The organism is Mesorhizobium sp. B2-7-2, assembly GCF_006440775.1.
Classification (GTDB): domain Bacteria; phylum Pseudomonadota; class Alphaproteobacteria; order Rhizobiales; family Rhizobiaceae; genus Mesorhizobium.
Window position 1 is genome coordinate 283,707 of the sequence record NZ_VFTZ01000003.1, and the last position, 56,871, is coordinate 340,577.

The 56,871-nt window shown below is 63.3% G+C and carries 55 protein-coding genes (2 of these 55 running past the window's edge); 21 read left to right on the top strand and 34 right to left on the bottom strand.

Features of this window, described 5'->3' with window-relative positions:
* Positions 1–5 carry the end of a hypothetical protein gene (locus FJ425_RS06270; protein WP_140630264.1) on the top strand. The gene continues 436 nt to the left of window position 1, outside the view, so the window shows 5 of its 441 coding nt (coding positions 437–441); the start codon falls outside the window, past its left edge; it ends in the stop codon at positions 3–5.
* A 656-nt stretch (positions 6–661) separates the two neighbouring features.
* On the opposite strand, the gene FJ425_RS06275 is transcribed toward FJ425_RS06270, so the two are convergent.
* The 18 genes from FJ425_RS06275 to FJ425_RS06360 all read right to left on the bottom strand — a co-directional run bounded on the left by FJ425_RS06275 (position 662) and on the right by FJ425_RS06360 (position 20,357).
* Positions 662–1,474, bottom strand: coding sequence for an NAD(P)-dependent oxidoreductase (locus FJ425_RS06275; RefSeq protein ID WP_140630267.1), 813 nt, complete (start codon positions 1,472–1,474; stop codon positions 662–664).
* Positions 1,475–1,477: 3 nt separating this feature from the next.
* The gene (locus FJ425_RS06280; protein WP_140722406.1) at positions 1,478–2,680 is read right to left on the bottom strand and encodes a pyridoxal phosphate-dependent aminotransferase; all 1,203 of its coding nucleotides are present in this window, start codon (positions 2,678–2,680) and stop codon (positions 1,478–1,480) included.
* Positions 2,680–4,296 carry a hydantoinase B/oxoprolinase family protein gene (locus FJ425_RS06285; RefSeq protein WP_140630270.1) on the bottom strand — a complete coding sequence of 539 codons (1,617 nt, stop codon included), beginning with the start codon at positions 4,294–4,296 and terminating at the stop codon, positions 2,680–2,682. The genes FJ425_RS06280 and FJ425_RS06285 overlap by 1 nt, the downstream gene beginning before the upstream one ends.
* Positions 4,293–6,389, bottom strand: coding sequence for a hydantoinase/oxoprolinase family protein (locus FJ425_RS06290; RefSeq protein WP_140722408.1), 2,097 nt, complete (start codon positions 6,387–6,389; stop codon positions 4,293–4,295). Before FJ425_RS06290 ends, FJ425_RS06285 begins: the two co-directional genes overlap by 4 nt.
* The gene (locus tag FJ425_RS06295) at positions 6,386–8,056 is read right to left on the bottom strand and encodes a thiamine pyrophosphate-binding protein (protein ID WP_140630277.1); all 1,671 of its coding nucleotides are present in this window, start codon (positions 8,054–8,056) and stop codon (positions 6,386–6,388) included. The genes FJ425_RS06290 and FJ425_RS06295 overlap by 4 nt, the downstream gene beginning before the upstream one ends.
* Before the next feature lie 98 nt (positions 8,057–8,154).
* Positions 8,155–9,579 carry an FAD-binding oxidoreductase gene (locus FJ425_RS06300; protein WP_140630280.1) on the bottom strand — a complete coding sequence of 475 codons (1,425 nt, stop codon included), beginning with the start codon at positions 9,577–9,579 and terminating at the stop codon, positions 8,155–8,157.
* A gap of 57 nt (positions 9,580–9,636) precedes the next feature.
* Positions 9,637–10,401 carry an amino acid ABC transporter ATP-binding protein gene (locus tag FJ425_RS06305; protein ID WP_140630285.1) on the bottom strand — a complete coding sequence of 255 codons (765 nt, stop codon included), beginning with the start codon at positions 10,399–10,401 and terminating at the stop codon, positions 9,637–9,639.
* Positions 10,402–10,411: 10 nt separating this feature from the next.
* Positions 10,412–11,491 carry an ABC transporter permease subunit gene (locus tag FJ425_RS06310; protein WP_140630288.1) on the bottom strand — a complete coding sequence of 360 codons (1,080 nt, stop codon included), beginning with the start codon at positions 11,489–11,491 and terminating at the stop codon, positions 10,412–10,414.
* 5 nt (positions 11,492–11,496) lie between these two features.
* Positions 11,497–12,660: an ABC transporter permease subunit gene (locus FJ425_RS06315; RefSeq protein WP_140543955.1), complete on the bottom strand. Its 1,164-nt coding sequence runs from the start codon at positions 12,658–12,660 to the stop codon at positions 11,497–11,499.
* An 85-nt stretch (positions 12,661–12,745) separates the two neighbouring features.
* Positions 12,746–13,780, bottom strand: coding sequence for an amino acid ABC transporter substrate-binding protein (locus FJ425_RS06320; protein ID WP_140630290.1), 1,035 nt, complete (start codon positions 13,778–13,780; stop codon positions 12,746–12,748).
* A gap of 88 nt (positions 13,781–13,868) precedes the next feature.
* Positions 13,869–14,816, bottom strand: a complete 948-nt coding sequence (locus FJ425_RS06325) for a LysR substrate-binding domain-containing protein (protein WP_140630293.1) — start codon at positions 14,814–14,816, stop codon at positions 13,869–13,871.
* 81 nt (positions 14,817–14,897) lie between these two features.
* Complete coding sequence (locus tag FJ425_RS06330; RefSeq protein ID WP_140630296.1) at positions 14,898–15,647, bottom strand: SDR family oxidoreductase; 750 nt, start codon at positions 15,645–15,647, stop codon at positions 14,898–14,900.
* A gap of 10 nt (positions 15,648–15,657) precedes the next feature.
* The gene (locus tag FJ425_RS06335; protein WP_140722411.1) at positions 15,658–16,368 is read right to left on the bottom strand and encodes an SDR family oxidoreductase; all 711 of its coding nucleotides are present in this window, start codon (positions 16,366–16,368) and stop codon (positions 15,658–15,660) included.
* Between the two features lie 279 nt (positions 16,369–16,647).
* On the bottom strand, positions 16,648–17,436 hold the full coding sequence (locus FJ425_RS06340) for a FadR/GntR family transcriptional regulator (protein ID WP_181164882.1): 789 nt from the start codon (positions 17,434–17,436) through the stop codon (positions 16,648–16,650).
* Positions 17,437–17,492: 56 nt separating this feature from the next.
* Complete coding sequence (locus FJ425_RS06345) at positions 17,493–17,840, bottom strand: RidA family protein (protein ID WP_140630306.1); 348 nt, start codon at positions 17,838–17,840, stop codon at positions 17,493–17,495.
* A gap of 10 nt (positions 17,841–17,850) precedes the next feature.
* Positions 17,851–18,657: an SDR family oxidoreductase gene (locus FJ425_RS06350; RefSeq protein ID WP_140722414.1), complete on the bottom strand. Its 807-nt coding sequence runs from the start codon at positions 18,655–18,657 to the stop codon at positions 17,851–17,853.
* Positions 18,650–19,462, bottom strand: a complete 813-nt coding sequence (locus FJ425_RS06355; RefSeq protein ID WP_140722417.1) for a shikimate dehydrogenase — start codon at positions 19,460–19,462, stop codon at positions 18,650–18,652. Before FJ425_RS06355 ends, FJ425_RS06350 begins: the two co-directional genes overlap by 8 nt.
* A gap of 4 nt (positions 19,463–19,466) precedes the next feature.
* Positions 19,467–20,357 carry a 2-hydroxy-3-oxopropionate reductase gene (locus FJ425_RS06360; protein WP_140722420.1) on the bottom strand — a complete coding sequence of 297 codons (891 nt, stop codon included), beginning with the start codon at positions 20,355–20,357 and terminating at the stop codon, positions 19,467–19,469.
* A 109-nt stretch (positions 20,358–20,466) separates the two neighbouring features.
* Between FJ425_RS06360 and FJ425_RS06365 the strand changes: the two genes are divergently transcribed.
* The 4 genes from FJ425_RS06365 to FJ425_RS06380 are packed head-to-tail and all read left to right on the top strand — an operon-like array spanning position 20,467 to position 24,217.
* Positions 20,467–21,231 carry an aldolase/citrate lyase family protein gene (locus FJ425_RS06365; protein WP_140630316.1) on the top strand — a complete coding sequence of 255 codons (765 nt, stop codon included), beginning with the start codon at positions 20,467–20,469 and terminating at the stop codon, positions 21,229–21,231.
* A gap of 8 nt (positions 21,232–21,239) precedes the next feature.
* A complete protein-coding gene (locus FJ425_RS06370) occupies positions 21,240–22,457 on the top strand; it encodes an FAD-dependent oxidoreductase (RefSeq protein WP_140630319.1) in 1,218 nt (405 codons plus the stop codon).
* A gap of 56 nt (positions 22,458–22,513) precedes the next feature.
* The gene (locus FJ425_RS06375) at positions 22,514–23,263 is read left to right on the top strand and encodes an electron transfer flavoprotein subunit beta/FixA family protein (protein WP_140630322.1); all 750 of its coding nucleotides are present in this window, start codon (positions 22,514–22,516) and stop codon (positions 23,261–23,263) included.
* A 24-nt stretch (positions 23,264–23,287) separates the two neighbouring features.
* Positions 23,288–24,217, top strand: a complete 930-nt coding sequence (locus tag FJ425_RS06380) for an electron transfer flavoprotein subunit alpha/FixB family protein (RefSeq protein ID WP_140630325.1) — start codon at positions 23,288–23,290, stop codon at positions 24,215–24,217.
* 243 nt (positions 24,218–24,460) lie between these two features.
* On the opposite strand, the gene FJ425_RS06385 is transcribed toward FJ425_RS06380, so the two are convergent.
* Positions 24,461–25,495: a LacI family DNA-binding transcriptional regulator gene (locus FJ425_RS06385; protein WP_140630327.1), complete on the bottom strand. Its 1,035-nt coding sequence runs from the start codon at positions 25,493–25,495 to the stop codon at positions 24,461–24,463.
* 197 nt (positions 25,496–25,692) lie between these two features.
* Here FJ425_RS06385 and FJ425_RS06390 point away from each other — a divergent pair, with 197 nt between their 5' ends.
* The 10 genes from FJ425_RS06390 (at position 25,693) to FJ425_RS06435 (ending at position 34,889) form a co-directional block, all read left to right on the top strand.
* Entirely contained in the window at positions 25,693–26,739 is a 1,047-nt protein-coding gene (locus FJ425_RS06390) for a sterol desaturase family protein (RefSeq protein WP_140542664.1), read from the top strand.
* 94 nt (positions 26,740–26,833) lie between these two features.
* The gene (locus FJ425_RS06395; RefSeq protein ID WP_140542665.1) at positions 26,834–27,799 is read left to right on the top strand and encodes a sugar ABC transporter substrate-binding protein; all 966 of its coding nucleotides are present in this window, start codon (positions 26,834–26,836) and stop codon (positions 27,797–27,799) included.
* Between the two features lie 208 nt (positions 27,800–28,007).
* Positions 28,008–28,952, top strand: a complete 945-nt coding sequence (locus FJ425_RS06400; RefSeq protein ID WP_224606939.1) for an ABC transporter permease — start codon at positions 28,008–28,010, stop codon at positions 28,950–28,952.
* Entirely contained in the window at positions 28,949–29,971 is a 1,023-nt protein-coding gene (locus FJ425_RS06405; RefSeq protein WP_140722423.1) for an ABC transporter permease, read from the top strand. Before FJ425_RS06400 ends, FJ425_RS06405 begins: the two co-directional genes overlap by 4 nt.
* A gap of 74 nt (positions 29,972–30,045) precedes the next feature.
* On the top strand, positions 30,046–30,891 hold the full coding sequence (locus FJ425_RS06410; RefSeq protein ID WP_140630336.1) for an ATP-binding cassette domain-containing protein: 846 nt from the start codon (positions 30,046–30,048) through the stop codon (positions 30,889–30,891).
* Between the two features lie 80 nt (positions 30,892–30,971).
* Positions 30,972–31,976 (top strand): Gfo/Idh/MocA family oxidoreductase, encoded by a 1,005-nt coding sequence (locus FJ425_RS06415; RefSeq protein WP_140630340.1) that lies wholly within the window; start codon positions 30,972–30,974, stop codon positions 31,974–31,976.
* Positions 31,973–32,932: a sugar phosphate isomerase/epimerase gene (locus FJ425_RS06420; protein ID WP_140722426.1), complete on the top strand. Its 960-nt coding sequence runs from the start codon at positions 31,973–31,975 to the stop codon at positions 32,930–32,932. Before FJ425_RS06415 ends, FJ425_RS06420 begins: the two co-directional genes overlap by 4 nt.
* 11 nt (positions 32,933–32,943) lie before the next feature.
* Positions 32,944–33,252 (top strand): MocE family 2Fe-2S type ferredoxin, encoded by a 309-nt coding sequence (locus tag FJ425_RS06425; protein WP_140542670.1) that lies wholly within the window; start codon positions 32,944–32,946, stop codon positions 33,250–33,252.
* Between the two features lie 6 nt (positions 33,253–33,258).
* Positions 33,259–34,038 (top strand): TIM barrel protein, encoded by a 780-nt coding sequence (locus FJ425_RS06430; RefSeq protein ID WP_140630346.1) that lies wholly within the window; start codon positions 33,259–33,261, stop codon positions 34,036–34,038.
* Positions 34,039–34,136: 98 nt separating this feature from the next.
* A complete protein-coding gene (locus FJ425_RS06435) occupies positions 34,137–34,889 on the top strand; it encodes a 3-methyl-2-oxobutanoate hydroxymethyltransferase (RefSeq protein WP_224632709.1) in 753 nt (250 codons plus the stop codon).
* A 718-nt stretch (positions 34,890–35,607) separates the two neighbouring features.
* On the opposite strand, the gene FJ425_RS06440 is transcribed toward FJ425_RS06435, so the two are convergent.
* The 14 genes from FJ425_RS06440 to ehuB all read right to left on the bottom strand — a co-directional run bounded on the left by FJ425_RS06440 (position 35,608) and on the right by ehuB (position 48,149).
* The gene (locus FJ425_RS06440; protein ID WP_140630351.1) at positions 35,608–36,519 is read right to left on the bottom strand and encodes an ABC transporter permease; all 912 of its coding nucleotides are present in this window, start codon (positions 36,517–36,519) and stop codon (positions 35,608–35,610) included.
* Complete coding sequence (locus FJ425_RS06445; RefSeq protein WP_140630356.1) at positions 36,516–37,616, bottom strand: ABC transporter permease; 1,101 nt, start codon at positions 37,614–37,616, stop codon at positions 36,516–36,518. The genes FJ425_RS06440 and FJ425_RS06445 overlap by 4 nt, the downstream gene beginning before the upstream one ends.
* The gene (locus tag FJ425_RS06450; RefSeq protein ID WP_140630971.1) at positions 37,613–39,136 is read right to left on the bottom strand and encodes an ABC transporter ATP-binding protein; all 1,524 of its coding nucleotides are present in this window, start codon (positions 39,134–39,136) and stop codon (positions 37,613–37,615) included. Before FJ425_RS06450 ends, FJ425_RS06445 begins: the two co-directional genes overlap by 4 nt.
* 2 nt (positions 39,137–39,138) lie before the next feature.
* The gene (locus tag FJ425_RS06455; RefSeq protein WP_176477105.1) at positions 39,139–40,233 is read right to left on the bottom strand and encodes a BMP family ABC transporter substrate-binding protein; all 1,095 of its coding nucleotides are present in this window, start codon (positions 40,231–40,233) and stop codon (positions 39,139–39,141) included.
* 26 nt (positions 40,234–40,259) lie between these two features.
* The gene (locus tag FJ425_RS06460) at positions 40,260–41,639 is read right to left on the bottom strand and encodes an amidohydrolase (protein WP_140630358.1); all 1,380 of its coding nucleotides are present in this window, start codon (positions 41,637–41,639) and stop codon (positions 40,260–40,262) included.
* Position 41,640: 1 nt separating this feature from the next.
* Positions 41,641–42,300, bottom strand: a complete 660-nt coding sequence (locus FJ425_RS06465) for a glutathione S-transferase family protein (RefSeq protein WP_140630361.1) — start codon at positions 42,298–42,300, stop codon at positions 41,641–41,643.
* On the bottom strand, positions 42,297–43,142 hold the full coding sequence (locus FJ425_RS06470; protein WP_140630364.1) for an aromatic ring-hydroxylating dioxygenase subunit alpha: 846 nt from the start codon (positions 43,140–43,142) through the stop codon (positions 42,297–42,299). The genes FJ425_RS06465 and FJ425_RS06470 overlap by 4 nt, the downstream gene beginning before the upstream one ends.
* Positions 43,139–43,789 carry a Rieske 2Fe-2S domain-containing protein gene (locus FJ425_RS06475; RefSeq protein ID WP_140630366.1) on the bottom strand — a complete coding sequence of 217 codons (651 nt, stop codon included), beginning with the start codon at positions 43,787–43,789 and terminating at the stop codon, positions 43,139–43,141. The genes FJ425_RS06470 and FJ425_RS06475 overlap by 4 nt, the downstream gene beginning before the upstream one ends.
* A 163-nt stretch (positions 43,790–43,952) precedes the next feature.
* The gene (locus tag FJ425_RS06480) at positions 43,953–44,186 is read right to left on the bottom strand and encodes an acylphosphatase (RefSeq protein WP_246673283.1); all 234 of its coding nucleotides are present in this window, start codon (positions 44,184–44,186) and stop codon (positions 43,953–43,955) included.
* Between the two features lie 117 nt (positions 44,187–44,303).
* A complete protein-coding gene (locus FJ425_RS06485) occupies positions 44,304–45,077 on the bottom strand; it encodes a GntR family transcriptional regulator (protein WP_140630371.1) in 774 nt (257 codons plus the stop codon).
* Complete coding sequence (gene ehuA / locus FJ425_RS06490) at positions 45,074–45,853, bottom strand: ectoine/hydroxyectoine ABC transporter ATP-binding protein EhuA (protein WP_140630373.1); 780 nt, start codon at positions 45,851–45,853, stop codon at positions 45,074–45,076. The genes FJ425_RS06485 and ehuA overlap by 4 nt, the downstream gene beginning before the upstream one ends.
* The gene (gene ehuD, locus FJ425_RS06495) at positions 45,850–46,509 is read right to left on the bottom strand and encodes an ectoine/hydroxyectoine ABC transporter permease subunit EhuD (protein WP_140542713.1); all 660 of its coding nucleotides are present in this window, start codon (positions 46,507–46,509) and stop codon (positions 45,850–45,852) included. The genes ehuA and ehuD overlap by 4 nt, the downstream gene beginning before the upstream one ends.
* Positions 46,506–47,234, bottom strand: coding sequence for an ectoine/hydroxyectoine ABC transporter permease subunit EhuC (gene ehuC, locus FJ425_RS06500; protein ID WP_140542682.1), 729 nt, complete (start codon positions 47,232–47,234; stop codon positions 46,506–46,508). Before ehuC ends, ehuD begins: the two co-directional genes overlap by 4 nt.
* Positions 47,235–47,288: 54 nt before the next feature.
* On the bottom strand, positions 47,289–48,149 hold the full coding sequence (ehuB, locus tag FJ425_RS06505; RefSeq protein ID WP_140630376.1) for an ectoine/hydroxyectoine ABC transporter substrate-binding protein EhuB: 861 nt from the start codon (positions 48,147–48,149) through the stop codon (positions 47,289–47,291).
* Between the two features lie 249 nt (positions 48,150–48,398).
* Here ehuB and FJ425_RS06510 point away from each other — a divergent pair, with 249 nt between their 5' ends.
* Genes FJ425_RS06510 through FJ425_RS06535 form a run of 6 tightly spaced genes read left to right on the top strand, consistent with a single transcriptional unit; the run spans position 48,399 to position 55,813 of the window.
* Positions 48,399–49,565, top strand: a complete 1,167-nt coding sequence (locus tag FJ425_RS06510; RefSeq protein WP_140630379.1) for a Xaa-Pro peptidase family protein — start codon at positions 48,399–48,401, stop codon at positions 49,563–49,565.
* An 11-nt stretch (positions 49,566–49,576) separates the two neighbouring features.
* A complete protein-coding gene (locus FJ425_RS06515) occupies positions 49,577–50,764 on the top strand; it encodes a M24 family metallopeptidase (protein ID WP_140722428.1) in 1,188 nt (395 codons plus the stop codon).
* 17 nt (positions 50,765–50,781) lie between these two features.
* Positions 50,782–52,038, top strand: a complete 1,257-nt coding sequence (locus FJ425_RS06520; protein WP_140722431.1) for a sarcosine oxidase subunit beta family protein — start codon at positions 50,782–50,784, stop codon at positions 52,036–52,038.
* Positions 52,039–52,051: 13 nt separating this feature from the next.
* The gene (locus tag FJ425_RS06525) at positions 52,052–52,348 is read left to right on the top strand and encodes a sarcosine oxidase subunit delta (protein WP_140722434.1); all 297 of its coding nucleotides are present in this window, start codon (positions 52,052–52,054) and stop codon (positions 52,346–52,348) included.
* Positions 52,345–55,287: a sarcosine oxidase subunit alpha family protein gene (locus FJ425_RS06530; RefSeq protein ID WP_140722437.1), complete on the top strand. Its 2,943-nt coding sequence runs from the start codon at positions 52,345–52,347 to the stop codon at positions 55,285–55,287. Before FJ425_RS06525 ends, FJ425_RS06530 begins: the two co-directional genes overlap by 4 nt.
* The gene (locus FJ425_RS06535; protein WP_140630391.1) at positions 55,280–55,813 is read left to right on the top strand and encodes a sarcosine oxidase subunit gamma; all 534 of its coding nucleotides are present in this window, start codon (positions 55,280–55,282) and stop codon (positions 55,811–55,813) included. The genes FJ425_RS06530 and FJ425_RS06535 overlap by 8 nt, the downstream gene beginning before the upstream one ends.
* 135 nt (positions 55,814–55,948) lie before the next feature.
* On the opposite strand, the gene ggt is transcribed toward FJ425_RS06535, so the two are convergent.
* Positions 55,949–56,871: the 3' portion of a gamma-glutamyltransferase gene (ggt, locus tag FJ425_RS06540; RefSeq protein WP_140722440.1), read on the bottom strand. 670 nt of this gene lie beyond the right edge of the window; only the last 923 of its 1,593 coding nucleotides appear in the window; the start codon falls outside the window, past its right edge; the stop codon is at positions 55,949–55,951.

A 56,871-nucleotide genomic window follows, 5' to 3' on the forward strand; every position in this document is an offset into this window, starting at 1 on the left:
TTTGAAGAACGCAAATCCACGGAACCGACGGCTGCCTTCGAGGCGCATGCCAATAGGCATGTTCGGCGCACGTCCTCAATTGAGCACTGTCGGCAATCTCTTCGTCATCCTGCCGGAGCTCGAAAAGGCAATCCAACAATAGCGCACATTCCGCGGTGTCCTGATCTGCTATTCCCGATAGTGCGCGCGGTGGCGCGACGGCGTCTTTGATACAGTCAATTTCCCACGCGCGCGGTAGCCGGAACAATACGGAACGATATGGGAAGATATCTTGTTTTGGCCCATGAAAAGAACAATGAAATCAACATCATTTCCACATCCTCCGGGCCCACCAAAACCTCCGCATAAGCCATGTTATCGCTGGATTTTTTGATAGTTGCCCACAGTATGGACTCGAACCCCCTTCGTTTGAAGAACCTCGAAGCGTTTTTACGCATTTCAAGGAAATCGAATCGAGCCAGGCATCGCGTGTGCTGAACTTGAGCGACCGTTGTCGCGTTTCGGCGGAATCGGCGCGCTTCTGATACTCAGTCCACGGACAATCGCTTTGGGTTCGGGCCAGGTATGCTGGCATCAGTCTGAGAGATTTCGCGCATGCGAAGCGTTGTGTGATTCCAGTTGGCGTGATTAAGCCACATGTTACTCCCGCTGTCGTGAATCGTCATATTGGCGTATCGTCCGGATGCCCAAGCTCGCAGAACCAGCCGCCAAGATATCTTACGGATGGCCTGGTCGGATCGGGAACCGGCGTCTTCGCCTCGATGGCGGCGCGGAATGGCTCGGCGCTGTCCTGTGGGATAAATCCCAGATGGTTCGCGCCGCTGTTGTCGACCATCTTCAGCTTGTTGTCGGAAATGCCGTAAGAGATGGTGTGGCCGACGCGCGGCGCGGTCAGCGATGCCTCCACCAGGCGCACGCAATCGGCGAAGGAGAGGTACGACCATAGCATGCGGCGGTCCGCCGGTTCCGGGAAGGACGAAAAGATGCGCAGGCACGCCGTCTCGATGCCGAACTTGTCCCAGTACAGCCGGCTGAGGCTTTCGACGAAATTCTTCGACACACCATAGAGGCTGTCGGGACGCACCGGCGCGTCGACGCCGATATGCGCCTCGACCTCGTGGTAGCCGATGGCATGCACCGACGAGGCGTAGATGACGCGCTTCACGCCATGTTTCCGGGCGCCTTCATAGATGTGGTAGGAGCCGCGGATGCTGGAATCGAGGATGGTCTGCCACTCGCATTCGAGCGGCGCGCCGCCGAAATGCACGATCGCGTCGCAATCCTTGGTGGCGGCGATCGTCGCTTCCATGTCGGCGAGGTCGAAGACCGCTTCTTCCTCGTGAGGCGCAAGATCACCGAAGGAGTGGCGCCCCGCCAATCGGATCTTTTTTGCCAGCGGCACCAGCCCCTTGCGCAGCTCCGATCCGAGCCGGCCGGCGGCGCCGGTGATCAGGATACGTTCGTAATGCGGCATCGTTTACTCCACTTGCGCGACGGCGATATTGATCCGCGAGATCGCCTCGGCCAGCACCTCTTCGCTGGTCGCGGTCGAGATGCGGAAATAGGGTGACAGTCCGTAGGCGACGCCGGGCACCGACGCCACCCGGCCCTCGTTCAGCAGGTAATTCGCAACCGCCGTATCATCTTCCAGCACGATACCTTTTGGGGTCTTGCGGCCGATCAGGCTGGCGCAGCCGATATAGGCATAGAAGGCGCCTTCCGGTGGCGAGAGCGTCAGCCCGTTGATCTTGCATATCCCGTCGACCACCAGATCGCGGCGCGCCTCGAAGGCCTGCCGGAAGCGCGCGACCTCATCCTGCGGGCCATTGAGCGCGGCGACAGTGGCTGCTTGCGCGATCGAACAAACGGACGTGCAGGACTGGCTCTGGATCGTCGACATCGCCTTGACGAGTGGCGTAGGGCCGGCGGCGTAGCCGACACGCCAACCGGTCATCGCGTAGGACTTCGACACGCCGTTGACGATCAGCGTGCGGTCTCTGATCTCGGGGCAGGCCTTGCCGAAGGAGACGAATTTGCGCCCGTCGAACAGGATGTGCTCGTAGATATCGTCGGAGAGGACGAGCACTTGCGGATACTTGGCCAGCACCGCGCCCAGTGCCGCGAGATCGGACCCGGAATAGACCGCGCCGGATGGATTACCCGGCATGTTGAGGAAGAGCCATTTCGTCCTCGGCGTGATTGCCTTTTCCAAGAGCGCTGGCGTCAGCCGGAAACCGGTGGTCTCCGGGCATTCGACGACGACCGGCGTGCCGCCGAGCAGCTTCACCATCTCCGGATAAGAGACAAAGTAGGGCGCCGGCAGGATCGCCTCGTCGCCCGTCTCCAGCGTTGCCATCAGCGCGTTGAAGATGATCTGCTTGGCGCCGTTGGCAACGACGATGTCATCGGCCGTATAGTCCAGCCCGTTTTCGCGGCGGAATTTTCCCGCTACCGCCTCGCGCACCTCAACCGTGCCGGCAGCGGCTGTGTAGAGCGTCTGGCCGGCCTTGGCGGCGAAATGAGCGGCATCGACGATGTGATGCGGTGTCGGAAAGTCGGGCTCGCCCAGGCCGAGATCGATCACGTCCACGCCCCTGGCGCGTAGCGCCTTGGCGGCCTGCGAAGCGGCCATCGAGGCCGAAGGCTTCACCACCGAAAGGCGCGAGGCAATATAGCTCATCAGTCGTTCTCCGTGATGTAACCCTTGGACCGATCATTGGCTCGCGCGGCCGCACGGCGTTTGGCCGGATCGCCATAGCCGCCGCCGCCTGGCAGTTCGAGGATCAGCCGGCGTCCCGCCGGCACATGCTGCCAGCCCTTGGGCCGCATCTTCGTGCCGTCGTCGAGCTTGACCACGCCGGCAACGCCAGACTTCCCGCCATTGCGGCCGTGGGCCGGATGGTTGACGCGGTCGAACATGGCCGAGAAGTCGAATTCGTGGCCGTCGGTCGCTGCGATCTCGATGATCTGTCCGAGGCCGCCGCGGAATTCGCCGTCGCCGCCGGAATTAGGGCGCAGCTCCTTGCGCCAGATGACGATCGGGCCAGTATGTTCCGTCGCTTCGATCGGCATCGTGTGCACGCCGGACGGAAAGGCCGTCGCCGACAAGCCGTCGAGCTCGGGGCGGGCGCCCATGCCGCCGGAATTGAACATAAGCACTTCGGCGCGGCGACCGGATGTGCCGGAAACAGGGCGCGCCGAAATATGGATGTTCCAGAGTGCGCCGGCGCCTTCCGCAAGGATTTTTCCGGGTAACGCCTTCGAGAAGGCGCCGAGCACCAGATCGGGAACCATGTGGCCGAAAATATGCCTGAGCGCCACCGGCGCCGGCCGCACCGCGTTCAGGATGTTGACCGGTGAGGATACGGTGAAGAAGGCGAGCGAGGCGGCATTGTTGGGAATGTCGGGCGCCACCATGCATTTCAGCGCATAGCAGGCATAGGCCTTGCTGTAGATGATCGGGCAGTTGATGCCCCAGCGGCTCATCGGATCTGTGCCGGTGAAATCGACCTCGACATGGTCGTCGCGGACCGAGACCGTGGCTGCGAGCTTGACCGGCTCGTCATAACCGTCGGTCACCAGCTGGTTCGACCAGCTTCCCTTCGGTAGCGCCTCGATGCGCTCGAGCATCGCGTCGCGGGTGCGCGAGAAGATGAAGTCGCCGAGTCCGTCGAGGGAGGTGAGGCCGATCTCCTTCATCATGTCGACGAGGCGGCGATGGCCGACCTCGTTGCAGGCTGCAAGCGAATAGAAATCGCCGACGACCTGGTTGGGCTCGCGGACATTGGCGCGCAGGATGCGGACCAAGTCGAGGTTGACCTTGCCCTTCTCGGCAAACTTCATGATCGGGATCTGGATGCCTTCCTCATAGACCGACTTGCCGTCGGCGCCGAAGCCGCGGCCGCCGACATCGACGACGTGCGCCGTGCAGGCGAAGAAGGCGACGAGCTTGCCATTGAGGAAGGACGGCGAGACCATGGTGATGTCGTGTAGGTGGCCTGTGCCCAGCCAGGGGTCGTTGGTGACATAGGTGTCACCCTCGAACATGTTCTGGCGCGGGATCTCGTTCATGAAATGCAGCACGGCTTCGGCCATAGTGTTGACGTGGCCGGGCGTGCCGGTCACCGCCTGCGCCAGCATCTGGCCGCGCGGATCGAACACGCCGGCCGACAGGTCGCCGGATTCGCGCACCGAGGTCGAGAAGGCGGTGCGCAAAAGCGTGAGCGCCTGCTCCTCGACCACCGAGATCAACCGGTTCCACATGACCTGCATGCGGATTTCGCCAATGTCGCTCATGCCTGGCTGCCTTTGCGGATCAGGAGGATCGCGCCGTCGCTCTGGATGACGGCGTCGAAGCTGGTGGTGACAACAGTCGATGTCTCGCGCTCGACGATGACGGCAGGCCCCGCGACCCAGTCGCCGGCGCAGAGCGTGTCTCGCTCGACGATGCCGTAGCTGCGCGACGCGCCGCTGACCGGGTCGAAGACTTCGCGCGTCGTTGTCGGTTCACTCGATTTCTTGCCGGTGGTGAGCTCGTGCCTGACGACGGCGGGACGAACATCCGTCGCCTTGACCGACCAGGTGACGATCTCGATCTCGAGGCCGTCGAGCCCTTCGATGGCCCGGCCGAAGAAGCGCTGGTAGTTCTCCTCGAACAGGTCCTTGAGCTTGGCGACGGCATCGTCGCCGAACGGCTCGTCCGCCAGCGGCACGGGGATTTCCCAGCCCTGACCGGCATAGCGCATGAAGGCGGTGATCTCGCAGACGATCCTGCCGCTGGCGCCGGTGCGCACAAACCCCTCGGCTGAGGCTTTGAGATCGGCGAGCAGGGCATTCACTTCCCTTGACTTGAAGCGCGAGAGGCGCGTCAGCTTCGAGGCCAGAGCTTCGTAGCCGAAGGGAGCCTTGAGGAAGCCGATCGCCGATCCGACACCGGCGCCGCGCGGCACGATGCATTGGTCGATGCCGAGCTTTTCGCAAAGCCTTGCCGCATGCAGAGGCGCTGCGCCGCCAAACGCGATCATCAGATTGTCTGAAATGTTCTTGCCGTTTTCGACGGCATGGACGCGGGCGGCATTGGCCATGTTCTCGTCCACGACCTCGCAGATGCCAAAGGCCGTCGACATGGCATTGAGCGACAGGCGCTCGCCGACATCGCGCAGGAGCGCCTGCTCGGACGCAGATGTGTCGAGCCTGATCGCGCCGCCGGCGAAATTGTCGGGATCGAGCTTGCCAAGCACCAAGTCGGCGTCGGTGATCGCCGGGCGCTTACCGCCGCGGCCATAGCAGGCCGGACCCGGCTCCGAGCCGGCGCTTTCCGGCCCGGTCTGGATGCGGCCCATGGCGTCAACCCAGGCGATCGAGCCGCCGCCGGCGCCGATCTCGATCATCTCGATCACCGGAATGGAGATCGGCATGCCCGAGCCCTTGGAGAAGCGATAGGTGCGGGCCACCTCGAAGGTCCGCGCCGTGCGCGGCGCAAAATCCTCGATCAGGCAGATCTTGGCGGTGGTTCCGCCCATGTCATAGGAGACGACCTTCTCCAGGCCGAAGCGTCGAGCGATGTCGGCGGCAAAAATGGCGCCGCCCGCGGGACCGGACTCGACCAGCCGGACAGGGAATTCAGAAGCGGTTTCCACCGAGATCAGGCCGCCGCCGGAATGGATCATGAAGACCGGGCACTCGGCGCCCATGTTCTTGAGGCGCGTCTGCAGGCGAGAGAGGTAGTCGGCCATCTGCGGCCGCACATAGGCGTTGGCGCAGACCGTGTTGAAGCGCTCGAATTCGCGCATCTGCGGCGAGACCTCGGCGCTGATCGAGATCGGGATGGTGAGCTTGCGAGCGAGGATCTCGCGAGCGCGGCGCTCGTGGTCGGGGTTGGCGTAAGCGTGGATGAAGCCGATCGCCACCGAGCCGAAATTGCTGGCAGCGATCCGATCGGCGATCCCTTCGAGCGCCGCCTCGTCGAGCGGCTGCAGCTCTTGCCCCTCGGCGCCGATGCGGCCCTTGACCGTGAAACGGTCCTCGCGCGGGATCAGGGGCGTCGGCAGTTGCAGGTTCAAGTCATACTGCTCAAAGCGGTTCTCCGTCCGCATCTCGATCACGTCGCGAAAACCTTCCGTCGTGACCAGTGCGGTCCTGGCGCCGCGCCGCTCGATCAGCGCATTGGTGGCGAGCGTCGTGCCGTGGATGATGATACCTATCTCGGCTGCCGAAATTCCGGCATCGCGGACGACGACGTCGATGCCGTCGAGGATCGCCTGCTCGGGCGCCGAGTAATTGGTCAGCACCTTGGTCGAAAACATCGTTCCCCTGACATCGAGGGCGATGTCGGTGAAGGTGCCACCGATGTCCGCGCCGAGGCGGATGTCGTCTGATCTGGAGGTCATGCCGTGGCCTTCTGCGAAGCGAGTGCTGCGTCGCGCATCTGGGAAAGGGTCTGCCGGGGCGTGAGCGCTTCGGGCGAGATGGCGATGTCGAGAACGGCGCCGGTCGCAGACTGCTGGGCCCGCCGGAACGCCGCCGCGAAATGCCCAGTGCTTTCGACGCGCTCGGCGTGAAAACCATAGGCCCTTGCCAGTGCCACGAAGTCCGGGTTTTCCAGCGAGGTGCCGGAGACGCGGGCCGGATAGTTGCGTTCCTGATGCGCGCGGATCGTGCCGTATATGCCGTTGTTGATGATGAGCACGATCGGCTGCGCGCCGGCCTGCATAGCCGTGCCGAGCTCCTGGCAGTTCATCTGAAAGTCACCATCGCCGGCAAAGCATACGACGGTGCGCTGCGGAAACGCGACTTTCGCGGCGATGGCTGCAGGCAGGCCATAGCCCATGGCGCCGGATTGCGGGGCAAGCAGCCGCGCGTCCGGCCCGAACTTGAAGAACTTGTTCGGCCATACCGTGAAATTGCCGGCGCCGTTGGTGAGGATGACGTCGGCCGGCAAGGTCTCGCGCAACCAAGCGCTCACCGCGACCATGTCGACCGGACCGGGCTGCACGGGCGCGGTGAAGGTCCCCTCATAGGCCTTGCGGGCCGCCGCGCGCCAGTCGGCCCAGCCGCCCTTGACCGGTGTCAGCGCCATGGCGAAGGCGTTCGGGCCGGCGTGGATGCCGATGGTGGGCACGTAGATCTTGCCGATCTCGCGGTCGGAGCCGTGGACATGGATCAGCTTCTGGCGTGGCACGGGCACGGAGAGCAATGTATATCCGTCCGTTGTCATCTCGCCGAAACGCACATTGACAGCCAGGATCACGTCGGCATCGCGGATCAGACTTTTCACATGCGCCACCATGCCGACGCCGGCTTCGCCAACGAAGACTGGCGAATGGTTGTCGAACTGGTCCTGGTAGCGGAAGGCGGCAATGACGGGGATATCGGAAGCCTCGGCGAAGGCCTGGAGCGCGGCGCGTCCATTTGCCGTCCAGTTGGCCCCGCCTATCAGCAGCACCGGCCTCTCGGCCGCAGCCAGCATCTCAAGCGCCGACGAAAGGGCATCCTGCGACGGAGCGGCTTCGAAAATCGAAGCAGGGCCGCTGAGCGGCGCGGCCTCGGTCGCGGTCGTCAGCATGTCTTCGGGCAGCGCGACGACGACGGGGCCGGGCCGGCCGATCAAGGCGGTGGTCCAGGCGCGCGCCAAGATTTCAGGCAGGCGCTCAACGTCGTCGATCTCGACCGCCCATTTGGCAACGGTGCCGTAGACGGCGCGGTAGTCGATCTCCTGGAAGGCCTCGCGGCCCTTCATATCGGTGCCGACCTGGCCGACGAAGAGGATCATCGGCGAACTATCTTGCATCGCGGTGTGGATGCCGATGCTGGCATTGGTCACGCCCGGGCCGCGGGTCACTAAGCAGATGCCGGGCGATCCCGTCAGCTTGCCGTAGGCCGAGGCCATGAACGCCGCGCCGCCTTCATTGCGGCAAAGCACATAGTCCAGCTTGCCCTTGGTATCGTGCAGCGCGTCGAGAACGGCGAGATAGCTTTCGCCGGGCACGCCGAAGCACTTGGTCGCGCCGAGCGCAATCAGGCACTCGACAAGAAGGCGGCCGCCATTGCGGATCATGCTGCAACATCCTCTTGAAACCGGCGGCCGGATCGAGCCTGCCTTCTCAGATTCATACCTGCACTCTGGGGGACCAACGCGAAATCAAGAAATGCGGACTATTCGAAAGTTTTTCTTTGTTGTGGCGGGCGCACCAGAACATCGGGGTTCATCGTGCCCCGCGGATCGAACGCGTCCTTCAACCGAGACATCAAGTCACGCTCCACCCGGCTTCTATTGAGGTCGGCCATGGCGATCTTGGCGCGGCCAAGCCCATGTTCGGCGGCAAAGCTGCCCCCCATCTTCGTGGCAAGCAATGACAGCGCCTGCGCGAACTGCTCGGCTTTGCCGTCGAAATCGGCGCGGCCTTCCGGCGGCGACAAATTATAGTGGATGTTGCCGTCGCCGAGATGGCCGAACGGATTGATGCGCACGCCGGAAAGAATATCATCGCAGATCGCAGCACCCGTCTCGATGAACCGGGCGATGGCACCCGGTGGAACCGAGATGTCGTGCTTCAGTTGCGGGCCTTCCAGCCTTTGCCCTTCCGGTTGCTCCTCGCGCAGACGCCAGAACTGCGCTCGGTGCACGCCCGATGTCGCCAGCGCGCCGTCCAGGACAAGGCCTTGATCCACGCCCCGTTCCAGCGCGGAAGTCAGGATGTCGTCCAGCGGAACGCGGGGCGAGCCCGATGCCAGCTCAACGAGCAGATAGACGTCGCCACGCCTATCCAGCTGCCAGGCGAGATCGGGCAGATGCTTGAGCGCCAGTTGCAACCCGGGATCGCAGAAAAACTCGAGGCCGGTCAGGAATTCGCCCGCCTCGCCGCGCAGGAAGGCGCCGAACGAAACGGCGGCGGCAAAGTCGGGCATGACCAGAAGAGCGCTCGCCTGCTGCCGGGGCGTTGGGTATAGCCGCAGGATCGCGCGCGTCACGATGCCGAGCGTTCCTTCCGCGCCGCAGTAAAGCCTGCGCAATTGATAGCCCGCATTGTCCTTCTGCACCGCGCGCAGACCGTCCCACACCGCACCATCCGGGGTCACGACTTCGAGGCCGAGAACCAGATCCTGCATCATGCCGTAGCGAAAAGCCTGGCTGCCGCCGGCATTGGTGCCGATCAGGCCGCCGATCCTGGCGCTGCCCTCGGCGCCGAGATGCATCGGGAACATCAGCCCGTGCGGCTCCAGCGACTCGTGCAGCGCGGCGAGCACGACGCCGGCCTCGACGATGATCGATCCGCTCTCCGGATCCGGTTTGCCGATCGCCGCCATGCGTGAGAGCGAGACGATCACGGCATTCGACTGCTCGGCCACGGCACCACCGCAAAGACCGGTGTTGCCGCCTTGCGGCACCACCGCCAGCCCTCCCTCCCGGCATGCGGTGACGACCGCGGCCACTTCAGTGGTCGTGGCGGGCCTGGCGACGCCCAAAGGCGCGATGCCATAGCGATCGAGCCAGTCGCGCTGGTAAGGCTCGGCATCGCTGCCCGAAAGCCAGCCTTTCGGTCCCAGAATCTCGTGCAACGTGGTTGCGGGATCAGTCATTGAAAACCAGAAGGTGCGTGGCTGCTTTCAGAACGTTGCAATCTTCCCAAATGCCGTTCAATGACCCAGCACCTGCGACAAGAACTGCCGTGTACGCTCGTTTTGCGAAGCGGTGAAGAATTCCTCCGGCGGCGCCTGTTCGACGATCTCGCCGCCATCCATGAAGATCACCCGGTCGGCGACCCGGCGCGCGAAACCCATCTCGTGCGTGACGCAAATCATCGTCATGCCGTCGGAGGCAAGCGTGACCATGACGTCCAGCACCTCCGAGATCATTTCCGGATCGAGCGCCGAGGTCGGCTCGTCGAACAGCATGATCTGCGGCTGCATGCAAAGCGCCCGCGCGATCGCGACCCGCTGCTGCTGGCCGCCGGACAGTTGGCCGGGAAACTTCATAGCCTGCTCGGGGATGCGGACCTTTTCCAGATAGCGCCGGGCAGTTGCCTCAGCCTCGGCGCGCGGCTGGTTGCGCACCAGCGTCGGCGCGATCATGCAGTTCTCCAGCACCGTCATGTGCGGAAACAGGTTGAAGTGCTGGAACACCATGCCGACCTCGCGCCTGATCCCGTCGATGTTGCCGATATCGTCGTTGAGCTCGGTGCCGAGCACGGTGATGCGGCCGCCATTGTGCTGCTCGAGGCGGTTGATGCAGCGGATCATGGTGGATTTGCCGGAGCCCGAGGGACCGCAGATGACGATCCTCTCGCCACGCTCGACAGACAAGTTCACTTTCCGCAAGGCGTGAAATGTCCCGTAGTATTTGTCGAGGTTTTCGATGCGGACGGCAGGTCCGCCCGCCTTGGTCGAATTGCTTGAGATCACGTGCGCCTCCCTAACGTTCGCCAACCGCCATGCGGCGCTCGAGGAAGGCGCCGTAGCGGGACAGGCTGAAGACGAAGACGAAATAGATGAAGGCAATGAAGGCATAGACCTCGACATAGGCGAAGCGCCATTCGCCGGTGCCATAGGCGGCGTTGCCGGAGGCCAGGATCTCGAAGAAGCCGACGATGACCACCAGCGAGGTCTCCTTGAACGAGATGACGAACTGGTTGATCGTGGCCGGCAGCGCGTTGCGCATGGCCTGCGGCAGAAGGATGCGGCCGATGCGCTGCCAGTAGCTCATGCCGAGCGCCATGGCGGCTTCTTCCTGCCCGGCCGGGACGCCCTGCATGCCGCCTCTGACGATCTCGGCCTGATAGGCGGAGAAGAACAAGGCGGAACCCAGGATCACCCGGTAGAGCTTGTCGCCCGCCAACCACTGCGGCAAGGCGAATGGCAGGACGATGGCGAAGGTGAACAGGATCGAGATCAGCGGCAACGACCGGACCCCGTCGATGATGAGACCGGTGGTCCTGGATATCCATGGCAGCTCGGAGCGGCGCAGCAGCGCCAGGCAGACCGCCAGCGGGAAGCCGATCAGACAGGTGGTCACGAAGATGAAGAGGGTGAGCGCCAGCCCGCCCCAGGCCTCCTCGCCGACATAGGAAAGGCCGAGCACGCCGCCTTTCATCAGCACGTAGTACGACGCTGCTCCTGCTCCCCACACCAGCGCGATCCGGCGTCCGGTCCAGAAGGCCGGGATACAGCTCAGCACCGTCATCACCACCACGGTCAGGCAGGCGAGCGCGGAGCGCCATTGCTCCTCGAAGGGATAGAGGCCGAACAGGATGATCCGCCACCGGGCAGCGATGACCGACCAGCAGGCCCCCGCCGCCGCCTGGCACGCCTCGGGTCCACCGCTGGTCGTGAACACGGCAGAAAAGACTGCCCAGTTGAGCAGTTTCCAGACGGTAGAGACCATGATCGCCAAGGAGATCAGCGACAGCAGCGCCTGGAGCGGCGTCGCGAAGAAGCGGCGCTTCAGGTCTTCGAGCCTGCCCGGAGCAGGGGGGGCGACAATGACCATCTCCATCTCTGTCATCCCCTCAGTTGATTGCCCTTGAGGGCAATGGCCTTGTTGATGCGGTTGAAGACGGCGGCGAGGCTGAGATTGATGGCGAGGAAGCCTCCCATCAGGATGCCGATCACTTCCAGGGTCTGGCCGGAATGATTGATGGTCAACGCCACGATCATGAAGAAGTCGGTGAAGCCGACGGCAATGCCCATGGTCGTGGCCTTCATCAGCCAGACATACTGGTTGGCAAGGATCGGCAGCATGGCCCGCAACGCCAGCGGCAGACGCACCAGCGTGAAGACGCGCCATGGGCTCAAACCGAGCGAGCGTGCAGCTTCCATCTGGCCCTTGCCGACAGATTTGAAGCCGCCGCGCACGATTTCTGCGATGTAGGAGCCGCCATAGATGGCGATCGCGATAGCCAAGGCGGAGAATTCCGGCGGAACGCGCAGGCCGCCCCTCAGGTTGAGGCCTTGCAGGGCCGGGAAATCGAGCAGCGGTGCGTCAGGCAGGCGTCCTACCACCAAAATGATGGCCGCGCAGGCCAGCGCCGCAGCAGCGCCGGCAAGCTGAATGGTGGCACGCTGGCCGAACGGCTGGCTGAGCCGTGACGTCCTGCCCAGCCAGACCGGCAGCGCGATGGCGGCGATCACGGCCGATGTGGCCAGCGCCATTGCCACCCCGCCGACATTCGGCGCCGGCACGTAGAGGCCGCGGCTGGTCAGCAGAAGGCCCCAGGCTTCGTGCGCCGCGCGCGGCGTCGGCAGGTGCGTGATCAAAGCGTACCAGAAGAAGACCTGGAGGATCAGCGGGATGTTGCGGAAGATGTCGACATAGGTGCGGCCGAGCAATTGCGCCAGTTCGTTGGCCGAGGTCCGCGCCAGGCCGACGATCGTCCCGACGAGCGTTGCCAGGATCAGCCCGGTGCAGCCCAGGAACAGCGTGTTGATGATGCCGATGAGGAAGAACCACCAATAGGGATCGTTGGCCGTGGCCGGCAGCAACGAGAAGTTCACGTCCCAGCCCGTCGACTTGTAGAGGAAATCGAATCCCGAGGTGATCCCCTGCTCCGCGAGATTCCGCCGCGCGATGATGATGCCTGCGAGCACCAGGGCCGCAAGCGAACCGACATAGACGACCTGCAACAGCGTGTTGCGGACCTTCTGATTTCTCAGCAGGCTGACCATTTGACCAATCCTTCTCGAATTGCCGCCGGCTCCGCCCGGCCGAAGCCAGGCGGGAGCCTTGAGCGGTAACACCGTCAGACGTGGATCAGTCGATCACCAGCGGGAATAGGACGCCGCCATTGTTCCAGAGGTTGGTTAGCTCGCGATCCATCTTGTAGGGCGAGTCCTTGCCTAGGTCGCGATCGAAGATCTCGCCGTAATTGCCGACCTTCTTGATCACGTTGTAGGCCCAATCGTCCGAGAGTCCGAGGCCCTTGCCCATGCCGGGCGTCACGCCAAGGAACTTCGCCACCTGCGGCGAGGTCGGCTTGGCCTTGATCTCGTCGACGTTCTTGGAGGTGATGCCTTCCTGCTCGGCGAAGATCAGTGTGCTCAGCGTCCAGTTGGCGATATCGATCCAATTGTCGTCGCCCTGGCGCATGATCATGACTTCCGGCTCTACCGCGAGCACGTCGGGCAGGATGACATGGTCTTCGACCTTGCTCTTGGCGATGCGGGCGATGGCCAATGTCGGGCCCCACTGAGCATAAAGATCGCAACGGCCGGAGAAGTAGGCCTGCTCCAACTCTTCCGTCTTTTCGATCAGCACCGGCTCGAGCTTGATGCCGAGCTTCTGGGCGTAGGCGGCGACCTGCTGTTCCTGCGAGGTGCCGGCGGGAATGCAGATCGTGCCGCCATTGGCATCCTTGAGCGATTTCAGGTTGAGCTCTTTATGCGCCATCACCTTGGTGGTGCCGAGGTAGTAGGACATCGAGAATTGCAGGCCGAGCTCGGTGTCGCGGCTGAGCGTGCCGCCCGAGGCCTTGATGATGATGTCGACATCGCCCGACTGAAGCGATGGCCAGCGCTGCGCCCAGCTGATCGGAACGATCTTCAGTTTCGCCGGATCGTCGAACACGGCGGTCGCCACCGCCTTGCAGAGGTCGATGTCCATGCCCTTCCAGTTGCCTTTGTCGTCCACTTCGGCGAAGCCGAGATAGGAGCCGTCATGGCCGGTGCAGTTGAGCACGCCGCGCGCCTTGATGGTCTCCAGCGTCTTGCCGCCGGCGGCTTCAGCCGGCGCCGCCAGATGCACGAGGCCCAGGGCCATGGCGGCGGCCCCCCATTTGATCATTTTCATAGTTGTTGTCTCCACTGTTGAGGTTGTTCCGTTTCTTGTTGTTGGAGCCCCGCAAGATGTCTTCGGGACTCGGTCTCGAAGCCGCCTCTCAGTCGGAAAGCGGAGTCGGTTTCGGCAAGGAGAGTTTCAGATCGCTCCGCCAATCCTCCTGGGCCAGCCATCGATGGAGCGCCGCCACCGCCTTCACGCGCAGATGCCCGCGCGGGACGACGAGGTAGAAACCCGGCACTTCCTCCGGCTTCATATCGGCAATGGCGTCGCGGCCGATCGGCGCCACCAGCGCGCCGGAGCGGAAATCTTCCTCGGCATCGATCACGGAAACCAGGCCGACGCCGATGCCTTGCAGGGTCGCCCGACGCATGGTCGCGGCATCATCGAAGCTGATGCTGCGGTCTCCATCCGTCAGCTCGACTCCAAGGTGCCGCAGAATATCCGGCCACAGGCGCTTCGACTTGACGGTGTCGAGCAGCGTGAACTTCGTCAGATCGTGCGCCGACTTGATCTTTTCGCCAATCGCCGGCGTGCAGCAAATGATCTTCGGATCCGGCACCAAGAGCGTCGTCTCGTAGTCCGGCCAGTTGCCGTAACCCCACTGCACTGTCATATCGATGTCGTCGCGTCCGAAATCTGGCAGGTCGACCATCGTCGTCAGGCGAAGATCCGCGACCGGCAGGATCTCGCGAAACAGCGAAAGTCGCGGCAGCAGATAATGGGTGGCGAAGTAGGGGCTCGCATTGAGGTTGATGCGGTCCCGATAATTCGATTTGGTGACGCGGCGAACGCCTTCGGAAAACTCGTCAAAGCCTGCCTTGACGTAATGCGACAGAAGGATCGCCGACTCGGTCAATTCGATCGACCGGCCTTTGCGTTCGAAGAGCGTCACCTGAAGCGTGTCTTCGAGAAGCTTGATCTGCTGCCCGACCGCTTGCGGCGTGACCAGCAATTCGTCGGCTGCCTGCCTAAAACTCTTGTGCTGCGCGACGGCGTGGAAAACGCGCAGCGCATTGAGCGATGGGAGGCGAAGCTTGCCGGTCATGGGAATTCCGCCTCCTTTCGTTCGAGACTCCGTCGATCATGCACTGCTGAATGTCAGCCGGGCCGGGCTGATGAAATTGGTTCAGGCGTAGATGTAACCACCTGAGACAATGACGTTTTCGCCGGTCATGTAGGTATTCTTGGGTCCGCCGGTCATGAGTACCCACTCGGCGATTTCCGTCGGCTCGGCGCCGCGGCCGAGAGGGCTTGCCTTAGCCAGCTCCTCGAGGAAACCGAGCGCCTTTGCCTTCTCCGTGGCCATGCCGGCGGGTGCGACGGAATTCACCAGGACGCCGTCCTTGGCGACGTGATGGGCAAAGGAGCGCGTCAGGCTGACGACGGCTGCCTTCGTCGCTGCATAATGGGCGTTCTGCGGATGCGCCTTGAAGGCATCGACCGAGGTGAGGTTCACAATCCGCCCGCGCACATGGTTCTTCGGCTCTTGCGCCTGCATGTGGCGAACCGCGGCCACCATCATGTGATAGGTGCCCTTGATGTTGATGCCGTTGGAGGCGTCCCAGTCGGCGTCGGTGATTTCGAGCAGCGGACGGCGCGGATAGATGGCGGCGCAATTGATCAGCGTGTCGATGCGCCCGAGCTTCGAAACGATGGCGTCGAAAGCGGCATGGCACTGCGGGCCGACCTGGATGTCGCAAGTCGCCGCTGCGGTCGGCAGGCTCTTGGCCTTTGCCGGATCGAGCGCGCTCTGCGCTGCTTCCTGGTTGATGTCGATGATACCGATCTTTGTCGCTCCGGCCTCCACGGCCATGCGGGCGAGAAGAGCGCCGAGGCCTGCGCCGCCGCCAACGATCAGAACGGAAAGGTCTTTCATCCTGTTTCCCTTACTTGGTGCCGCTCGGCGAGGTTGGCCAGGTTGGCATGATGTCAAAACGGGTAACGTCGGCCCATGCGGGGAGCGCGAGAACCGCGGTCACCATCTTGGCCACGTCATCCGGCTGCACCACTTTGCTGGCGTACATGGCCTCGCGCGCCTTGGCGTCGAGGATGTCTTCATAGAGCTGCGTCTCGACACGACCGGCGACGATCTCGGTGACGCGTATGCCGGACGCAGAGAGGTCGGCGCGCAGCGCGCCGGCAAAGCCTGAAATCGCCGCCTTAGTGGCCGCGTAGACGGCGATGTTGGAGAATGCCGTGTGGCCGGCGACGGAACCGGTGAACAAGATGTGGCCCGACTGCCGCTCGCGCATCTGCGGCACAACGAGGCGGGTGAGCAGGATCGCGGCGCTGAGGTTCACCTCGAGCGTGGTGTCGATGTCGGCGATGTTCATATCGGCGAAATTGCCGAGCGGCGGCATGATGCCGGCATTGTTGATCAAGACGTCGACAGTGAGATCGGCCAGCACCGCCTCCAGCGCCTCGCGGTCGGTGACGTCGACGGCGATCGGCACGATGCCCGGACGCTCGGCCTGGAGCTCCTTGAGCGCGGCCTGGCTGCGGCCGACGGCATAGACGTCGTAGCCGGCGTCGCTCAGCGCAATTGCCATCGCCCGCCCTATGCCGCTCGTCGCTCCTGTTATGAAGGCTGTCGTCACCTGGGCTTCCCCGATTGCTTGGATTTCAGTTTGCGGCCTGGGCCGATGCCGCGAAACCAAGAAAAGCAGCAAAAAGGAAAGATAAACTTTCGAACGCCTTTCGGCGGCTGGAATATTCCGGCGTGCCTATGCGGCGACAAACGCTGCTATCCCAAGGAAAACAATGTCCTCAACCCGCGAAGGCGGATTTCCGATCGCCAGCTGAGAAAAAACATGGCTTTCGTAAACAACCGGCCGCCTGCGCGGCGACAGAGGCGAGCGACCTCGCAGTCGGCGAACCTACCCGGCGGTCGGCAAAGGCTTTTTCAGTTTGGTGAAAAGCGAGGCCGCCGCAGCCTTCTGCTCGGCCTCGGTTGCCTCGATGCCCGAGGCTTTGGCAAGCGCGCGCACACGTCCCAAACTGTTCTGCAGATGCTTGCGCATAGCCTGTCTGGCTTTGCCTCCGTCCTGCCTTTCGATGGCATCGACGATGGCTTTGTGCTCGCTGTGGATGCGCGCGTAGTAGCTGTCCTTGAGGGCAGGCTCGACGACATAACCGAGCTGGAATCTCGGCACGATCATCGGCCCGAGATAGGCAAGGAAGCCGTGGATGAATTCGTTGCGCGCCGCCTTGGCGATCGCGAGGTGGAAGTCGTAATCGTAGTGGATCTGGACCGCGGCGGGATCGGCCTGCTGCGCGTCGATGTCATCCATCATGGCGCGGATGCTGCTTGCTTCCTTGTCGGTGCGGCGTTCCGCGCAGAGCCCGGCGGATTCCACCTCGACGCTCAGTCTGAGTTCAAGCAAGGCTATGGTTTCCGGCAGGGTCCTGAGCGCCTCCTCCGGGATCGAGAAATTGCGCGGGGTCGGCGTCTCGCTGACGAACATGCCGCGGCCCTGCTGCGGCACCACCATGCCTTCGGAGCGCAGTCGCGCCACCGCTTCGCGCACGACGGTGCGGCTGACATCGTATTCGGCGCAAAGCTCCGCCTCGGTCGGCAGCTGCGCGCCGGGCTGCAACTGACCGGAGCGGATCTTTTCGGCCAAGCTCTCCGCCACCAGGGTGGAAAGCGGCTTGCGTTTCGTCATTGAGGTCCTTCCGTTCAAGTTCAGATTCGGGATGATGCCCGAACCGGCAAGACCATTCAAACCGCGGCTGTCACAATCAGCTCGACCAGCATGCCGGGCTTGGCCATGCGGCCCTCGCCGGAGGAGCGGGCCGGCGCGTGCTCCTTCGGCATCCAGGCATCCCAGACCGTGTTGACCTCGTCGAAATCGCGCATGTCGTCCAGCCACATTTGCACGTGAAGGATGCGGGTCTTGTCGGTGCCGGCCGTGGCGAGCAAGGCATCGATCTTGCCGAGCACCTCGCGCATCTGGTCGGACGCGGATTGACCCGGTTTGGCGACTTGGCCGGTCAGGTAAAGCGTGCCGTTGTGGATGACGCCGTGATGAACGCGGGTGTCGAAGTCGAAGCGCTGGATGTCGGTCACGGGTTCTCTCTCAGATAGCCGGCGTCAGCCGGATGGGATTGCCTTGCAGATACTGCGCGTAGGGCGCCTGGACGAGCCAGCCGGCATCGATGGGCAGGGTCACGCCGGTTATCGAGGCGGCGCGGTCGGAGCACAGGAACAGCGCGGCCTCGGCAACGTCGCGTGGCTCGACGAAGCGGCGCAGCGCCGTGGTCGCCTGGATGGCTTCGGGGTTGCGCTCGCCCTTGGCGATTTTTGCTTTCAGCCCATCGGATAGCGTGTAGCCCGGCGCCACCGCGTTGACCCGAACGCCATGTGGGCCGAGCTCGGCGGCCAGGATCTGGGTGAGGGCCAGAATCGCATGTTTTCCCGGCGTATAGGCCGGCAGTGACAGCGGCGCGAAAGAGGCAAGCGAGCCGACATTGAGGATCGCGCCGCGCCTGGCGGTCGACATCAGCCGGCCGAACACCTGACAGCCAAGCAGCGTGCCGCGATAGTTGATGCGCCACATCTGCTCGTCTTCGTCGAGATCCTGGTCGAGCACATGCTTGCCGCTCTGCAGGATGCCTGCGCAGTTGACCACCACATCGGGTGTGCCGAACGCGCTCACGACTTCATTCGCCAGAGCCTCGACGGAGGAGGGCTCAGCGACATCGGTCTGCACGAACAGGGCACGCGGCGCGCCCTCTGCCTCGCTGGCGCCCGCCGCTTCCTTGCCTCGAACGGCATCGCGGCCTGCGACGGCCACCTGATAGCCGTCCGCTGCGAAGCGCAGCGCAATGGCGCGTCCGATGCCGGACGTGCCGCCGATGACGACCGCTGTCGATGCCTCAGCCATTGCCGCGATCCTTCCGCTCGATGTCGAAGAATTCGGACATGGCCTCGACCTGGAAATCCATCATCGGGCGCCCGGGCTGGATGCGACAGCCGATTTCCTTCGCCGCCTTGAGCAGGGCGGTCTCGGCTGGCTCCATGATGATGTCGACCACTGTCATGTTCGGGGTCAGCTTGGTCACGTCCATCGGCAGCGGATCGCTGGCCTTCAGTCCGGAAGGTGTCGCGTTGATCGCCATGTCCATTCCGGATGGATCGGGCTCTCCGACCTCGATCCGGCAGTTGGGAAAAGCCTTGTTGACCAGCGATGCGAGTTTTTGCGCGCGTTCCCTGTCGATGTCGGCCAGGCGGATTTCCGCCGCGCCTTCTTCGGCAAGGCAATAAGTCAGCGAGGCGCCCGCGCCGCCGGCGCCGACCTGGAGGATGCGCTTGCCGGCGATCCGGTGCTCGCCGGCCTTCAGCCCCTCGATGAAGCCGACGCCGTCGAAATTGTCGGCATGCCAGCTGCCATCCGCCTGCCGGCGCACGGAATTCGCGCTCTGCACGCGTGCGGCGCGATCGTGAGCCGTCGCACATTTGTGAAAAACCGCGACCTTGTATGGCACCGAGATAATCACGCCCCGAATGTTCTCGGCCGCCGTGATGCCGGCCCAGAAGGTTTCGAAATCCTCCGGACGGCAGCTCAACGGCACCATCAGGCTGTCGAGGCCCTTCTGCTCGAAGATTTGGTTGAACATGCCGGGACTCTTGGCATGCCCGACTGGATGGGCCAGCATCACGAAGACATCGGCTTTGCCGGTTCCGCGCATCGGTTCATTCCTTTTCATTTGACAGTTCATGATTACTCAAGGTCTCGATCGCCCGGACGAGGGACGAGTGGTCGGCCTCGGCACCTCCCGCTCGCGCCGAACAGGCATTCATCAATTGCTGCGCCATCGCCGTGTTCGGCAGGGAGACGCCAAGCGCATGCGCGCTTTCGAGCGCGAGGCTGAGATCCTTCTGGTGAAGCCCGATGCGAAAGCCTGGCGCGAAGGTGCGGGAACTCATGCGCTCACCATGCACTTCGAGCACGCGGGAAGAAGCAAAGCCGCCCATCAGCGCGCTGCGCACCTTCGACGGATCGCAGCCGGCCTTGCTGGCGAAAACCAGCGCTTCGGCCACGGCCTCGATGTTGAGTGCGACGATGATTTGATTGGAGATCTTGCAGATCTGCCCAGCGCCATTCTGCTCACCGATCAGGGTGATGTTCTTGCCCAGCCTCTGAAAGATCGGCAGCGCGCGCTCGAACTCGGCGGCCGGTCCGCCGACCATGATGGTGAGGCTCGCCGCCTTGGCACCGACCTCGCCGCCCGAGACCGGCGCGTCGAGAAAGCCGCCCCCCGCTCCCCTGATTTTCGCCGCAAATTGGGCGGTGGCGATCGGGCTGATCGAGCTCATGTCGATGACCAGCTTGCCGGCGGATATCCCTTGAAGCACGCCGTTCTGGCCAAACAGGACGCGCTCCACGTCAGGCGTGTCGGGCAGCATCGTGATGACGATCTCCGCAGTCCGCGCCACCTCAGCGGCGGAGGCGACGACCGACGCTTGCAGATCCGCAGGCAGAGGCGAGCGGTTGAGCACCGTGACGACCTCATGCCCCGCATCGGCGAGATGCCTTGCCATCGGCGCTCCCATGACGCCCAGTCCGATAAAGCCAATCTTCATTTGCAACTCCGTTGCGGCCAGAGCCATATTGCACGCCAAGTCGGCCATATGATATAGGACATCATACAAATTTCAATGCACCTTCTTCTCATTGGAGACCGATCGCAAAATGCAGGAGCGTGTCAATTCGCTAAAGGCTGCCGTACAGGCGGGCAAACCCCACATCGGCATCTGGTGTTCGCTGGCTTCGGCGCTCACCACCGAGGTGGTCGCGGGCTCCGGAGCGGGCTGGCTGCTGATAGATGGCGAGCATAGCCCGAACGATCTGCGCAGCATCATGGCGCAGCTGCAGGTCGCGGCAGCGTTTCCTTGCGAGGCAGTTGTGCGCCTGCCGTCGGACGATGCCAACCTCATGAAGCAAGCTTTGGATGTCGGCGCCCGCAGCTTGATGATCCCGAACGTGCGCACGGCGGAGCAGGCGCGTACAATCGTCGCCGCGATGACCTACGCGCCTGGCGGCTTCCGCGGCTTCTCGGTCGGCCACCGCGCCAACGCGTTCGGCCGCATCGCCGGCTATCACGCCAAGGCGCGCGAGCAGCAGCTGCTGGCCGTCCAGATCGAGGACGAAACCGGCGTCGCCAATGCGGCCGAGATTGCAGCGGTCGACGGCGTCGATGTTCTCTTTGTCGGCCCCGGCGATCTCTCCACCAATATGGGCGCGATGGGCAATCCAGGCGCTGCACATGTGCAGGAGGCGATCGCTTCGGTGCGCAAGGCCGCGGCCGCCGCTGGCAAGGCCAGCGGCATCCTGGCGCCGGTCAAGGCCGACGCCGACCGCTATGTCGCCGACGGCTTCACCATGATTGCGGTGGGCTCGGATCTCGGTTTGCTGGCGCGGGGCTCGGATGCCCTGATCGCTTCGTTCAGGCAGTAGGAAAAGCCATGGCAATTCCTCCTTACAAGGCGCCTTCCCGGAACGCCTACGACATCGTCATCGTCGGTGGCGCGGTGATCGGTTCGTCAACGGCCTACTGGCTGAGCCAGGCGCTGGGCAGCGGCGCGTCGATCCTCGTGGTCGAACGCGACTCAAGCTACGAGTTCTCCTCGACGGCGCTCTCCACCAGCGCAATCCGCCAGCAGTATTCCAACCCGATCAATGTGAAGATCAGCCAGTTCGGCATCGAGATCATCCGCGGGTTTCAGGAGCGGATGGCGCCGTTCTACACCAATGAGCCCGCGCCTGATCTCGGCTTCAAGGAACATGGATATCTCTACTGCTGCTCGCCCGAGGGCGTGAACGCGGCGCGTGAACGGGTCGAGCTGCAGCGCAGCCTCGGCGCCCACACCGTCTTCCTCGAACCGGGCGCGTTGAAGGAACGTTTTCCGTGGCTGAATGTCGACGACCTCGGCGGCGGTTCTTGGGGTTCGCGCGAAGAGGGCTGGTTCGATTCGATGGGCCTCCTCAACGGCTTCCGCCGCGCGGCGCGCGCGAGCGGCGTCGAATATATCGACAACGCCGTGACGGATTTGGATGTTTCCGAAGGCCGGGTCGTCTCGGCCCGTCTCTCGACCGGCCAGACGGTTCGTTGCGGAATCCTAGTCAACGCCGCCGGCCCACGCGCACAGCAGGTCGCAGCCATGGCCGGCCTTTCCATCCCGGTCGCGCCCTACAAGCGCTACAGCTTCGTTTTCGCCAGCGCCAATCCCATCCCCGGGCGGATGCCCAATGTCATTGACCTTTCCGGGACATTCGTGCGTCCGGAAGGCGAACTTTTTCTCACCGGCAACACGCCGCAGGGCGACGGGCCGGCCGACTATGACGACTTCGAGATTCATTTTGAAGAGTTCGACGACTACATCTGGCCGGCGCTCTGGCACCGCATTCCAGCGTTCGACGCGTTGAAATTGCAGACCAGCTGGACCGGCCATTACGAATACAACATGCTCGATCACAACGGTATCGTCGGCTTCCACCCGCAGGTGACCAACTTCATGTTCGCCAATGGTTTCTCCGGCCATGGCCTGCAGCAGTCGCCTGCCGTCGGCCGGGCAGTCTCGGAGCTGATTGTCCACGGGGCTTTTCAGACGCTCGACCTGTCGCCGTTCAGCTACGAGCGCATACCGCGCAATGAACCGTTTCTCGAAGAGGCGGTGATTTGAGCCGTGTCAAAACCGAGCCGACCAGCGCTCCCAATTTCATTTTAGGGAAAATGAAATTGAAGATCCTTGTGCCCGTGAAGCGGGTTGTGGACGCCAACGTCAAGGTCCGGGTGAAGGCCGACGGACTGGGCGTCGAGCTTGCCAACGTCAAGATGGCGATGAACCCGTTCGACGAGATCGCGGTCGAGGAAGCCATCCGCATCAAGGAAGCCGGCAAGGCTGAAGAAATCATCGTCGTCTCGATCGGCCCGCTGCAGGCGCAGGAGACGCTGCGCACCGCGCTCGCCATGGGCGCCGACCGCGCCATCCTGGTCAAGACCGACGAGCAGACCGAGCCGCTGGGTGTCGCCAAGGTGCTGAAGGGCGTGGTCGAGGCGGAGGCGCCCGGCCTCGTCATCCTCGGCAAGCAGGCGATCGACGACGATTCGAACCAGACCGGCCAGATGCTGGCGGCACTGCTTGGTTGGGCCCAGGGCACCTTCGCGTCCAAGATCGTGCTCGAAGGCGATCAGGCCAAGGTGACGCGCGAGGTCGACGGCGGCCTGCAGACGGTGGAGTTGAAGATGCCGGCGATCGTCACCGCCGACCTTCGCCTCAACCAGCCGCGCTATGCCTCGCTGCCCAACATCATGAAGGCCAAGAAGAAGCCGCTCGACGAGAAGAGCCCGGCCGACTACGGCGCCGACGTCAAGCCGCGCCTCAAGGTGATCAAGACCGAGGAGCCAGGCGGCCGCAAGGCGGGCGTCAAGGTCAAGAGCGTGGCCGAGCTGGTCGAGAAGCTGAAGAACGAAGCCGGCGTGCTTTAAAGCGATCGGGAAAGGACAAAGAAAATGGCAATTCTCCTCATCGCAGAACACGACAATGCAAGCCTTTCCGACCAGACCGCCAAGGCGCTGTCGGCCGCTCTCCAGATCGGCTCCGATGTCGACGTGCTGGTGGCCGGCAAGGGCGCCAAGGCAGCTGCCGATGCCGCTGCCAAGTTGAAAGGCGTGCGCAAGGTGATGCTCGCCGAGGCCGACGAGCTTGCCGAGCGCCTCGCCGAGCCGACGGCGGCGCTGGTCGTCTCGCTCGCCGGCTCCTATGACGCGATCGTCGCGCCCGCGACCTCGTCGGGCAAGAACATCGCGCCGCGCGTGGCGGCACTCCTCGATGTCGCCCAGGTGTCCGAGATCATCGAGGTTGTCTCGCCCGACACCTTCAAGCGGCCGATCTATGCCGGCAACGCCATCCAGACCGTGCAGTCGACCGACGCCAAGAAGGTCATCACGGTGCGCACCGCGTCCTTCGCGGCGGCGCCCGAAGGCGGCTCGGCCGCGGTCGAGACGGTCAACGCCGCCGCCAACCCCGGCCTGTCGTCTTTCATCGAGAACAAGCTTTCCGAGAACGATCGTCCGGAATTGACCTCGGCCAAGATCATCATCTCGGGCGGCCGCGCGCTCGGCTCGTCGGAGAAGTTCCAGGAGGTCATCCTGCCGGTCGCGGATAAGCTCGGCGCCGCGGTCGGCGCAAGCCGAGCCGCGGTCGATGCCGGCTACGCGCCGAACGACTGGCAGGTCGGCCAGACCGGCAAGGTGGTCGCGCCCGACCTCTACATCGCCGTCGGCATCTCCGGCGCCATCCAGCACCTGGCCGGCATGAAGGATTCCAAGGTGATCGTCGCCATCAACAAGGACGAGGAAGCCCCGATCTTCCAGGTCGCCGATTACGGCCTGGTCGGCGATCTCTTCGTCATCCTGCCGGAGCTGGCAACCTATGTGTGATTTCCTTGCAATCGATGCTCCATGGGAGCGGCTAACGATGGAAATTTCATATCAGATAGGTTTGGTGGTTGAGAGGATGATCGAGGGTGGAACACTCGAGCGATCCGAGCTTGAGCAAGACAACGGCCATTGCTTCGTTTGAACGACCGCTTCGCACCTCATACCGGCCTGGCGAACAGCCCCTACCATGCCCTGAAAGCGGACATTCAAATTTGGGCTTGCGAAAGTCCCAGAGAAATCGCCTTAGATGTTCTCGGGGGTGACAATTTCAAATGGTATGGATCGCTGAATGGTGGCCAGCTGCGCCTGCGGCCCAGTGACATCAATCATCGTCTGCACAAGAAGGGAAGACGTAGCTTCGAGAGGATGGCAGAGAGCTGCGGTTATCAGCCCTTCGGACAGCCCTTTCCGAGTTTCTGGGCCAATGTCGCGGCACACCACTTTGATGCCTGATCGCCGCTCAGGAGAGACTTCCCTTAAAGCCCGAAGCACGCCCGTAATACCGCCGCCGACAATTAGGATTCCTGCAAGATCGTCGGTCGACTTCAGCAACTCCGCCACCATGCGGTAAGCTTCATTTGGTTCCTCGTGAGTGGGGCGGCTTTCCTCGACTGTGAGCCGAGGCGCATGCTCGCGCAGATAGGAGCGGAAGCTGGCGTCCGAGACGTCTTGGCATTGGTACCGGTGATTGCCGATGAAAACCGCGATGCGGCCTGGGCCTTGCGTCGTTTGCGTGATCAGGAAGGCCGCGGTCCGTCCCAGCTTCCAATTGTCGGTGCCCACATAAGCCGCCCTTTCCGGGGCGGATTGATCCGTGATGTAGGAGACGACCGGTTTCCCCATCTCCTTCAGTGAACGGATAGCCTGGCCAACGATCGGGTGATCCGCCGCGACCACCGCGACCGCGTCGCATTCCTCGCCGAGCGCGATCAGTCGGCCCGATATGGTCTCCGGCGTCAGAATATCGACGAAGTCGACGACAGGTTCAATGACCTCGTCCCGACGCTCGCGACAGGCGGCAATAATCTTCTTCCCGAACAGCTGGTAGAGGTCGCGGGTCGACTGCTGGAGCAGGAAACCCAACCGGTAGTGTGGCGATATTTTTCGGGCCCGATCGTCAATCGCTCCTAGGCCGTAAAACCCGATTTCCTCCGCGGCGCTCTGCACGCGTTGGACTGTCTTGGGTCGCACGGAAACGGTGCCGCCCAATATTCTGTTCACAGTCGCCACCGATACGCCTGCCGCCGTGGCGAGATCATGGATTGTCGGCCGCTTCATTGGACGCCCATCCCTTTGCAGTATCATCATGACTGAAACTAAATGATACAAATGCAATTTTGATACTATTTCTACCTTCTCCAAATATCAACCCTCCGATATGAATTGCGCCGAGTTAGGGCTCGGCCGGCTGAGCCCAGGGCGGGGCCTGATCCCTGCAGATTCCAGATCGATCCGGGTGAGGAGGCGCTGTTACGATGGATGACCTTCAGTATGGAACACGCGACAAACGCGGCAATTGGGCGCCGCACCGCCGCGCCGAGCCGGCGCCGATCTGGCACCGCCCGTTCAATGCAAAGAAGGTGATGGCCTGGATCCCGGAGTTCTTCTGGCCGTGGAACATGTTCCATCTCGCCACGTCGCTCATTTGGGTCAATCTGCTCATCCCGAGCTGGCAAAGCCTCGCGAGCTTTTCGCTGCTCAACTACCTTTGGCTGTATGGCCTCAATGCCGCCGGGATTTTTCTTTTCTACGGCTTCTTCGAGTTGCGCTATTACATCCAGCGCAAGCAGCAGAACCGTTTCAAATACAATCCGAAATTTCCGTCCGAGGTGCCCTCCGACGTGTTCTGGTTTCAAAGCCAGAACATCGACAATTTTGCCCGCTCTTTTTTCGTCACGATACCGCTGTGGACGGTGGTCGAGATCGTGATGCTGTGGGTCTATGCCAACAGCTGGGCGGTCTGGCTGCCGTGGACGACGAACTGGCTATACCTGTCGTTCCTGGTGCTTATCGCGCCGGCCGTACATGAGGTCTATTTCTTCTTCCTGCACAGGGCTATCCATTGGCCGCCGCTCTACAAATGGGTGCATTCGGTCCATCATAATTCGATCAACCCGAGCCCGTGGTCGTCGCTGTCGATGCATCCGGTCGAAGGCTTCCTCTATCACGCTGAGGCCTGGCTGCACCTGTTGATCCCGTCCAACCCGGTCTGCGCCTACTTCACACTGCACGGCGCGGGTTTCGGCGCGGTGAACGGTCACCTCGGTTTCGAGATCTTCGAAATCACCGACAAGGTCAATCTCGATAGCCATTCCTACGTACACTACCTGCATCACAAGTATTTCGAGGTGAATTACGGCGGCGACGGGCTGGTACCCCTCGATAAGCTGTTTGGCACCTGGCACGACGGCAGCAAGGAAGCCGACGAGGCCATGAAGGCACGCTTCCGCAAGAAGAAGGAAAAGATGCGGAGCCGCCAGGAAGGCCGCGGTGATCCGGCGCCTGGAATGCCGGCGGAATAACCAACCAAACGCTGTTTCGGCTGAGCCGTGAGGAGCGGGCCCGGGACAGGAAGACTTTTGTTGAAACCCCACGGGGTAATCTGGGAGGAATACCATGAAGCTTTTCAAGACACTGGTGTCGACAGCGGTGCTGATCGGGTTCAGCACCGGCGCGACGCTCGCCGCCAATATCTTCGTGGTCGGCGGCAAGCCCGACGATCCGTTCTGGTCGATTGTCAAGCGCGGCGCTGAAGACGCCGGCAAGGTGGTCGAGGCTCAGGGCGGCAAGGTTACCTGGCTCGGGCCGCAGAACTACGACAATCTCGGTGTAGACGCCGCCGAACTGATCCGCCAAGCGATCGACCAGAAGGCCGACGCCATTGTCGGCCCGGACTGGGTGCCGGAAGCTATGGACCCTGCGTTCAAGGCGGTAAAGGACGCGGGCATTCCGCTGCTTATCTACAATGCCGGCGGGTTGAAAGCGGCCGATCGCCTTGGCGCCATGAACTATGTCGGCTCGGACGATTATAAGGGCGGCGTCGCGGCCGGCGAGTACCTCACCAAGGCTGGCAACAAGAAAGGCGTCTGCATCAACACGCTGCCAGGCGCCGCCAATATCGAGGCGTTTTGCGGTGGCTTCAAGGAGGGGATGAAGAACGGCGGCGGCGAAGCCGACGTGCTGCCGTTGCCGGCCACCTCCTTCGGCTCGGCCACGGCCGTCGCGCAGGCGGTGAAGGCCTATCTGCTACAGCATCAGGACGTGAACGCCGTCTTTACCATCGGCAACGTCGATGCGAACTCGGCCATGAACGGCATTACCCAGGCCGGCAAGATCGGAAAAGTCCACCTTTGCGGCATGAATTTCGACGAGACCATCCTGAACAACATCAAGGGCGGCCAGCAGGACTGCGCGATCGACCAGCAGGGCTATCTGCAAGGCTATCTCGCCGTTGCGATCCTGAACGGCCATGTCAACTATGGTTTGTCGGTGCCTACCCGTGAGATCCTGACGGGACCAGGCATCATCGACAAGGCAAATGTCGACGCCACCATCGCCGGCGTGAAAGCAGGGACGCGATAATCCTTCCGCCTGGGCCGCCCTCGCTTTTGCTGCGGGCGGCCCCTTTCCTTCTCGGCGTCGGCTGCATCGTGGCAGGTCGGCATGTTCGCGGATTACCCCAATGGCACATCCCGTGACGTCCACATCAATTCCGGCGCCGGACCGAACGCAATCCGGACTGGCCCTCGGCCGGCTGGCGCGTCGGCCGGAGTCGGGCTCGTTTCTCGGCATGGTCGCAGTTCTGCTGTTCTTCGGGCTGTTCGGCGGTAGTGGCTTTTTGTCGGCCGCCGGCACGGCCAGCTGGCTGAACATCGCTTCCGAGATCGGGATAATCGCGCTGCCGATTGGACTGCTGATGATCGCCGGGGAACTGGACATCTCGGTCGGTGCGGTGATCCCTGCTGCATCGCTCACGGCGGCCATTGTCTCCGGCCATTATGGCCTGCCCGATTGGCTCGGCATAGCGGCGGCGCTTGGCCTTGGCCTCGCGGTCGGCTTCATCAACGGCCTGTTCGTGACGAGGACAACCATCCCGTCGCTCATCATTACCATCGGCACCATGTTCGGCACGATGGGTCTGACGCTGGGGCTTACCGTCAAGATCGCCGGCAGCACCGGCGTCTCGCTCGTGCCTGACCCGCTCACCAAGCTAATCCTCGGTGATTATCTCGGCGGCATGTTCCAGGTCACGATCCTGTGGTGGGTGGTGTTCGTCGTCGGTTTGTTCTGGCTGCTGCACGTCTCACCGATCGGCAATTGGATCTATGCGCTGGGCGGCGACAAGGAGAGCGCGCGCAACGTCGGTATCCCGACCAAGCGGCTCACCATCGGCCTGTTCATGCTGTCCGGCTTCAGCGCCGCTTTCGTCGGGGTCAGCGAGGTGATGGTCTATCAGAGCGCGCAGGTTCTGGCGGGCCAGTCCTTCATTTTCAATTCCATCATGTGCGTCGTCATCGGCGGCGTTTTGCTCACGGGCGGTTTCGGCTCGATCGTCGGCATCCTGTTCGGCACGCTTACTTTCTCGATCGTGAACCAGGGCATCTACTTCACCAGCCTGGATCCCAATGTCGGCAGCGTCATCATCGGCGCGCTTCTGCTGATTGCGGTATTGACCAACGACACGTTCCGGCAATTGGCGCTCAGCTATTCGTCGAAGAAGGCAGGGCAGTCATGATTGACGTGGTCAAGTCCTTGCTGCGCCGTCCCGACGCCGGTTCCATCCTCAGTCTCGTCGGCGTGGTGCTGTTCTTCGTTCTGTTCGGCGGCGCCAATCTGGTCACGCTGGTTGGCGCGGCGAGCTGGGTCAACTTCGCGGCCAATCTCGGCATCGTCGCCATCCCCGTCGGCCTGCTGATGATCGCTGGCGAGCTCGATATTTCCATCGGCGCGTTGATCCCGGCGGGTTCGATGACCACTGCGATCCTGACCGGTTACTACGGATTGCCCATAACAGTGGGCATTGCCGGCGCGCTGGCGGTCGGCATCGCGGTCGGCCTGGTCAACGGCCTGCTGACCATTCGGACTTCGGTGCCGTCGCTGATCATCACCCTGGCCACGCTCGTCGCCATGCAGGGCGTGGTGCTCAGTGCTTCGGTGCTCCTCACCGGCAGTGCCAGCGTGGCGCTCACCGCGCCGGACTGGGCAAAATTCCTGTTCGGACAGCTGATCGGCGGCAGTCACCAGGTCATCATCGTCTGGTGGCTCGCGTTCGCCGCCATCATCGGTTTCGTGCTGCACAAGACGCGTTATGGCAATTGGCTCTTTGCAATGGGCGGCGACAAGGTCAGCGCCCGCAACGCCGGCATCCCGACGGACCGCATGACCATTGCCCTGTTCGTGCTGTCCGCGGTCAGCGCCACATTCGTCGGCATCTGCCAAGCGATCCTGTTCAACTCCGCCCAGGTCTCCGGCGGCATGAACTTCATCTTCAATGCCATTGTGTCCGTCGTCGTGGGCGGCGTGCTGCTGACCGGCGGATTCGGCTCGGTCCTGGGCATCTTCGTCGGCACCATCACCTTCGCCATCGTCAGCCAGGGCATCTACTTCACCCAGATCGATCGGAACTGGTCGAACCTGATCATCGGCGTGATGCTCCTGCTGGCGGTGCTGATGAACCAGTCGTTCCGCGACCTGGCGCTGTACTTCCGGCCGCGGCACAAACAAGGCCCGCCGCGAGAGCCGGCAAACCCATGAGAAACGAGTTTCAGATCAGCCCCCGCTTCGCCGAGCACCTTGGCGCAGCCGGATGCAGATGAAGAGATGACGCCATGAACGACAAACCTACCATTCTCGAACTGAGGAACGTCAACAAATCCTTCGGGCCGATCGACGTCCTGCACGATATTTCGCTGAGGGTGCGCGCCGGCGAAGTGCTTTGCCTGCTCGGCGACAACGGCGCCGGCAAGTCCACGCTCATCAAGACCCTGGCCGGGGTCCACAAGCCCACCAGCGGTCAAATCTTGATGGATAGTCAGCCGGTGACCTTCACCGGACCGAGCGATGCACAGGGACGCGGAATCGCCACGGTGCACCAGTTCGGCGGCACGTTTCCGCTGATGAGCATTGGGCGCTCCTTCTTCGTCGGCGTTGAACCGACCAAAGGTTGGGGGCCATTCAAGATCTACGACCGCAAACGCGCCAACGAGATCGCGGTGAAAGCGGTCCGGGATTTCGGTATCACCCGTATCGATGACGGCGACCGCCTGGTCGGCGGCCTATCAGGCGGCGAGCGCCAGTCGCTCGCTATTGCGCGCGCCGTCTATTTTGGAGCGCGCGTGCTGATCCTGGACGAGCCGACCGCGGCGCTCGGCGTCAAGCAGGCCTCGCATGTGCTGCGCATCGTCAACGAGGCCAAGCGGCGTGGCCTGGCGGTGGTCTTCATCACCCACCAGGTTATGCACGCCATGGCCGTCGGCGACCATTTCGCGGTGCTGATCCGCGGCGCCATCGCCGCCGATTTCCGTAAAGGCGAGAAGTCCCGCGAGGAGATCACGGATCTGATGGCGGGCGGCGAGACCATGTCCGATCTGGAGGTCCAGGTCGAGGGTTACATGGAAACCCATGAGGGGCATCCGCCGTCCCTACAGGTGCTGAAGGGCCCAACCGCGCACTAGACTTCACAAAGGTATTTCCCAGCCTGGGGCCGCTCGATGCCGCCGCTGCCCATAATTCGAAGAAGCAAAGCAGGACAGAAATGACAATTCGCATTGCAGTGATCGGCGCCGGCTTGATGGGTGCCGACCATGCCAAGATAGTCGCCGAGGAGCTACCAGGCGCCACCCTGCAATTGGTCTGCGACATGGATGCGCAGCGCGCCCGTCGCATCGCCGATGCGTGCGGCGCCTTCGACATTGCCACGGACCCCAAGGGCAGCATCGCGCGACAAGACGTCGACGCCGTGATCATCGCCAGCCCCGATTTCACGCATGCGCCGCTTTCGATGGTCTGCATTGCCGCCGGCAAACGGGTCCTCTGCGAAAAGCCGCTGTCACAAGCTTCGGCCGACTGCATCGCCGTGATGGAGGCCGAACAGAAGGCGGGGGCGAAATTCGTCCAGCTCGGCTTCATGCGGCGTTACGACCGCTCCTACCAGGAGATGAAGTGGGCCCTTGATGATGGCCATCTCGGCCGGGCGCTGATGATGCACAATTTCCATCGCAATGTTGAAACGCCTGCGGCCGATTTCACCGGCGCGATGGCGATCACCAATTCCGCCCCGCACGAATTCGACGTGGTGCGCTACGTGCTCGGAACCGAGTATGCGGCGATCTCTGCATTCCAGCCGAGCCGCTCCGATGCGCGCGTGGCTCCCGTTGTCATGGTGCTGGAAACAGTGGACGGGCAGCTCGTCAACATCGAGATCAACAACAATGCCGCCTATGGCTATGACGTCCGTGCCGAACTTGTCGGCGAGTGCGGTACCGTTGCGACCAACAATGTCGCCTACACCCGCACGGAGTCCGCGCTCACCCAAAGCACAAGTTACGACGCCGACTGGCGGACCCGCTACTACGACGCCTATCGCCGCCAGAACCGCGACTTCCTGCGCTTTGCCACGACCGGCGAGTTCCCGGCGATCGCCTCGGATTGCTGGGACGGCTATTGCGCCGCCATCGTCGCCGAGGCCGGCGTGAGGGCGCTGAAGGAAGCCCGCCGCACAGAGGTTCAGATGATTGCAAAGCCGGAGTTCTACGCGTGAAGCTGGGTTTCGTTTCAGACAGTCTCGGCGGTCTGTCGCTTGAGGCGGTGCTCGATCACGCCCAGCTCATGGGCGTGTCCGGCATCGAGGTGAACACTTGCGGCTGGTCGACGGCGCCGCATTTCCGGCTGTCGTCCATGCTAGGCAACAGGGAGGCTCAAAAGCGGTTCGCTGGAGCGTTCGAGGAACACGGGCTGGAGATCATCAGCCTGAACGCCAACGGCAATCCGTTGCATCCGACCGATCATTCCCAAGGCGAAGGATTGAGAGATACCATCCGCGTCGCCGGTGAGATGGGCATCCGCACCGTCTGCACCATGAGCGGCCTGCCGGCCGGCAGCGCCGGCGACAGCATGCCGAACTGGGTTGTGTCTTCCTGGCCGCCGGAAACACAGACCATCCTCAAATATCAATGGGAAGAAAAGCTGATCCCGTTCTGGACCGAAATCGCTGCCCTTGCGAAAGCAAACGGCGTCGAGCGCATCGCGCTCGAACTGCACGGCAATCAGTGTGTCTATAACGTGCCTTCGCTCCTAAAACTTCGAGCAGCGGTCGGACCTGTCATTGGCGCCAATCTGGACCCTTCGCATCTGTTCTGGATGGGCGCGGACCCGCTCGCCGCCGCCGAAGCGCTGGGCGCGGCAGTTTATCATGTTCATGCCAAGGACACGCTGCTCAACCGGCCCGTTCAGGCCACGACCTCGTTGCTTGAGAATGGCAGCCTGATGGACATCCCGGCCCGCTCCTGGAGCTACATCACGCTCGGCTTCGGCCATGGCGAGGAGTGGTGGCGGCAATTCTGCTATCGGCTCAAGATGGCCGGCTATGACGGCTGGCTTTCCATCGAGCACGAGGACGTGCTCCTGAATTCGGTGGAGGGGCTGGAAAAGTCCGTCGCGCTGCTCCAGGGCGTGATGCCGTCGGCCCCTGCGGACTTCAAGCCACAAGATATCTGAGGAGATGCTCAATGCCCTGGGTCGACGCATGCGCCGCCGATGACATCGAAGCCGAGGAAGCCAAACGCTTCGACAATGGCGGCCGAACCTTCGCGATCTTCCGCAACGACGCCGATGAATATTATTGCACGGACGGGCTGTGCACGCACGAGAGGATCCACTTGGCCGACGGCCTGGTCATGGGGAATACGGTGGAATGTCCGAAGCATGCATCGATCTTCAACTTCACGACTGGCGAGGTGGAGACGCCGCCGGCTTGCGAGAACCTCAGGACGTATAAGACGAAGGTCGAGAACGGCCGCGTCATGGTCGAGGTTTGAGCCACTATGGCCCAGCCCTTCCAACTGGCCGCTTGCGCCGAGATGCTTTGGCGCGACCGCCCGATGGCTTGGCGCGTCGCGCGGCTGCATGAAATGGGTTTCGGCGTTGGATTGTGGAATTGGCCGGACCACGACCTCGCGGCGCTTGAGAAGACCGGCGCGAGCTTCACGATCATGAACGGCTATCTCGAAGGGCGGGTTGCCGACGATGAGGGCGCCGACATGCTCTTGAAGTCAGCTTCCGAGACCGCGAAGGTCGGAAAACGCCTCGGCGTTGCCCGGTTGAACCTGCACGGCACCGGGCTTGGAGAGGGCGGTATTCCCATCGTAAAGGCCGAGGTCGAGACCGGCCCCATGTGGCTGAAGGCGCGCGATACGTTGAACCGCATCTGCGACATGGCCGAAGCAGAAGATGTCGTCTTCACGCTCGAAAACCTGAACCTGCTGGATCACCCAGGCTGCCCCTTCGGCTCCACGGCGGCGGTGCTGGCTTTGGTGTCGTCGATCGACAGGCCGCAATTGCGGATCAACCTCGACCTCTATCACACCCAAATCGGCGAGGGCGACATCGTGCGCTGGTGTCAGAAGTGCCTGCCCTTCATCGGTGAGGTGCAGGTCGCCGACAATCCGGGTCGCTGCGAGCCAGGAACGGGCGAGATGAACTGGCCCTACATCGCGAGGGCCCTGTTCGACATGGGATATCGCGGGGCAGTGGGGCTGGAAGCTTTTGCGCAAAATGATCCGGAAGCAGCGCTGGACGCTTTCCGGCGGGCTTTCACGATCTGAGAAACGAACTGCGGCGGAGGCTGACCATGGGCATGTATCACAACCGTCCTCATGTCGAGGACATCCGAAAGATGAAGCGGAATGGACAGAAGATATCCATGCTCTTCGTCAGCACGCCCGAGGAAGCCGCCGCCGCAGCGGCGGCGGGCATTCACATGCTTTCGATCGAAGGCCGGTATTTCGACCAGGAAATGCGGGATGCAGCCGGCAACTGTTTCGTGCAGGTCGGTCTGCCCTATGGCGGCTGGGGCAGTTTTGCAGGCCGGCCTCTTGCCACGGCGGAAGATTATCTGCGGGCGGCCTTCCATTTCGCCGGCATTGGCGGCGACGCCTTCTACTGCGCGGCCTCCTATGACGTGCAAAGGGCGCTCTGCGACAACCACCTCCCTGTCGTCGGCCATATCGGCCTGATCCCTTCCTACATCACCTGGACGGGGTGGCGAGCGGTCGGCAAGACGGCGGACGAAGCGCTCCGCCTCTGGCGACATACGAAGAGGCTCGAGGAGATCGGCGTCTTCGGGGCGGAATTGGAAGTCGTGCCTGACCGGGTGGCGAAATTCCTGACCGAGAACTCGTCATTGGTGATGCTTGGCATGGGCGCCGGCAAACATGCGGATGCGCAATATCTCTTCACCGAAGACGTCTGCGGCTACGGCAAGAACCACAAGCCACGACATGGAAAGGTCTACCGAAATCTTGGTCCTGAGTTGCAGAAGATTCAGGACGAGCGCATCGCGGCGTTCAGAGAATACAGGGCCGATGTCGAATCTGGCCGATACCCAGGCTATGAGCACACCGTTCCGATCGGAGATGCCGAGTTCGACAGCTTCATGCAAGCGGCCAAACGGTGAATCGATGCCTCCGGAGCTACCCACTTCATTACCAGGAACTGCCAAGCAACTGGGAATGCGAAGCACCAAAGCGCCAACTCTCGCTGAGCTCAAAATACTGATTGCAAAGAAGGAACTGATACTTCCGGCGAAACTGGAGACAGCGGCTCGCCTAATGTTCTCGAACCCGGACTACGTCGCCTTCGAGAATTCGGTCTCGATCGCACGCCGGTGCAACATATCAACGACCACCTTATCTCGCCTCGCTCCGCGCCTCGGCTTCAGCTCGTTCAAAGAAATGCAGAACTGCTTTCGCAAGGATATCCTTGATCGAAAGGGCAGCGGAAACCGAGCTAACAAACCAATTGCATCGATCGCCAGAGCCTAAGCTGCGTTTTACTAGCCGGCGACGTCAGGTGGGCTTTCTAACCTGGCTTCCTAGAAGCCGACGGTCCGCTTCCGGCCTCATTGCGGCCATTCCAGAAATTGGGCGGGCTCATACGGAGGGATATGGGAAGCTTCGGAGTTTTGGCCCAAAAAAACTTGGTAAAATCAACGATTTCAGTACGTCCTCCGGCACACCATTATCCTTATTTATCAGTGCTTTATGGGCGGTTCGCTAATGCCAGCGACGGGATCAGCTCAGCATTTTTAAGGCATGGACTTGAGGCTTGCGTGCAGCCCTTCATGCCCCTGAGCTCAGATGTCGGGCTATTGCGCGCCCGGGCGGCGAGCGACACTATTGTTCGAAAGGCTCTCCCAGCGAAGCCACGCCGTTGAGCTTGAGCAGACGCCGGTTCGAAGAAATGATGCCCAGCACGACGATTGTCACGAGATAAGGTAGGCTCGACAGAAGTTGCGAGGAAACGTCGAGCCCAGTTGCCTGGGCTGCGAGGCTTGCGAGGGACACGGCGCCGAAGAGGCAAGCACCAAGGAAGATACGGCTGGTAAGCCAAGTGCCGAAGACGACGAGCGCGATCGCTATCCAGCCGCGCCCGGCGATCATGCCATCGGCCCAGAGCGGAGTGTAGACCACGGCCGCGTAGGCACCGGCGAAACCCGCCAACGCGCCGCCGAAAGCGACCGCGGCGAAGCGCACGGCGATTACCGGATAGCCGAGCGCACGGGCCGCCTTGGGATTCTCGCCGACGGCGCGGATGACGAGGCCGGTCTTTGTGTGGGCGAACACCGCCCAAATGGCGACGGTCGCAGCAAGCGAAAGCCACACGACAATGTCTTGGCTGAACAAGCCGCCGATGACCGGGATATCTGAAAGCCAGGGCAATGAGAGCTTCGGAAGCCCTTTGACCGTGAGGCTCTCAAAGCTCTTGCCGAACAGCGCCGACAGGCCCTGGCCGAGGATGCCGATGGCGAGGCCCGTCGCAACCTGGTTCGCCCGGAATCCCAGCGCCACGACGGCAAAGACAAGGGAAAGAGCGGCGCTGGCGAGACCAGCGGCGAGGAAACCCAGGAGATGCCCGCCGCCTTGATAGACGATGATGAAGGCAATGACTGCGCCGAGGGCCATCAGGCCCTCCACACCGAGATTGAGGACCCCGGCGCGCTCGGCCACCAGTTCGCCGAGCGCCGCCAGAAGGAACGGCGTAGCCGCCGCCAACATCCCGGCGAGGATGAACTCCAAGGCGTTCATGGCGTGCTTCCGCGGGCGACATGGCGCCATTCGAGCCGATAGCGGACGAAGGCGACGGCGACAAGATAGGCAAGCAGCAGACTGCCCTGGAATACCCTGACCGCAGCGACCGGCAGATTTGCCGAGACCATGGCGTTATCGCCACCGATATAGAGGGCCGCCATGAGCAACGCGGAAAAGACGATGCCGACCGGGTGAAGGCCTCCGAGATAGGCGACGATGATGGCGGCATAGCCGTAGCCGGTCGAGATGGAGCGCTGCAACTGTCCGAGCGGCCCGGCCACCTCGGCCGCTCCGGCGAGCCCTGCCGCGAAGCCACCGACGAGGAGCGAAAGCCAGATCGCACGTCCTTCGTTGAAGCCGGCGTATCCGGCGGCGCGCGGCGCGAGGCCGCCGACCTGCAGCTTGTAACCCGCGAAACTCCTCTGCATGAACAGCCAGGCCGCGAGGGAGAAGGCGCAGGCGACAAGCAGCGAGACGTTGACGCGGGTGCCGGGGATCAGGATCGGCACCATCGCGTCAAACTGGAACATCACCGATTGCGGGAAGTTGAAGCCATTCGGATCCTTCCAGGGGCCGAGAAGCAGATAGTTGAGCAATTGCGCGGCAACGAGCGCCAGCATGAGCGACACGAGAATCTCGTTTGCGTTGAGCTTCACGCGCCAGAAGGCCGTGAGCGACGCCCACAGCGCGCCGCCCAGCGCGCCGATGACGAGCATGGATGGCCAGATCCACTGGCCCGTTGCCTGGGGGAACCAGACGGGAATGGCGGATGCGAAGATCGCGCCGAGGATGAACTGACCCTCGGCGCCGATGTTGAAGACCTTTGCGCGAAAGCCGATCGCAAGCCCCTGCGCGATCAGCAGGAGCGGCCCCGTCTTCAGCAGGACTTCCGAGAACGAGGCCCAGGACAGGAAAGGCTCCAGAAGCATCGCGTGGAAAACGGCTACCGGATCGCGGCCCATCAGGAGGTAGAGCCCGAGATTGAGGAGTGTCGCCAGGCCGAGCGCCACGGGCGGAGCGACCAGCTTCACGGTAAGCGAGGCATGCTCCCGGCGAACCAGAACCGGAAGCAACGGCCTGGAAAGAGCACTCATGCCGGGACCTTCGTGGCCATTGATTGCGCGCCGATCATGTAGCGGCCGATCTCCTCGGGTCTGGTGTCGCGCGTCACCAGCGGCGGGCTCAGCCGGCCCTGATGGATCACCTGGATCGAATCGCAGAGTTCGAACAGTTCCTCCAACTCCTCCGAGATGACGAGGATGCCCATGCCTTCGTTGCGCAGCGCGACAAGGCGCCGGCGGATGGCGGAGGCCGCGCCGATGTCCACGCCCCAGGTGGGTTGCGCCACGAACAGCAATTTCGGGGACAGCATGATCTCGCGGCCGACGATGAACTTTTGCAGATTGCCGCCTGAAAGCGCGCTGGCCTCCGCTTCGGAACCGGGCGTGCGCACGTCATATTGCCGGATGCAGTTCTCGGTGAAAGCCTTCGCCCGGGCTGTGTCGACAAGGCCGCGTTTCAGCAGGCCGAACGGATGGGCGGTCAGAAGGCTGTTGAGGACGAGCGACATTTCCGGCACCGCGCCGCGGCCGAGCCGTTCCTCCGGAACGAAAGCGAAGCCCAGCCGGCGGCGGGCGGCCGTATCGAGCGCGCCGACATCCTTTCCCATCATGTAGATGCAATTGGACTTTTGGCGCGGCAGCACCGTTTCGCCCGAGATCAGCGCCGCGAGTTCGCTCTGCCCGTTGCCCGATATGCCCGCTATGCCGAGGATCTCACCGGCACGCACCGTCAGATTGACGTCGCAAAGCGGCACCGCGAAGGGATCGTCAGGCTGATGGTCCAGGCCGACGATTTCGAGGCGCTTTTCGCCGCCGGAATGCGCCAACGCCGGCATGGGCTGCGGCATGTCGCGGCCAATCATCATGCGGGCGAGGTCGTGCGCGTCATGATCGCGCGGGTCCACGTGGCCGGTAACGCGCCCGCCGCGCAGGATGGTCGCTCGGTCGCAGACCGCCCGGATCTCTTCCAGCTTGTGCGAGATGAACAGGATCGAAACGCCGCCGTCGCGCAGCCGCCGCAAAGTCTCGAACAGCTTGTCCACCGATTGCGGCGGCAGGACGGAGGTCGGTTCGTCGAGGATCAGGAGCTGGGGTTCGGTCATCAGGCAGCGAATGATCTCCACCCGCTGCCGTTCTCCTACCGACAGCGCGTGCACATGGGCAAGCGGATCGACCTCGAGTCCGAAGTCGCGGCCGAGCGCACGGATGTATTCCGCGAGATCCGCTTTGCCCTTGGGCACGACCAGGCGGATGTTCTCCACCACCGTCAGTGTTTCGAACAAGGAGAAATGCTGGAAGACCATGCCGATCCCCTTGCGCCTCGCATCCGCGGGGGAAGCGAGGGCCAGGGGGTCTCCTTTCCAGGTCGCCGTTCCGGCGTCCGGCTGCTCGACGCCGTAGATCAGCTTCATCAGCGTCGACTTGCCCGCTCCGTTTTCCCCGAGGATCGCATGGATCGAGCGTGGAGCCACATCCAGATCGATGTCTCGATTGGCATGGATCTGGCCGTAGCTCTTGCAGATGCCGCGCAGCGACAGGAGCGGGACGGTCACGGTCACTTGGGCAGCGGCGTGGTGACACCCTTGACGTGCCAGTCCATGGCAACGATCTCGGCCCCGGTCATCGTCTTGCCGGCGGGCACGCCCTCGCTGCCGTCGGCCTTGACGATCGGACCGGTAAAGGGCGAGAAGCTGCCGTCGGCGATCTTGGCTTCAACGTCCTTGATCCTGGCCATCATGTCGGCCGGTATTCCCGGGTTCCAGTCAACGACCTCGACAACCTTGTCGCCGACACCCAGGAAAGCGTTTGCGCCCTTGAAGGTGCCGGCGATGTGGGCGTCGACCGAGGCCTTGAAGAAGGGCGACCAGTCGGTCGCCACGCAGCCGAGATAGTTTTTGGGCGCGTATTTCTTCATCGACGAGTTGAGGTTGAAGGCGGGGACGCCGGCCTCTTCGCAGGCCGAGACGACGGAGGGTGTGTCCTGCGCGTTGGAGAAGATCACGTCGCATTTCTGCGCCAGCAGCGCCTTGGCGGCCTCCTGCTCCTTGGCCGGATCGAACCAGGAGTTCACCCATACGACCGAAACCTCGACATCGGGCTTCACCGCCTGCGCTCCCAGCGTGAAAGCGTTGATGGAGGTGATCAGCTCGGGAATGGCGAAGGCAGAGACCGAGCCGAGCTTGCCGGTCTTCGAAAGCGCGGCCGCCGCCATGCCCATAAGGTAAGTACCTTGGGAATATTGGGCTGCGAAGGGCGAGAAGTTCGGCGCCACCTGGAAACCGGAAGCGTGCAGCACGGTTACGTCGGGATTGCGGCGCGCGATCTGCAGGGCGCCGTTCTGATAGCCGAAGGAGCCGGCGACCAGGAACTTGTTCCCGTCGGCGACCGCCTTGTTCATGATCCGGTCGGCATCGGGTCCTTCCTGTATGTTCTCGATGATGGTCACCTTCACCTTGTCGCCGTAGGCAGCCTTCACAGGCTCAAGCCCGTCGGCGAGCGCACGGCCCCAGCCGACATCGCCGACCGGCGACGGGACTACGAGCACGATGCCCAGAGGTTCGTCGGCGGCAAGCGCGCGGCCGCCCACCGCCACGACGAGCCCAGAGGCGGCCGCGCCTTTCATCAATGTTCTGCGGGTAAGATTTGTCAGCATGTCGGTTCCCCTTGTTTTGGTTTCTAAAATTCCACCGTCGCAAGCGCCGCCTCGGCTTGCGCGAACAGCCTGGCCTCGTCGAGCCCCGGGAATTCGCCTTTGGCCCAGACGATGCGGCCGTTGATCATGGTCATGTCGGTCGGCGCGCCGATGCCCACCTTGGCCAGCAGGCTTAGCGGATCGTGCCGCGTGCCGACATAGTCCATGCGCCGCGTGTCGATGGCGAAAAGGTCGGCGGCCATGCGGGGCGCCAGCTTGCCGATTTCGCCGCGTCCGAGCAATGCCGCGCCTCCGGTCGTCGCATAGCCGAGAAAATCGGCCGGCGGCGGCACCGGATGGTCGCGCGTCGACGCCGACAGGCACTGCAGCATGTAGGCGGAATGTATGCAGTGCATCAGGTTGGAATTGTCGTTTGAGGCGGCGCCGTCGCAGCCCAGACCCACACTGAGTCCGAAGGCTGACATCGCCGGAATGTCGGTGATTTCGGCGCCGACGAGGTAGACCGGTTCCGGGCAGTGGGCGACGCCGGTGCCGCTCGCGGCCATCTTGCGCAGCTCGTCGTGGGTCAGTTCCCAGCAATGGGCATAAAAGGTATCCGGCCCGCAGAAGCCGATGTCCGCGCAATAGTCCACCGTGCGCATGCCGTGACGGGCCTCGATCACGGGGCTTTCGCCCTCGCCGACATGGGTATGCATGCGCACCCCGCGGTCGCGCGCCAGCGCCACCGATTCCACGAAGGTGTCGCGATAGCAGTTGACTGGCTGGCAAGGCGCGACGACGACCTGCCGCATGCCGAAGGGACCGGCATCATGGTAGGCGTCGATCAGCCGGGCGCAGTCGGCGATGAATTCGTCGGTCGTTTCCAGCATGGCGTCGGGGATGGTCGAGCCTTCCGATTTGGGCAGCGTGTTGCCGCCACGTCCGGCATGGAAGCGCATGCCGAGCAGTTCGGCTGCTTGGAACTGCCGGTCGATCAGCTGCTTGCCCGCCTGCCGCGGAAAGCAATACTGATGGTCGAATGCCGTCGTGCAGCCGTGCTTTATCAGCTCGGCCATCGCCGTGACCGATGCGTGGTAGAAGCATTCCTCAGTCAGCCGCGAGAAAATGGGATAGATGCGGTCGAGCCATTCGATGACCGACAGCTTCGTCCAGTCCAGATCGGCGCGGTTGCGCACGAAGCATTGAAAGAAATGATGATGGGTGTTGACGAGGCCGGGATAGACGAACCAGCCAGCGGCGTCCTGCGTGATTGTTCCAACGGGCAGCTCTGCCTTGTCGAGGCCTGCGCCGATGGCCCGTATTGCCGGGCCGTCGGTCAAGACATCGACATTGCGTCGGATATCCGGACCGTTGCCCTCGTCCACGATGACCGCAGCGCAGCCCTTCAGCAAATAGCCCGCCACGTCAGGCCTCGCCGACTTCGAGGACGGGCGCAGGTGTCAATTCGTGCAGCCGGTGGATGCCCGGCATCTCGATGAAGCCCTCGAGACTGCGGACCGCCCGTGACCAGAGCCGGATCGCGGGATAGGGGTCGAGCGAAACGCCGCCGTCCGGCGCCAGCGCAACATAGGGAAAGCAGGCAATGTCGGCGATCGTCGGTCGATCCGACGCGAGGAAGCGCTGGCCGCGGACATGCTGTTCGACGAGGCCGGCTTCCAGCTCCCGCAGGGCCGCTGTTCCCTGCTCCCGAAGGGCGGCGATATTGCCCGGACGCAGCAGCATCTCGTGCAAGCGCGCCGCCCCAAGGCTCGCGGTCAGCCGGTGCGAGAAGGACAGCCATTGCTGGACGCGCGCCGCCCGCCCGGCCGTATCATTGCCCAGCCATTGGGGTGCCGCCTTCGCGGCGAGATAGACCAGCATGGCCGAGGATTCGGTCAGCACGAGGTCGCCATCCTCCAGGATCGGGATCGAACCCGCCGGATTGAGCGCCATGAGCTCAGGACCGCGATGCTCGCAACCGGGATGGAAGTCGACAGGGCGGATGTCGAGCGTCACCCCGATCAGCGCAGCCATGAGGCGCACCTTGTAGCAGCTCGGCGACAGCACGTAGTCGTAGAGCTTCATTGCGCCACCAGTTGCGCGCCGTAGGTGTAGCCGTGGCGTTTCAGCCAGCGCCGGTAGGCAACCGAGGTAAGGTCGGCGCGCGTGGGGATCTCCATGCCGGGATCGAGCGGGAGCAGCGTCGGAATCTGGTTTTCGAGGATCGACCGGTCCTGAACGAAGATCGTCTGCTGGAAATGGATCAGGTCGGTCATCGGTGTTTCGTCATCGAACAGCGCCATCCATGGCCAGACGTCGCACAGGTCTTCGGCAAGTGGCTGCACGAAAAGTGTGATGACGTCCCATTCCGCCGGGCGAGGCGGGCAGGTCTTGTAGAGCACCGAGCAGGTCGGCGCGGGCACGCGGTACATGTATTCCGTGGTGATGCCACCTTCCGCCGACTTGGCGGCCTGCGGCTGGTAGAACTTCACCTGAGTGGCCCAGACCTCGTCTTCGTCCTCTCGGATCTCGACCTTGTAGTTCTGCACCTCCGTATGCGGCTCGGCCCCCAGTATGTCGGTGTGCACGAAAGGAAAATGCGCGATGTCCAGGAAGTTCTCCACCGCACGCAATGGCGAGCAGCGCACGCGCACCACCCCGACATCGACGAGCCGCCGGCCCGGCTGATCGGCCTCGGGGATCGCAAACAGCGGCTTTTGTGGATCACCGAGCGACGACCAGACATGGCCATAACGGATGCAGGCCGGCAGGTCACGTCCGTTGCCGCCCGTGACCTTCGCGTTTCCATCTTCGCCGCGCCTCACCGCGATCGGCTCGCCCATCAGGGCCGTCCTGCGCCCATGCGCATCGAGCTGGCTAGCAAGGCCGACAGGGTACCATCCGTCGATCATCGTGTTGCGGGTCATCGGGCGATTCCGGCGCGTGCAATATCCTCGGCCGCCCGCCGCAGCGCCTCGGCGGCCCTCGACGCGTCGATACGCTCGTCCGGATTGCTGTCCTCGTTCACCAAAACATGCATCAGCGTGCGCGCCTGCCCATCGGGAGCAAGCAGCAGCCAGACGGTCCGGTCATCATAGGTGTAGTCGAGCAGGCCTCCAGCGGCTTTCGTGCCCGCGGCCGCCTCCAGCGCCACGATGCCCGCTTCCACCACCATGGAGCGGAGCGGCGCAAGGCCCTCGAACCGCGGCGGTCCGGCGGCGGGTTCGCCAACCGAAATCCATATGATGCCGCCGCCATCCTCGACGTGCTGTGTCGCGACACGAATCGTGTCCGGCGGCGTCAATGCCGGTTGGGCCGGAATGCGCTGGCAGTTTCCCGCCTTGGCGTAGCTCCAGCCGTGATAGATGCAGGCCAGGGTCTCACCGCGTACGAAGCCGTGGGAAAGGCGCATGCCGCGATGGGGGCATCTGTCGGCGAAGGCCGCCGCACGGCCGGAGCGGGTTCGCCAAAGGGCAACCGGTCCGGCCGGGGATTGCGCCGGCATAACGGTTTGCGCCGGCAAGTCCGCGGAGAGGGCAACAGGCATCCATGAGCCGGTGGGATAGGGCGGCATGCATCAACTTTCAAAACGGCACCAGCATCTTCCCAATCGAAGCTTCGCGGTCAAGGATATGCTAATACGCCGGGTTACGTTTGCACAACATTTCCTCACTGGCAATAATGCCTAAAAAAGGTGCATGACACTTCGGCAGGCAGAGGGCCGCAGGCCCAGAAACCTAGCCCGATTCGCTCTCGATCGGCGCCCGGCGGATGGTCTCGACCCAGACATCGATTGGTCCAAGAGAGCACCCCATCTCCATCATGTCGATGAGTTCGGCCGGACCGGCAATGTCGAGTTCAATGCGGTCGGGACCGGCAACGCATATCGCATGCGCGAGCCCGAGCTTGGCGGCATGACGCTCGATCCACGGAAGAAAGGATGCCACTTCGACATCGCCGAGGATCGTCATGCGCTCCCGCCAGGAACATCGATTTTGCTCGCTCATAGAAAACCTCGGCAATGAAGCTGATATTCTATCTATCTACATCGTGCTCAATCGCTGAAGCATCTGCTTTTGAGAGCATCGTCACGCCAGACCTGAAGTCGAAGACCGCGCTGACTTGATCGAATCGTCTTTACGCAAAGTTCCCCCTTTGTCGCTTCGGTGAAACATCATCCGCCGAAAGCTCATCGAGATATGCGCCCGCCTGATGTGTCCGATCGAAGCCCAGTCGCCGATCTCGGCCGCCGCGAGCACCTCCGCGATTTCCCGGCGGAACGCGGCGAACTCCTCGGCCAGGCCAAGCCGCGGCATCATTTTCAAGACGACCCGTGCGACCTGGAAATAGAGCCGCTCGCTGATGTCGCGCAGCGGCTGGTTTCCGGTCATCGCGCTCAGCTCATAGAAGAAATCCATGTTGAGCCGCAGGAAAGCGCGCTGGTCCGGATGGAGGATGTGGGCGTCGCAGCGCTCCATCAGCGCGCGTATGCGGTCGAGATCGGCACCGGTCCGCGGAATTGGCGACAATTTGCCGATCAATTCCGCCAGCTCCATGCGCAAATGGTAGACCTGCTCCAATTCCTCGATGTCGACGTCGGTGACGATCGTGCCGACACCATGGACCGACTGGACCAGGCCTTCCGATTCCAGACGCGCAAGGACCCGCCGGACCGGAGTCCGGCTGACTTCGAACTCTTGAGCGAGCTCTTCTTCCGACAGGTGGTTCCCGGGGGGATAGTCGAGCAGGCAGATACGGTCACGCAGAATCCTGTAGATGCGTTCCGATCTCTCCCGCGCCGAAGGCGGTCGCGTTGGACCGATCGTGGCCTGCTCTATCGCCGCATCGTCGTTGCGGGTCATCCCGCCTCCAGCACCGCGCGCAGGAATTGCCGCGTCCGTTCGTTCTTCGGCGCGCCAAACAGCTCGCTTGGAGGTCCCTGCTCGCAGATCTTGCCTTGGTAGAAGAAGCAGACCCGGTCGGAGAATTCCTTCGCGAAACCCATCTGATGGGTGACCATCAGCATTGTGAGGTCATGCTCCCGCCCGATTTGCCTTATCACCTGCAGCACTTCGCCGACAAGCTCGGGGTCGAGCGCCGATGTCACCTCGTCGAACAGCATGATCTTTGGCCGCATGGCGAGCGCCCGCGCGATCGCGACGCGCTGCTGCTGTCCGCCGGAGAGCTGCGAGGGATAGTGAGCCTTCTTCTGCGACAGGCCGACCATGTCGAGCAACTCGGCCGCGCGCGCCTCGGCGTCGGCGCGTTTCATGCCGAGCACAGTCATCGGCGCCTCGATGCAATTGGCCATCGCGCTCATATGCGGGAACAGGTTGAACGATTGGAACACCATGCCGATCTTGGCCCGTACCCGCCTGATATGGCCGAGATTGGCGGGAACCAGCTTGCCGCCCTTGTCCATATGCGTGAGCGGCTCGCCTTCGACCCAGATGACGCCGTCATTGATCGTCTCCAGCGTCATCAGCATGCGCAGTACCGTCGTCTTGCCGGAGCCGGAAGGTCCGATGATCGACACCTTTTCGCCGCGCGCAATGTCGAGGCTGAGCCCGTCGAGAACCGTCAGCGCGCCATAACGTTTCGACACATTGTCGAAGCGCACCATGGGCTGGTCCGTCATCGTGGAGTCCTCCGGTTGAGCAGGCGTTCCAGAATACGGATGAGCGCGGCCGAGACCAGGCTCATCACCAGGAAGAACAGGCCGACGAGCGTCATCGGCTCGGTGTAGCGGAAGGTGTCGGAGCCGATGATCTTAGCCGTCTGCATCAGTTCGAGAACGGCAATGGCCGACAGCAGCGGCGTCTCCTTGAACAGCGCGACCAGGTAGTTGCCGAGCGCCGGAACGATCGGCGGAATGACCTGCGGGATGATGATATCGCGAAAGGTCGCCCATTGCGGCAGGTTGAGCGCGATCGACGCCTCCCATTGGCCGCGCGGGATGTTGTCGAACCCGGCGCGGTACACTTCCGAGCAGTAGGCCGCATAATGAAGTCCGATCGCGATCACGCCGGCGGTGAAGGCGTCCAGCACCACGCCGAATTTGGGAAACACGAAATAGAGGAAGAAGATCTGGATGAGCAGCGGCGTCGAGCGGATCAGCTCGACCAGCACCGATATCGGCCAGGCCGTCCACGGTATGGCGATGCGCACCAGGGCGAGCGCCAGACCGAGCAGGGCCGCGATGACGAAGCCGATCAGCGTCGCCTCGATGGTGATGATCGCAGCACTTGCCAGCGTCGGCAGGATTTCGAGCGCGAAGGACCAATCCCACATCAGGCGGCCCTCCCTCGCGAGAGCCCGGCGGACGCCCGCTGCTCGAGAAACCGCATGCCGATCGTGATCGCGAGCGACATGACGAGATAGATCAGAAGCACCAGAGTGAAGATCGGGACGGTTTTCAGCGTGCTCTGGTTCATCTGCTGCGCCTTGAAGGCGAGGTCCGTCAGCGTGATGAGCGACACCAGCGCCGTCGACTTCAGGAGCTCGATGAACAGGTTGCCCCAGGGCGGGATCATGGCGACGAAAGCCTGCGGCAGGATGATCCTGCGCAGCATCTGGGCGCGGCTCATGTTGAGGGCGATCGACGCTTCCCACTGGCCGGGCGCCACCGCTAGGATCGCTCCGCGCACCACTTCCGATCCGTAGGCGCCGACATTGAGGCCCAGCGCCAGCACGGCCACCGTGAAGGCGTCCATCAGCAAGCCGAATTGCGGCAACACGAAAAACAGCCAGAAGAGCTGCACCAGCGCGGAGGTGCCGCGAAAGATCTCGACATAGACCGTCGCCAGCCAGCGCAGCGGTGCCGCCCCGTAGAGGCGGGCAAGCGCCGCCAAGACGCCCATCACCACGGCCAGCACGCTCCCCAGCACGGCGATTTCAATGGTCAGCAGCGCTCCCTGCAGCAGTCCCGGCAGGAACAGGCTGTAGGAGGTCTGCGTGGCGAGCAGGCCGATCACCGCCAATGCGGCAACCAGCATGCCAACAAGCGTCCGGATGCCCATCTGCCTCTCCGAAGAAAAAAGGCGGCGCCGAAGCGCCGCCCGGAGTTGGGACTTTTACTTGCCGGCGCAGAGCTCGGCGGTGGTCTTGTTCGGCAGATAGTCCTTGCCGAAGCCGAACGGCTCGACCAGGGCGACGTGTTCGGGCGAGCCGATGAATTTCTTCAGCTCGGCGTTGAAGGCCTTCTGCAGGTCGGTATCTTCCTTCCTGAATCCGAAACCGCCATGACCTTTCACCGACTTTCCGTTCACCTCACCGAAGGGCTTGGTGGACTCGACACCGTCGGCCTTCTTGGCCATCTCGGCGATCGACAGCGCCGTCAGCGCGGCGGCGTCGGCGCGACCCGACTGAACCGCGGCAACCAGGCTCGACTGGTCCGGCAGGACCACGAGCTGGCCTTGAGAGACGCCGGCATCCTTCGCTTCCGCCCCTTCGACGGCTCCGGCCATGACCGCGAGCTTGAGGCTGGAATTGTCCTTGAAAGTCGAAAAGTCCTTAACCTGCTTCGGATTGCCCTTCTGCACGAGCATCGCCGCGCCGATGCCGTAGGACGGCTCGGAGAAGTTGATCTCGGCGCAACGCTTGGGATTGATGAACATGCCGGCGGCGATGATATCGAAGCGCCCGGCCTTGAGACCCGGGATGAGCGAGCCGAACTCGGTCAGCACGCCGTCGACCTGCTTGATGCCCATCTTGGCCAGCACCGCCTTGGCGACTTCCGGCGCCTCGCCGGTCAGCTTGCCGTCGGGCGTGGCGTATCCGAACGGCGCCTCGTTGGCGAAGCCGACCCGGATATAGCCGTCCTTCTTGGCGCGCTCCAGCGTCGTGTCGGCCAGCGCTGCTGCGGTGCTGGACAACATGACAAGCCCCGCGCCGAGTCCAAGCGCGGTGCGGCGCGAAATTCTGATCGTCATCATCTTGCTCCCATTTTTGCGAAACCGCCGCCTAACCCGACCCCTTTTTTTCGGCATTGAGCAGCTTGAACGTATGGTTGCAGATTTTTCGCCGCGTTTCAATAGATGTGCACATCAATGGCCTTCGAAAAACGAAAAAACCTTGACAGGGTCGAAAACTGAGGCCGATATTGGCGGAAGTTGTACACAACATGCCTCAACCGAAGGCGAGCAAAAATGATGCTGCGGAGCAACGGCTCCGGAGGGGGAGTTATGCTGGACAAAAGCAACGGCGAAGCGGTCGCGCCCTATTTCGAGAGCGAGGAATTCGACCGGCGCCGCGACGCCGTCCGGCATGCCATGGCCGGGCGGGGCATCGACACGCTTCTCGTCTCGGCGCCGGAGAACATCTTCTATCTGACCGGCCTCGATCACTGGGGCTATTTCGCGCCGCATATCCTGGTCGTTCCGGCCGATGGCGAAATGATCCTGCTGACGCGCGCCATGGAAAAGGTAACCATTGCCAACCAGGTCAGGAACGCGCGCTTCGAGGGGCACCATGACGGCGAGACGGTCGCCGATCTTTCAGGACGCGTGCTTTTCGGCAGGCTCGGCGCCGTCGGTATCGAGTCCTGGTCGTCCGGCCTGCCGCACGGGCTTGCCGAGGCGCTGAAGGAACGCCTGAGCGCCGCGCGCTGGGTCGACGCATCCGGCATCATCGACGACATCCGCATGGTCAAGAGCCCGGCAGAGCAGGCCTTGATGCGCGCGACCGCCAAGATATCCGACGCCGGCGCGCAGGCTGCGATCGAGGCGATCGGGGAGGGGGCGAGCGAGCGCCATGTCGCGGCGGAAGCCGAGCGCGCGATGATCGAGGCCGGCGGCACGTTCCCCGGCTTCGGTCCGTTCATCCGTTCCACCCGGCGGCTCGGCGAGGAGCACACGACCTGGACGAGCGACCGGTTCGGTGCCGGCGATGCGGTCTTCCTCGAACTGACCGGCTGCGTCGCCCGCTACCACGCGCCTCTCGGCCGCCTTATCCATGTCGGCCAAGCCTCGAAGGAGACCTACGAGATGGCAGCGCTCACGGCCGACGCCTTTGCGGCAGTCGTCGGCGCGATGCGCGAGGGCGTCCTGTTCCGCGACGTCTATGCGGCTTGGCAGGGCGTGGTCGACCGCGCCGGCCTCTCGCATTACCGCCGCCATCATTGCGGCTATGTGGTCGGCATCGGCCTGCCGCCGAGCTGGACCGGCGGCAACAAGGTGACGGGGCTGCGCCGCGACAGCGACATCGTGCTCAAGACCGGCATGAGCTTCCATGTGCTCTCCTGGCTGATGGGCACCGGCCGCGGCGATTTCTTCATGTCCAACGCGGTGCTTCTGGGTCCCTCGGGCGCCGAGGTGCTGACCAGGACGCCCTCGGGCGTGACCGTGCGCTGAGGACATCGGCGATGCAGTTCGGCAAGAACAACACACCGTTCGACAAGGAGGAATTCGCCGCCAGGCTGGCGAAGACCAAGGCGCGCATGGCTAAAGCCGGGCTCGACGCGCTCTATGTCTCGGAGCCCGCCAACCTCAACTATCTCACCGGCTATGACGGCTGGTCCTTCTATGTCCATCAGGGCGTGCTCGTCGCGCAGGACGAAGCGCATCCGGTGTGGATCGGACGCGGCCAGGACGTCAACGGCGCGCGGCTCACGACCATCCTGCCGGAAGAGAACATCGTCGGCTATTCCGACGATCATGTGCAGTCTGAGGCGAAGCACCCGCTGCAGGCTGTAGCGCGCGTGATCAGCGAGCGCGGCCTCGGTCGCGCCAGGATCGGTGTCGAGGCGGACTCCTTCTACTTCACCGCGAAGTCGCTCGACATTTTGAAGGCGGAACTGCCCAACGCTCGCTTCGTCGACGCCGGCGCGCTGGTCAACTGGGTCCGCGCGGTGAAGTCGGGCGCCGAGATCGAACTGATGCAGCAGGCGGCCCGCATCGCCGAAAAGACGATGGCGCGGGCGATCGAGGTGATCGGCCCCGGTGTCCGCCAGTGTGATGCCGCCGCCGAAATTCTTGCCACCGCCACGCGTGGCACCGAGGCCTTTGGCGGCGATTACGCCGCGATAGCGCCGCTGATGCCGACCGGCGTCGGCACCTCCTGTCCGCATCTGACCTGGCGCGACGACCTGTTCGCTTCGCCGGCCGGCACGACGGTCGAGATCGCCGGAGTCAGGCACCACTATCATGTGCCGCTGACGCGCACGGTCTATCTCGGCCAGCCGCCGGAAAATATGCGCAAGGCCGCGGACGTGGTCGTCGAGGGGCTCGAGGCGGCGCTTAGCGTGGCGAAGCCCGGCGCCGGTGCGCGCGACGTGCACGCCGCATGGACCAAGGCCATCGAGCGGCATGGCTTCTTCAAGGATTCGCGCTGCGGCTACTCCATCGGCCTGGGCTACCCGCCGGACTGGGGCGAGCGGACCATCTCGCTGCGCTCGATCGACGAGACTGTGCTGGAGCCGAACATGACGATCCATTTCATGCCGGGCCTGTGGCTGGACGACTGGGGCATCGCAATTTCGGAATCGATCCGCATCACCGAGACCGGCGTCGAGGCCTTCTGCGATTTCCCGCGCCGTCTCTTCGTCAAATAGAACCCAAGAAGCCTCCGATGCGCCGCTATTCGGCCCTCTCCATCCTCGCCAACGGGCTTGCCGGGCACAGGCACTGGCAGCGCGCTTGGCGCGCGCCGGAGCCGAAGCGCTCCTATGACGTCGTCATCGTCGGCGGCGGCGGGCACGGACTGGCGACCGCCTTCTATCTCGCCGAGAACCACGGCATCCGCAACGTCGCGGTGATCGAGAAAGGCTATGTCGGCGGCGGCAATGTCGGCCGCAACACCACCGTCATCCGCTCGAACTACCTGCTCGACGGAAACACCCAGTTCTACGAATTCTCGATGAAGCTGTGGGAAGGCCTGACGCATGCGCTGAACTTCAACGTCATGTTCTCGCAGCGGGGGCAGATCGTCACCGCTCATTCGGCCGACCAGCTCGACTTTTTCAGCTACCGCGCCAACGTCATGCGGCTGAACGGCATCGATGCCGAGATCCTGAGCCGCGACGACGTTCGGCGCTTGGTGCCCTATCTGGACTATTCCGACACGGCGCGCTTCCCAATCCACGGCGCGATCATGCAGGGCCGCGCCGGCACGGCCCGGCACGACGCCGTCGCCTGGGGCTACGCCCGCGCCGCCGACGGGCACGGCGTCGACATCATCCAGAATTGCGAGGTGACGGGCTTCCTGCGCGACGGCGACAGGATCGTCGGCGTCGAGACGGCCAAGGGCCCGATCGCCGCCGGCAAGGTCGGCTTGGCCGTGGCGGGGCATAGCTCGGTTGTCGGCCAGAAGGCGGGTCTCGAGCTGCCGATCGAAAGCCATGTGCTGCAGGCCTTCGTGACGGAGCCGCTGAAGCCGATGGTCGACCACGTCGTCGCCTACGGCGCCGATCATTTCTACGTCAGCCAGTCCGACAAGGGCGGACTGGTCTTCGGCGGCAATCTCGACGGCTACAATTCCTACGCCCAGCGCGGCAATCTCGGCGTCGTGCGCGAGGTCGCGGAAGCGGCGATTGCGCTGATGCCCTGCATCTCGCGGGTCAGGCTGCTGCGCCACTGGGGCGGCGTGATGGACATGACGCCCGACGCCAGCCCGATCATCTGCCCGACCCCGATCGACGGGCTCTATCTCAATGGCGGCTGGTGCTATGGCGGCTTCAAGGCGACGCCGGCGTCCGGCTGGTGCTTCGCGCACACGATCGCGACCGGCAAGCCGCATCCGCTGAATGCCGCCTACAGCCTCGAGCGCTTCCGCACGGGGCGCACGCTCGACGAGGCCGGCGTCGGTCCGTTCGCCTGGCTGCAATAGGGGAGGCCGAGACATGCTGCGTATCGACTGTCCCTGCTGCGGCCCTCGCGACCATGACGAGTTCCGTTATGGTGGCGATGCCTCGGTCATGCGCCCCGCGCATGACGATGCGGATTTCGAGGCCTGGTACCGCTATGTCTTCGTCCGCAAGAACCCGGCCGGAGCACACCGGGAACACTGGCAGCACGTCCTCGGCTGCCGGCAGTGGCTGATCGTGGAGCGCGATACTCGCAACCATTCGATCGCTTCGGTCGCTCTCGCCCGGAACCCGTCTGGGAAGAAACCACCTGCCAGGAAACCATCCCAATGAGCTCCAACTTCAACCGGCTGGCCGAGGGCGGCCGTATCGATCGCGGCCGGCCGCTCGACTTCAGCTTCGACGGAAGCAGCCTCACCGGTTTCCAGGGCGATACGCTCGCCTCGGCGCTGCTCGCCAACGGCGTGTCGCTCGTCGGCCGCAGCTTCAAATACCACCGCCCGCGCGGCATCTTCTCGGCCGGAGCCGAGGAGCCGAACGCGCTGGTGACGCTTGGCACCGGCGGACGGCGCGAGCCGAACCTGCCGGCGACAATGCTGGAGCTAGCCGACGGCATGATCGCCGAGAGCCAGAACCGCTGGCCTTCGCTCGCCTTCGACGTGCAGAGCCTCAACAGCCTGTTCGCGCCGTTCCTGTCCGCGGGCTTCTACTACAAGACCTTCATGGGTCCGACCCGTCGCGCCTGGATGTTCTACGAGCATTTCATCCGCAAGGCGGCGGGGCTCGGCAAGGCCGGGCTGGAGCCGGATCCCGACCGCTACGAGGTTCGCCACGCCTTTGCCGATGTCGCCATCGTCGGCGGCGGCCCGGCGGGCTTGTCCGCCGTGCGCGCCGCGGCGAACGCCGGGGCGCGGGTGGCGCTGATCGAGCAGGATTTTCGGCTTGGCGGGCAGCTTCTCTCCGAGCGTCGCGGTTCCGAGGCCGCCGCTTGGCTCCAGACAGTGGAAGCCGAACTCAAGGGCTTCCGGAACGTCAGCCTCATGGCGCGAACGACCGCCGTCGGCCTTTACGACGGCAAGGTGCTTGGCCTTGTCGAGCGGCGCGACGATCCGCAGGCCGCCGGCCAGGCCCTCCAGGCGTTCACGATCCTGCGCGCCGGCGCTATCGTCTTTGCCACCGGCGCCATCGAGCGGCCGCTGGTGTTCTCCAACAACGATCGTCCGGGGGTGATGCTTGCCTCGGCGGCCAGGACCTATGTCAACCGCTTCGCTGTCCTGCCCGGAAGGAAGGCGGTGGTCGCCACGACGAATGACGGCGCCTGGCGCACGGCCTTCGATCTCGCTGCCGCGGGAGCGCAGGTCACGGTTGCGGATCTGCGGACTATGCTTGCGCCCGCCCTGCAGGCAGAGGCTTCGCGCCTCGGCATCGCCGTTCGTGCCGGCACGCACATTGCCGACCTGCGCGGCGGCCGCGCGGTCAAGGCGGCCAGACTGGCCGGAACAGGCGCGGAGACCGAGGTCGATTGCGATCTGGTCTGCGTTTCCGGCGGCTGGTCGCCGACGGCGCATCTCGCCTCGCAACTCGGCGTCAAGCCGGTCTACCGCGAGGACATCGACGGCTTCGTTCCCGGTCCCTTCGCGGCCGGCCAGTTCGGCGCCGGTTCCGTGGTTGGCGGTTACACCGCGGCGGAAGCGATCGAGACCGGCCACTGCGCCGGCATCGAGGCGGCCGCTTCTTGCGGCAAGACGAAGCCCGTGCCGGCCGCTCTCGAGCTTCAATCCGCGGAGCTGTCCGCGGCCGCGTTCCGCAATGTTCCGGCGGCGCGCGGCAAGGCCTTCGTCGACATCCAGATGGATGTCACCATCGGCGACATCGCGCTCGCGCACCGCGAGGGCTATGAATCGGTCGAGCATCTGAAGCGCTACACCACGCTCGGCATGGGGACGGACCAGGGCAAGACCAGCAATTTCCCGGCGCTCTCTGCGATGGCAGCGTTGCGCGGCACAACCATCCCCGAGACCGGCACGACCACCTTCAGGCCGCCCTATACGCCGGTGGCGATCGGCGCGCTGGCCGGACGCGCCGTCGGCCATCACTTCAAGCCGACCCGCCGCACGCCGCTGCATGAATGGCACGTCGCCAATGGCGCCGACATGCTGGAAGTCGGCCTATGGATGCGGCCCTATTTCTACCGCGGCGCCGGCCGCGACGTGAACGAGGCCTATGTCGCGGAAATGCAGTTTGTGCGCGAGGCCGCCGGACTGATGGATATCTCGACACTCGGCAAGATCGACATTCAGGGCCCCGATGCCGCGACGCTGCTCGACCGGGTCTACGCAAACAGCTTCGCCAAACTGCCGGTCGGCCGCGCTCGCTACGGCGTCATGCTGCGCGACGACGGCATCGTCTTCGACGACGGCACCACGACGAGGCTTGGCGAGCACCGCTTCTTCATGACCACCTCGACCGCCAAGGCGGCCGAGGTGATGTCGTGGCTGGAATTCCTGCTCGACACGGCCTGGCCGGACCTGCGCGTCGCTGTCGCCTCCGTGACCGACGAATGGGCGGCGATGTCGGTCGCCGGACCGAGGAGCAGGCAAGTTCTCGCCGCCGCCTTTCCTGCGCTCGAGCTCTCCAACGAGGCCTTGCCGCATATGGGCTTCGTTGAAGGGGAATTCGAAGGCCGGGCACTGCGGATCATTCGGCTGAGCTATTCCGGCGAGCGGGCCTACGAGGTCTATGTCGGCGCGAGCGCCGGCGAAGCCGCCTGGCGCCGGCTAATCGAGATCGGCGAGCCGTTCGGGCTGAGGCCCTACGGGGTCGAGGCGCTGGGCGCGCTGCGCGTCGAGAAGGGTCACGTCGCCGGCCCCGAGATCGACGGCCGCACGACGCTCGACGATCTCGGTCTTGGCCGCATGGTCGGAAAGCGCTCCGGTTTCGTCGGCGACGTGCTTCGCCGCCGTCCTGCTCTTGGCGAGCCGAACCGGCAGCGCCTGGTCGGGCTGAAATGCCTGGAGGCAGGAACGCGCCTGAGCGGCGGCGCCATTCTCTTCAAGCAGGGCGAAGCCCGGCAGGGGCACGGCCGCGGTCGCATCACCTCGGTGACGTATAGCCCGACGCTCGAAGGCTATGTCGGTCTTGCGCTGCTCGCTGGCGATGTCGCCGTGGGGGACGAGGTGGTGGCCGTTCACACCATGAAAAACGAGACCGTCCGCGCGAGCGTGGTCTCGCCAGTATTCTTGGACCCGGAGGGGGAGCGACTTCATGGTTGAAACCGGCTCCGCCATATCCGTCGCGGCCTGCACGATAATCCAGATCGAGAGCTGGCCTGAAACGCAAGCGGCATGCGAAGCCGACCTGTCACGCCAGCTGGGCGCCGCGCTGCCGGCCGCTGCCGGCGAGACAGTCGCCGCCGCAGGGTGGCTCGCGGTTCGTATTGCGCCTCGACGGTTTTGGCTGATCGCGGATGGAGGACCGCAGGTTGACTGGAATATCGACCCCACTCTTGGATGCTCGCTGTCGCTCAGCGAAGGAAGAATGCGGCTTAAGCTGAGCGGGCAGCAGACTTTCAACGCTCTGAAAGGATCGGTGGCGATCGACTGGGACTCACCGTGCGCAAGTCCAGGGAGGGCGCTGCAGACTGGCTTACATCATGTACCGGTTCTGCTGTTGCGAAACGGACCTGACGCTTGTGACATCTTGGTCCCGCGCAGCTTTGTGCGAAGCGTGATCGAATGGCTGGCAGACATAGCCGCGGTGTCCGATATTCAGAATGAAATTGTCAGACGCCGCGCCTGAACGCTGCAACGCGGCTCGCTGATTCAAGCGCGTCGGCGCTCACAGATGTGGAAGCTGGAGGACAACCCGGCTGCCGACGGCGGGAAGATCACGATGTGTCGACTTCCGCTGAACTGAAAGTTGTTGCCACACCCGTTAGCTCCCCAGAGCGATGCCGTCTTTCCTTGGTTCCGACGCGCCGGTCAGCGTGCCGTTCTCCCAGTCGATGCGGATCGCTTGAGCGCCGCCGATCGGATCTTCCGCTTGAGTAAAGGTGAAACCTCGGCGTTCGAGCTCGGCTTTTGTTGAGCCGTCCAACGTATGCTCTGCCTCCACTCCGGGTCCGCTGGATGTCGGCATCACGCGCGGCAGATCGATCGCCTCCTGCAGGTCCATTCCGTAATCGAGGACCTTGGATATCAAATGCGCATGGCCAAGCGCCTGATAGTAGCCGCCCATCACACCGAACGACATTTCGACCCTGCCGTCGCGGGTCGCCATGCCTGGGATGATCGTGTGAAGCGGCCGTTTCGACGGGCCGATTCGATTGGGATGGCCGGGCTTGAGCGAGAAACTCTGACCGCGATTGTGCAGGATCACGCCCGAGCCAGGAGAGACAAGGCCGCTGCCGAAACTGTCAAAGATGGAGTTGATGAAGCTTACGGCATTCCGATTTCGGTCGACCACCGAGATATAGACGGTGTCGCGATGAAGAGGCGTTTCGAAAGGCGGCAGATCTGTCAGCGCCTTTGTGAGGTCGATCATTCCCGCAAGTCTGTCGGCCAGTTCGTCTGACAGCAGGTGGCCGACTGGGACATCCGCCTTCTCTGGATCGGCGATCCAGGCGTCGCGGGCGCCGTAGGCAAGGCGCGTCGCCTCGATCTCGACATGCAGCCGGTCGGGCGACTGCGGGTCCCCTTTGGCGTCGAAGCGGCTCAGGATATTGAGGATCAGGAGAGCGATGATGCCCTGGCCGTTCGGGGGACATTCATGGATCGTGTAGCCGCGAAAATCTGTGGTCACCGGGCTCACATACTCGCCGCGCGCATTCGCGAAGTCTTCCAGCGTGTGGAGGCCGC

Bases quoted from the DNA above. Each gene is read 5' to 3' on its own strand.
- FJ425_RS06275 (WP_140630267.1), bottom strand. From the start codon at position 1,474: ATGCCGCATTACGAACGTATCCTGATCACCGGCGCCGCCGGCCGGCTC.
- FJ425_RS06280 (WP_140722406.1), bottom strand. From the start codon at position 2,680: ATGAGCTATATTGCCTCGCGCCTTTCGGTGGTGAAGCCTTCGGCCTCG.
- FJ425_RS06285 (WP_140630270.1), bottom strand. From the start codon at position 4,296: ATGAGCGACATTGGCGAAATCCGCATGCAGGTCATGTGGAACCGGTTG.
- FJ425_RS06290 (WP_140722408.1), bottom strand. From the start codon at position 6,389: ATGACCTCCAGATCAGACGACATCCGCCTCGGCGCGGACATCGGTGGC.
- FJ425_RS06295 (WP_140630277.1), bottom strand. From the start codon at position 8,056: ATGATCCGCAATGGCGGCCGCCTTCTTGTCGAGTGCCTGATTGCGCTC.
- FJ425_RS06300 (WP_140630280.1), bottom strand. From the start codon at position 9,579: ATGACTGATCCCGCAACCACGTTGCACGAGATTCTGGGACCGAAAGGC.
- FJ425_RS06310 (WP_140630288.1), bottom strand. From the start codon at position 11,491: ATGGAGATGGTCATTGTCGCCCCCCCTGCTCCGGGCAGGCTCGAAGAC.
- FJ425_RS06315 (WP_140543955.1), bottom strand. From the start codon at position 12,660: ATGGTCAGCCTGCTGAGAAATCAGAAGGTCCGCAACACGCTGTTGCAG.
- FJ425_RS06320 (WP_140630290.1), bottom strand. From the start codon at position 13,780: ATGAAAATGATCAAATGGGGGGCCGCCGCCATGGCCCTGGGCCTCGTG.
- FJ425_RS06325 (WP_140630293.1), bottom strand. From the start codon at position 14,816: ATGACCGGCAAGCTTCGCCTCCCATCGCTCAATGCGCTGCGCGTTTTC.
- FJ425_RS06330 (WP_140630296.1), bottom strand. From the start codon at position 15,647: ATGAAAGACCTTTCCGTTCTGATCGTTGGCGGCGGCGCAGGCCTCGGC.
- FJ425_RS06340 (WP_181164882.1), bottom strand. From the start codon at position 17,436: ATGACGAAACGCAAGCCGCTTTCCACCCTGGTGGCGGAGAGCTTGGCC.
- FJ425_RS06350 (WP_140722414.1), bottom strand. From the start codon at position 18,657: ATGGCTGAGGCATCGACAGCGGTCGTCATCGGCGGCACGTCCGGCATC.
- FJ425_RS06355 (WP_140722417.1), bottom strand. From the start codon at position 19,462: ATGCGCGGAACCGGCAAAGCCGATGTCTTCGTGATGCTGGCCCATCCA.
- FJ425_RS06360 (WP_140722420.1), bottom strand. From the start codon at position 20,357: ATGAAGATTGGCTTTATCGGACTGGGCGTCATGGGAGCGCCGATGGCA.
- FJ425_RS06365 (WP_140630316.1), top strand. From the start codon at position 20,467: ATGCAGGAGCGTGTCAATTCGCTAAAGGCTGCCGTACAGGCGGGCAAA.
- FJ425_RS06370 (WP_140630319.1), top strand. From the start codon at position 21,240: ATGGCAATTCCTCCTTACAAGGCGCCTTCCCGGAACGCCTACGACATC.
- FJ425_RS06380 (WP_140630325.1), top strand. From the start codon at position 23,288: ATGGCAATTCTCCTCATCGCAGAACACGACAATGCAAGCCTTTCCGAC.
- FJ425_RS06385 (WP_140630327.1), bottom strand. From the start codon at position 25,495: ATGAAGCGGCCGACAATCCATGATCTCGCCACGGCGGCAGGCGTATCG.
- FJ425_RS06390 (WP_140542664.1), top strand. From the start codon at position 25,693: ATGGATGACCTTCAGTATGGAACACGCGACAAACGCGGCAATTGGGCG.
- FJ425_RS06395 (WP_140542665.1), top strand. From the start codon at position 26,834: ATGAAGCTTTTCAAGACACTGGTGTCGACAGCGGTGCTGATCGGGTTC.
- FJ425_RS06400 (WP_224606939.1), top strand. From the start codon at position 28,008: ATGGTCGCAGTTCTGCTGTTCTTCGGGCTGTTCGGCGGTAGTGGCTTT.
- FJ425_RS06405 (WP_140722423.1), top strand. From the start codon at position 28,949: ATGATTGACGTGGTCAAGTCCTTGCTGCGCCGTCCCGACGCCGGTTCC.
- FJ425_RS06410 (WP_140630336.1), top strand. From the start codon at position 30,046: ATGAACGACAAACCTACCATTCTCGAACTGAGGAACGTCAACAAATCC.
- FJ425_RS06415 (WP_140630340.1), top strand. From the start codon at position 30,972: ATGACAATTCGCATTGCAGTGATCGGCGCCGGCTTGATGGGTGCCGAC.
- FJ425_RS06425 (WP_140542670.1), top strand. From the start codon at position 32,944: ATGCCCTGGGTCGACGCATGCGCCGCCGATGACATCGAAGCCGAGGAA.
- FJ425_RS06430 (WP_140630346.1), top strand. From the start codon at position 33,259: ATGGCCCAGCCCTTCCAACTGGCCGCTTGCGCCGAGATGCTTTGGCGC.
- FJ425_RS06435 (WP_224632709.1), top strand. From the start codon at position 34,137: ATGCTCTTCGTCAGCACGCCCGAGGAAGCCGCCGCCGCAGCGGCGGCG.
- FJ425_RS06440 (WP_140630351.1), bottom strand. From the start codon at position 36,519: ATGAACGCCTTGGAGTTCATCCTCGCCGGGATGTTGGCGGCGGCTACG.
- FJ425_RS06445 (WP_140630356.1), bottom strand. From the start codon at position 37,616: ATGAGTGCTCTTTCCAGGCCGTTGCTTCCGGTTCTGGTTCGCCGGGAG.
- FJ425_RS06465 (WP_140630361.1), bottom strand. From the start codon at position 42,300: ATGAAGCTCTACGACTACGTGCTGTCGCCGAGCTGCTACAAGGTGCGC.
- FJ425_RS06470 (WP_140630364.1), bottom strand. From the start codon at position 43,142: ATGACCCGCAACACGATGATCGACGGATGGTACCCTGTCGGCCTTGCT.
- FJ425_RS06475 (WP_140630366.1), bottom strand. From the start codon at position 43,789: ATGCCGCCCTATCCCACCGGCTCATGGATGCCTGTTGCCCTCTCCGCG.
- FJ425_RS06480 (WP_246673283.1), bottom strand. From the start codon at position 44,186: ATGACGATCCTCGGCGATGTCGAAGTGGCATCCTTTCTTCCGTGGATC.
- FJ425_RS06485 (WP_140630371.1), bottom strand. From the start codon at position 45,077: ATGACCCGCAACGACGATGCGGCGATAGAGCAGGCCACGATCGGTCCA.
- ehuA (WP_140630373.1), bottom strand. From the start codon at position 45,853: ATGACGGACCAGCCCATGGTGCGCTTCGACAATGTGTCGAAACGTTAT.
- ehuC (WP_140542682.1), bottom strand. From the start codon at position 47,234: ATGGGCATCCGGACGCTTGTTGGCATGCTGGTTGCCGCATTGGCGGTG.
- ehuB (WP_140630376.1), bottom strand. From the start codon at position 48,149: ATGATGACGATCAGAATTTCGCGCCGCACCGCGCTTGGACTCGGCGCG.
- FJ425_RS06510 (WP_140630379.1), top strand. From the start codon at position 48,399: ATGCTGGACAAAAGCAACGGCGAAGCGGTCGCGCCCTATTTCGAGAGC.
- FJ425_RS06515 (WP_140722428.1), top strand. From the start codon at position 49,577: ATGCAGTTCGGCAAGAACAACACACCGTTCGACAAGGAGGAATTCGCC.
- FJ425_RS06520 (WP_140722431.1), top strand. From the start codon at position 50,782: ATGCGCCGCTATTCGGCCCTCTCCATCCTCGCCAACGGGCTTGCCGGG.
- FJ425_RS06525 (WP_140722434.1), top strand. From the start codon at position 52,052: ATGCTGCGTATCGACTGTCCCTGCTGCGGCCCTCGCGACCATGACGAG.
- FJ425_RS06530 (WP_140722437.1), top strand. From the start codon at position 52,345: ATGAGCTCCAACTTCAACCGGCTGGCCGAGGGCGGCCGTATCGATCGC.
- FJ425_RS06535 (WP_140630391.1), top strand. From the start codon at position 55,280: ATGGTTGAAACCGGCTCCGCCATATCCGTCGCGGCCTGCACGATAATC.